General features: G+C 55.7%; 57 protein-coding genes and 2 pseudogenes (2 of these 59 cut by a window edge). 38 read left to right on the top strand and 21 right to left on the bottom strand.

All coding sequences use genetic code 11. The features are described from left to right. Window positions 1–724 carry the 5' portion of a benzoate/H(+) symporter BenE family transporter gene (locus tag AC27FC_RS04575; protein ID WP_094935476.1) on the bottom strand. Its footprint begins 443 nt before the window's first position, so the window shows 724 of its 1,167 coding nt (coding positions 1–724); the start codon lies at window positions 722–724; the stop codon falls past the left edge of the window. Between the two features lie 92 nt (window positions 725–816). Between AC27FC_RS04575 and AC27FC_RS04570 the strand changes: the two genes are divergently transcribed. Both AC27FC_RS04570 and AC27FC_RS04565 read left to right on the top strand, forming a co-directional pair. Continuing rightward, window positions 817–1,344, top strand: coding sequence for a helix-turn-helix domain-containing protein (locus tag AC27FC_RS04570; RefSeq protein WP_094935477.1), 528 nt, complete (start codon window positions 817–819; stop codon window positions 1,342–1,344). 80 nt (window positions 1,345–1,424) lie between these two features. Then, a complete protein-coding gene (locus AC27FC_RS04565; RefSeq protein ID WP_039262504.1) occupies window positions 1,425–3,389 on the top strand; it encodes a peptidase U32 family protein in 1,965 nt (654 codons plus the stop codon). On the opposite strand, the gene AC27FC_RS04560 is transcribed toward AC27FC_RS04565, so the two are convergent. Next, window positions 3,390–3,620: a DUF2554 family protein gene (locus tag AC27FC_RS04560; protein ID WP_033145520.1), complete on the bottom strand. Its 231-nt coding sequence runs from the start codon at window positions 3,618–3,620 to the stop codon at window positions 3,390–3,392. A gap of 245 nt (window positions 3,621–3,865) precedes the next feature. On the opposite strand from AC27FC_RS04560, the gene AC27FC_RS04555 reads away from it, so the two are divergent. Then, window positions 3,866–4,228, top strand: coding sequence for a hypothetical protein (locus AC27FC_RS04555; RefSeq protein ID WP_033145521.1), 363 nt, complete (start codon window positions 3,866–3,868; stop codon window positions 4,226–4,228). 164 nt (window positions 4,229–4,392) lie between these two features. Here the strand turns inward: AC27FC_RS04555 and AC27FC_RS04550 are convergent, their stop codons facing one another. Both AC27FC_RS04550 and ftrA read right to left on the bottom strand, forming a co-directional pair. Next, on the bottom strand, window positions 4,393–4,929 hold the full coding sequence (locus tag AC27FC_RS04550) for a dihydrofolate reductase family protein (RefSeq protein ID WP_094935479.1): 537 nt from the start codon (window positions 4,927–4,929) through the stop codon (window positions 4,393–4,395). 505 nt (window positions 4,930–5,434) lie between these two features. Continuing rightward, a complete protein-coding gene (gene ftrA, locus AC27FC_RS04545; protein WP_167819207.1) occupies window positions 5,435–6,442 on the bottom strand; it encodes a transcriptional regulator FtrA in 1,008 nt (335 codons plus the stop codon). 73 nt (window positions 6,443–6,515) lie between these two features. Here ftrA and AC27FC_RS04540 point away from each other — a divergent pair, with 73 nt between their 5' ends. From AC27FC_RS04540 to zinT, 8 genes are all read left to right on the top strand, one after another. Further along, the gene (locus tag AC27FC_RS04540) at window positions 6,516–6,929 is read left to right on the top strand and encodes a rhodanese-like domain-containing protein (protein WP_196354401.1); all 414 of its coding nucleotides are present in this window, start codon (window positions 6,516–6,518) and stop codon (window positions 6,927–6,929) included. Between the two features lie 157 nt (window positions 6,930–7,086). Further along, window positions 7,087–8,190, top strand: coding sequence for a cobalamin-independent methionine synthase II family protein (locus AC27FC_RS04535; RefSeq protein ID WP_196354400.1), 1,104 nt, complete (start codon window positions 7,087–7,089; stop codon window positions 8,188–8,190). 202 nt (window positions 8,191–8,392) lie between these two features. Beyond that, window positions 8,393–9,664, top strand: coding sequence for an urea ABC transporter substrate-binding protein (urtA, locus tag AC27FC_RS04530; protein WP_023311766.1), 1,272 nt, complete (start codon window positions 8,393–8,395; stop codon window positions 9,662–9,664). Between the two features lie 22 nt (window positions 9,665–9,686). Next, the gene (gene urtB, locus AC27FC_RS04525; protein WP_196354399.1) at window positions 9,687–11,261 is read left to right on the top strand and encodes an urea ABC transporter permease subunit UrtB; all 1,575 of its coding nucleotides are present in this window, start codon (window positions 9,687–9,689) and stop codon (window positions 11,259–11,261) included. Continuing rightward, entirely contained in the window at window positions 11,261–12,334 is a 1,074-nt protein-coding gene (gene urtC / locus AC27FC_RS04520) for an urea ABC transporter permease subunit UrtC (protein WP_047060857.1), read from the top strand. Before urtB ends, urtC begins: the two co-directional genes overlap by 1 nt. Beyond that, a complete protein-coding gene (gene urtD, locus AC27FC_RS04515; RefSeq protein WP_196354398.1) occupies window positions 12,334–13,131 on the top strand; it encodes an urea ABC transporter ATP-binding protein UrtD in 798 nt (265 codons plus the stop codon). Before urtC ends, urtD begins: the two co-directional genes overlap by 1 nt. Window positions 13,132–13,140: 9 nt before the next feature. Beyond that, entirely contained in the window at window positions 13,141–13,839 is a 699-nt protein-coding gene (urtE, locus tag AC27FC_RS04510; protein WP_087822571.1) for an urea ABC transporter ATP-binding subunit UrtE, read from the top strand. 52 nt (window positions 13,840–13,891) lie between these two features. Further along, complete coding sequence (gene zinT, locus AC27FC_RS04505) at window positions 13,892–14,533, top strand: metal-binding protein ZinT (RefSeq protein WP_196354799.1); 642 nt, start codon at window positions 13,892–13,894, stop codon at window positions 14,531–14,533. Between the two features lie 46 nt (window positions 14,534–14,579). On the opposite strand, the gene ydeE is transcribed toward zinT, so the two are convergent. Next, window positions 14,580–15,773 (bottom strand): efflux MFS transporter YdeE, encoded by a 1,194-nt coding sequence (gene ydeE, locus AC27FC_RS04500; RefSeq protein WP_047060864.1) that lies wholly within the window; start codon window positions 15,771–15,773, stop codon window positions 14,580–14,582. Window positions 15,774–15,967: 194 nt separating this feature from the next. Between ydeE and eamA the strand changes: the two genes are divergently transcribed. Further along, window positions 15,968–16,873: an O-acetylserine/cysteine exporter gene (eamA, locus tag AC27FC_RS04495; protein ID WP_033145532.1), complete on the top strand. Its 906-nt coding sequence runs from the start codon at window positions 15,968–15,970 to the stop codon at window positions 16,871–16,873. A gap of 32 nt (window positions 16,874–16,905) precedes the next feature. Here eamA and marB read toward each other — a convergent pair whose 3' ends face one another. Genes marB through marR form a run of 3 tightly spaced genes read right to left on the bottom strand, consistent with a single transcriptional unit; the run spans window position 16,906 to window position 17,992 of the window. Further along, a complete protein-coding gene (gene marB / locus AC27FC_RS04490; protein WP_029741246.1) occupies window positions 16,906–17,124 on the bottom strand; it encodes a multiple antibiotic resistance protein MarB in 219 nt (72 codons plus the stop codon). A 32-nt stretch (window positions 17,125–17,156) separates the two neighbouring features. Beyond that, a complete protein-coding gene (gene marA / locus AC27FC_RS04485) occupies window positions 17,157–17,537 on the bottom strand; it encodes an MDR efflux pump AcrAB transcriptional activator MarA (protein ID WP_008502237.1) in 381 nt (126 codons plus the stop codon). A gap of 20 nt (window positions 17,538–17,557) precedes the next feature. Continuing rightward, window positions 17,558–17,992 carry a multiple antibiotic resistance transcriptional regulator MarR gene (gene marR / locus AC27FC_RS04480; RefSeq protein ID WP_008502236.1) on the bottom strand — a complete coding sequence of 145 codons (435 nt, stop codon included), beginning with the start codon at window positions 17,990–17,992 and terminating at the stop codon, window positions 17,558–17,560. 255 nt (window positions 17,993–18,247) lie between these two features. Between marR and AC27FC_RS04475 the strand changes: the two genes are divergently transcribed. Next, on the top strand, window positions 18,248–18,913 hold the full coding sequence (locus AC27FC_RS04475; protein WP_023311775.1) for a MarC family NAAT transporter: 666 nt from the start codon (window positions 18,248–18,250) through the stop codon (window positions 18,911–18,913). A gap of 43 nt (window positions 18,914–18,956) precedes the next feature. On the opposite strand, the gene AC27FC_RS04470 is transcribed toward AC27FC_RS04475, so the two are convergent. Further along, window positions 18,957–20,153 carry a sugar transporter gene (locus tag AC27FC_RS04470; RefSeq protein WP_196354397.1) on the bottom strand — a complete coding sequence of 399 codons (1,197 nt, stop codon included), beginning with the start codon at window positions 20,151–20,153 and terminating at the stop codon, window positions 18,957–18,959. Window positions 20,154–20,330: 177 nt separating this feature from the next. On the opposite strand from AC27FC_RS04470, the gene AC27FC_RS04465 reads away from it, so the two are divergent. The 3 genes from AC27FC_RS04465 (at window position 20,331) to AC27FC_RS04455 (ending at window position 22,505) form a co-directional block, all read left to right on the top strand. Continuing rightward, the gene (locus AC27FC_RS04465) at window positions 20,331–21,119 is read left to right on the top strand and encodes a PhzF family phenazine biosynthesis protein (protein WP_196354396.1); all 789 of its coding nucleotides are present in this window, start codon (window positions 20,331–20,333) and stop codon (window positions 21,117–21,119) included. 27 nt (window positions 21,120–21,146) lie between these two features. Next, window positions 21,147–21,938, top strand: a complete 792-nt coding sequence (locus AC27FC_RS04460) for a PhzF family phenazine biosynthesis protein (RefSeq protein ID WP_196354395.1) — start codon at window positions 21,147–21,149, stop codon at window positions 21,936–21,938. An 84-nt stretch (window positions 21,939–22,022) separates the two neighbouring features. Then, the gene (locus AC27FC_RS04455) at window positions 22,023–22,505 is read left to right on the top strand and encodes a GNAT family N-acetyltransferase (protein ID WP_029741250.1); all 483 of its coding nucleotides are present in this window, start codon (window positions 22,023–22,025) and stop codon (window positions 22,503–22,505) included. Here AC27FC_RS04455 and ptrR read toward each other — a convergent pair. Next, entirely contained in the window at window positions 22,459–23,337 is an 879-nt protein-coding gene (ptrR, locus tag AC27FC_RS04450) for a putrescine utilization regulator PtrR (RefSeq protein WP_033145537.1), read from the bottom strand. The genes AC27FC_RS04455 and ptrR overlap by 47 nt on opposite strands. A gap of 98 nt (window positions 23,338–23,435) precedes the next feature. On the opposite strand from ptrR, the gene sad reads away from it, so the two are divergent. From sad to AC27FC_RS04405, 9 genes are all read left to right on the top strand, one after another. After that, window positions 23,436–24,824 carry a succinate-semialdehyde dehydrogenase gene (sad, locus tag AC27FC_RS04445; protein ID WP_196354394.1) on the top strand — a complete coding sequence of 463 codons (1,389 nt, stop codon included), beginning with the start codon at window positions 23,436–23,438 and terminating at the stop codon, window positions 24,822–24,824. A gap of 122 nt (window positions 24,825–24,946) precedes the next feature. Further along, entirely contained in the window at window positions 24,947–26,536 is a 1,590-nt protein-coding gene (locus AC27FC_RS04440) for a methyl-accepting chemotaxis protein (RefSeq protein WP_196354392.1), read from the top strand. 62 nt (window positions 26,537–26,598) lie between these two features. Then, window positions 26,599–27,525, top strand: coding sequence for a glutaminase B (glsB, locus tag AC27FC_RS04435; RefSeq protein ID WP_033145540.1), 927 nt, complete (start codon window positions 26,599–26,601; stop codon window positions 27,523–27,525). After that, entirely contained in the window at window positions 27,525–27,881 is a 357-nt protein-coding gene (locus tag AC27FC_RS04430) for a DUF4186 domain-containing protein (RefSeq protein ID WP_045354969.1), read from the top strand. The genes glsB and AC27FC_RS04430 overlap by 1 nt, the downstream gene beginning before the upstream one ends. Window positions 27,882–27,994: 113 nt before the next feature. Beyond that, window positions 27,995–29,434, top strand: coding sequence for a sensor domain-containing diguanylate cyclase (locus AC27FC_RS04425; protein WP_196354390.1), 1,440 nt, complete (start codon window positions 27,995–27,997; stop codon window positions 29,432–29,434). 119 nt (window positions 29,435–29,553) lie between these two features. Further along, entirely contained in the window at window positions 29,554–30,519 is a 966-nt protein-coding gene (locus AC27FC_RS04420) for a sensor domain-containing diguanylate cyclase (protein ID WP_039262472.1), read from the top strand. 82 nt (window positions 30,520–30,601) lie between these two features. Then, window positions 30,602–31,129: a GNAT family N-acetyltransferase gene (locus AC27FC_RS04415; RefSeq protein ID WP_033145544.1), complete on the top strand. Its 528-nt coding sequence runs from the start codon at window positions 30,602–30,604 to the stop codon at window positions 31,127–31,129. Between the two features lie 117 nt (window positions 31,130–31,246). Then, a complete protein-coding gene (locus AC27FC_RS04410; RefSeq protein ID WP_196354388.1) occupies window positions 31,247–32,698 on the top strand; it encodes a tagaturonate reductase in 1,452 nt (483 codons plus the stop codon). A gap of 200 nt (window positions 32,699–32,898) precedes the next feature. Further along, entirely contained in the window at window positions 32,899–33,813 is a 915-nt protein-coding gene (locus AC27FC_RS04405) for a bestrophin family protein (RefSeq protein WP_033145546.1), read from the top strand. Here AC27FC_RS04405 and AC27FC_RS04400 read toward each other — a convergent pair. Next, window positions 33,801–34,349, bottom strand: coding sequence for a GNAT family N-acetyltransferase (locus AC27FC_RS04400; RefSeq protein WP_033145547.1), 549 nt, complete (start codon window positions 34,347–34,349; stop codon window positions 33,801–33,803). The genes AC27FC_RS04405 and AC27FC_RS04400 overlap by 13 nt on opposite strands. A 117-nt stretch (window positions 34,350–34,466) precedes the next feature. Here AC27FC_RS04400 and AC27FC_RS04395 point away from each other — a divergent pair, with 117 nt between their 5' ends. The 6 genes from AC27FC_RS04395 to AC27FC_RS04370 all read left to right on the top strand — a co-directional run bounded on the left by AC27FC_RS04395 (window position 34,467) and on the right by AC27FC_RS04370 (window position 39,949). Continuing rightward, a complete protein-coding gene (locus AC27FC_RS04395) occupies window positions 34,467–34,949 on the top strand; it encodes a GNAT family N-acetyltransferase (protein WP_487159844.1) in 483 nt (160 codons plus the stop codon). A 12-nt stretch (window positions 34,950–34,961) separates the two neighbouring features. Then, window positions 34,962–35,402 (top strand): GNAT family N-acetyltransferase, encoded by a 441-nt coding sequence (locus AC27FC_RS04390; protein WP_196354384.1) that lies wholly within the window; start codon window positions 34,962–34,964, stop codon window positions 35,400–35,402. A gap of 145 nt (window positions 35,403–35,547) precedes the next feature. After that, complete coding sequence (locus tag AC27FC_RS04385) at window positions 35,548–36,543, top strand: alpha/beta fold hydrolase (RefSeq protein ID WP_487159843.1); 996 nt, start codon at window positions 35,548–35,550, stop codon at window positions 36,541–36,543. A 44-nt stretch (window positions 36,544–36,587) separates the two neighbouring features. After that, complete coding sequence (locus tag AC27FC_RS04380; RefSeq protein ID WP_033145553.1) at window positions 36,588–37,328, top strand: response regulator; 741 nt, start codon at window positions 36,588–36,590, stop codon at window positions 37,326–37,328. After that, entirely contained in the window at window positions 37,325–38,623 is a 1,299-nt protein-coding gene (locus AC27FC_RS04375) for an ATP-binding protein (protein ID WP_196354381.1), read from the top strand. The genes AC27FC_RS04380 and AC27FC_RS04375 overlap by 4 nt, the downstream gene beginning before the upstream one ends. Before the next feature lie 135 nt (window positions 38,624–38,758). After that, window positions 38,759–39,949, top strand: coding sequence for a cytochrome c biogenesis protein/redoxin (locus AC27FC_RS04370; protein ID WP_196354380.1), 1,191 nt, complete (start codon window positions 38,759–38,761; stop codon window positions 39,947–39,949). A 4-nt stretch (window positions 39,950–39,953) separates the two neighbouring features. On the opposite strand, the gene tam is transcribed toward AC27FC_RS04370, so the two are convergent. Further along, entirely contained in the window at window positions 39,954–40,712 is a 759-nt protein-coding gene (gene tam, locus AC27FC_RS04365) for a trans-aconitate 2-methyltransferase (RefSeq protein WP_196354378.1), read from the bottom strand. Window positions 40,713–41,095: 383 nt separating this feature from the next. Between tam and AC27FC_RS04360 the strand changes: the two genes are divergently transcribed. After that, the gene (locus AC27FC_RS04360) at window positions 41,096–41,734 is read left to right on the top strand and encodes an acyl-homoserine-lactone synthase (RefSeq protein WP_487159842.1); all 639 of its coding nucleotides are present in this window, start codon (window positions 41,096–41,098) and stop codon (window positions 41,732–41,734) included. Window positions 41,735–41,748: 14 nt separating this feature from the next. Here AC27FC_RS04360 and AC27FC_RS04355 read toward each other — a convergent pair whose 3' ends face one another. Both AC27FC_RS04355 and AC27FC_RS04350 read right to left on the bottom strand, forming a co-directional pair. Then, window positions 41,749–42,441 (bottom strand): helix-turn-helix transcriptional regulator, encoded by a 693-nt coding sequence (locus tag AC27FC_RS04355; RefSeq protein WP_023311808.1) that lies wholly within the window; start codon window positions 42,439–42,441, stop codon window positions 41,749–41,751. A 302-nt stretch (window positions 42,442–42,743) separates the two neighbouring features. Then, the gene (locus tag AC27FC_RS04350; protein WP_196354375.1) at window positions 42,744–43,328 is read right to left on the bottom strand and encodes an NUDIX hydrolase; all 585 of its coding nucleotides are present in this window, start codon (window positions 43,326–43,328) and stop codon (window positions 42,744–42,746) included. An 86-nt stretch (window positions 43,329–43,414) separates the two neighbouring features. On the opposite strand from AC27FC_RS04350, the gene AC27FC_RS04345 reads away from it, so the two are divergent. Then, a complete protein-coding gene (locus tag AC27FC_RS04345; protein ID WP_196354798.1) occupies window positions 43,415–44,182 on the top strand; it encodes a DeoR/GlpR family DNA-binding transcription regulator in 768 nt (255 codons plus the stop codon). A 241-nt stretch (window positions 44,183–44,423) separates the two neighbouring features. On the opposite strand, the gene AC27FC_RS04340 is transcribed toward AC27FC_RS04345, so the two are convergent. Beyond that, window positions 44,424–44,867, bottom strand: a complete 444-nt coding sequence (locus AC27FC_RS04340) for a PACE efflux transporter (protein WP_039262452.1) — start codon at window positions 44,865–44,867, stop codon at window positions 44,424–44,426. Between the two features lie 75 nt (window positions 44,868–44,942). Continuing rightward, window positions 44,943–45,905, bottom strand: coding sequence for an NAD-dependent epimerase/dehydratase family protein (locus tag AC27FC_RS04335; RefSeq protein ID WP_196354373.1), 963 nt, complete (start codon window positions 45,903–45,905; stop codon window positions 44,943–44,945). A gap of 94 nt (window positions 45,906–45,999) precedes the next feature. Between AC27FC_RS04335 and AC27FC_RS04330 the strand changes: the two genes are divergently transcribed. Continuing rightward, complete coding sequence (locus tag AC27FC_RS04330) at window positions 46,000–46,908, top strand: LysR family transcriptional regulator (protein ID WP_196354372.1); 909 nt, start codon at window positions 46,000–46,002, stop codon at window positions 46,906–46,908. A 260-nt stretch (window positions 46,909–47,168) separates the two neighbouring features. Here the strand turns inward: AC27FC_RS04330 and AC27FC_RS04325 are convergent. Next, window positions 47,169–47,252 (bottom strand): annotated as a pseudogene (locus AC27FC_RS04325) (alpha/beta hydrolase); the annotation flags it as partial. A gap of 188 nt (window positions 47,253–47,440) precedes the next feature. Between AC27FC_RS04325 and AC27FC_RS04320 the strand changes: the two are divergent. Both AC27FC_RS04320 and AC27FC_RS04315 read left to right on the top strand, forming a co-directional pair. After that, window positions 47,441–47,680 (top strand): annotated as a pseudogene (locus AC27FC_RS04320) (hypothetical protein); the annotation flags it as partial. Window positions 47,681–47,695: 15 nt separating this feature from the next. After that, window positions 47,696–48,280, top strand: a complete 585-nt coding sequence (locus AC27FC_RS04315; protein WP_126327646.1) for a hypothetical protein — start codon at window positions 47,696–47,698, stop codon at window positions 48,278–48,280. A gap of 42 nt (window positions 48,281–48,322) precedes the next feature. Here the strand turns inward: AC27FC_RS04315 and silA are convergent, their stop codons facing one another. From silA to AC27FC_RS04295, 4 genes are read right to left on the bottom strand one after another with little or no spacing between them, the layout of a single operon-like run. Beyond that, window positions 48,323–51,463: a Cu(+)/Ag(+) efflux RND transporter permease subunit SilA gene (gene silA / locus AC27FC_RS04310; RefSeq protein ID WP_094935872.1), complete on the bottom strand. Its 3,141-nt coding sequence runs from the start codon at window positions 51,461–51,463 to the stop codon at window positions 48,323–48,325. 10 nt (window positions 51,464–51,473) lie between these two features. Then, a complete protein-coding gene (locus tag AC27FC_RS04305) occupies window positions 51,474–52,724 on the bottom strand; it encodes an efflux RND transporter periplasmic adaptor subunit (RefSeq protein WP_196354371.1) in 1,251 nt (416 codons plus the stop codon). An 11-nt stretch (window positions 52,725–52,735) separates the two neighbouring features. Further along, entirely contained in the window at window positions 52,736–53,077 is a 342-nt protein-coding gene (gene cusF, locus AC27FC_RS04300) for a cation efflux system protein CusF (protein ID WP_196354370.1), read from the bottom strand. A gap of 28 nt (window positions 53,078–53,105) precedes the next feature. Then, window positions 53,106–54,491, bottom strand: a complete 1,386-nt coding sequence (locus AC27FC_RS04295) for an efflux transporter outer membrane subunit (protein WP_196354368.1) — start codon at window positions 54,489–54,491, stop codon at window positions 53,106–53,108. A 162-nt stretch (window positions 54,492–54,653) separates the two neighbouring features. Between AC27FC_RS04295 and AC27FC_RS04290 the strand changes: the two genes are divergently transcribed. Continuing rightward, window positions 54,654–55,337, top strand: a complete 684-nt coding sequence (locus tag AC27FC_RS04290; RefSeq protein WP_094935869.1) for a copper/silver response regulator transcription factor — start codon at window positions 54,654–54,656, stop codon at window positions 55,335–55,337. Then, window positions 55,327–56,190, top strand: the 5' portion of a protein-coding gene (locus AC27FC_RS04285; RefSeq protein WP_094935868.1) for a Cu(+)/Ag(+) sensor histidine kinase. It continues 591 nt past the right edge of the window; the window shows 864 of its 1,455 coding nt (coding positions 1–864); it begins with the start codon at window positions 55,327–55,329; its stop codon lies beyond the right edge, outside the window. Before AC27FC_RS04290 ends, AC27FC_RS04285 begins: the two co-directional genes overlap by 11 nt.

Below are 56,190 nucleotides of genomic sequence, written 5' to 3'. Positions count from 1 at the left end.
CCAGCGGGTAACCGGAGGCTTTCATCGTGGCGAACCCCGGCGCGTTTTGTGAGGCCATGGTTACCAGGAAGAAGGGCACGCCAATACTCACCAGGCTGGTGAAGGTGAACGTGGGGGCGATAAATTCAGGCATCACAAGCGAGAGCGTAAGCTTATCAGTGACAACGTCACCGCCCGCCCATGCCACGATACCGCCGACCAGCAGCGTGACCACGATGGCGTAGCGCGGTGCCAGCGCTTTTGCGATCAGCCACGCCGCAATCATGCTGCCGCACAGCAGAAAGTGACCCTCAAGATGCGCAAATGCGTGCAGGCCAAACTGCAGCAACACGCCTGCCAGCATGGCGGCAGCAAGCGAATGGGGGATCAGCCTCATCAGACGGGCGAAGAGCCCGGTGATGCCGCAAAGTAAAATGAGCGCGTTAGCAAAGATGAACACGCCGATCGTTTCCGGCAGCGTTACGCCGTGCAGGCTGGTGGCGAGCAGCGCCGCGCCGGGCGTTGACCAGGCGGTCAGCACCGGCGCTTTGTACCACCAGGAAAGCGCCAGCGTGCTGACGCCCATCCCAATCCCCAGCGCGGTCATCCAGCCTGCGATCTGCTGTGCGCTGGCACCAGCCGCCGCGGCGGCCTGCCAGATGATGGCGGCCGAGCTGGCGTAACCGACCAGCACGGCGACAAAACCAGCCAGGGCGACTGGAACAAGGTGAGAGGAAGGGCGCATGAAAACTCCGTTGTGCGTTATAACGTCCGATATAAGGTAACACTGTGCGCTATAGCGTACAAGTGGTATGCTGATCGCCATCAGGAGGGACTATGGACATCACACTACACCTTGCAACAACGCTGAAAACGCTGCGCCAGACGCGCGGCTGGAGTTTATCGAAGCTCGCGGACGAGACCGGCGTGTCAAAAGCGATGCTGGGGCAAATCGAGCGCAATGAATCCAGCCCGACGGTGTCGACGCTGTGGAAAATTGCCACCGGGCTGAACGTGCCGTTTTCCGCGTTCATCACGGCAGAGGCGGACCGGCATGCGGTGTTTGACCCGCAGCAGCAGGCGATGGTGGTCAAACCGCTTTTTCCGTGGGACGAGACGCTCGGGTTTGATTATTTCTCCATCACGCTGGCACCCGGCGCGCTGAGTGAATCCACGCCGCATGAGGCCGGGGTGATTGAACATGTGGTGGTGGTCAGCGGCGAGCTGGATATGAAGATTGAGGGCACGTGGCAGACGATTTCTGCCGATTCGGGCGTCCGTTTCGCCGGCGATAAACCGCACGCCTACCGCAACAGCAGCGACCGGACGGTGCATTTTCACTCTCTGATTCATTATCCCCGCTGACGCTACGCAAAACTGTTTCGCTGACGCATACTTCTGACTACAATAGCCGCCATTTTGACCATAACGGATAACGACGAAGTATGCGCCTGCAATCCCATCATCTTGAACTTTTAAGCCCGGCCCGCGACGCCGCCATTGCCCGTGAAGCGATCCTTCACGGCGCTGATGCCGTCTACATTGGCGGCCCGGGCTTCGGTGCCCGCCATAACGCCAGCAACAGCCTGAGCGATATTGCTGAACTGGTGCCGTTCGCCCACCGCTTCGGGGCGAAAGTGTTCGTGACCCTGAACACCATTCTTCATGATGATGAGCTGGAGCCTGCGCAACGTCTGATTACCGATCTCTACCAGGCCGGCATTGATGCCCTGATCGTCCAGGATATGGGCGTGCTTGAGCTGGATATTCCGCCCATTGAACTGCATGCCAGTACCCAGTGCGATATCCGCACGGTCGAGAAGGCGAAGTTTCTCTCCGACGTCGGCTTTTCGCAGATCGTTCTGGCGCGCGAGCTGAACCTGAATCAGATCCGCGATATTCACCAGGCGACAGACGCGACGATCGAATTCTTTATCCACGGCGCGCTGTGCGTGGCTTACTCCGGTCAGTGCAATATTTCCCACGCGCAGACGGGCCGCAGCGCCAACCGCGGCGACTGTTCTCAGGCCTGCCGCCTGCCATATACCCTGAAAGACGATCGGGGCCGCGTCGTGGCGTTCGAAAAACACCTGCTCTCCATGAAGGATAACGATCAGACGGCCAACCTGGGCGCGCTGATCGACGCGGGCGTGCGTTCCTTCAAGATTGAAGGGCGCTACAAAGATATGAGCTACGTGAAGAACATCACCGCGCACTATCGCCAGATGCTGGACGCCATCATCGAAGATCGCGGCGACCTGGCGCGCGCGTCGGCCGGGCGCACCGAACATTTCTTTATTCCGTCGACGGACAAAACGTTCCACCGCGGCAGCACGGACTATTTTGTGAATGCCCGTAAAGGGGATATCGGCGCGTTTGACTCACCGAAGTTTATCGGTTTACCGGTGGGCGAAGTGCTGAAAGTGGCGAAGGATCACCTTGATGTTGAAGTGACGGAACCGCTGGCGAACGGAGATGGCCTTAACGTGATGATTAAGCGTGAGGTCGTAGGCTTCCGTGCCAATACGGTCGAGAAAACCGGCGAGAACCGCTACCGCGTCTGGCCGAATGAAATGCCCGCCGATCTCTACAAGGCGCGGCCGAACGCGGCGCTTAACCGTAATCTCGATCATAACTGGCAGCAGGCGCTGCTGAAAACCTCCAGCGAACGCCGTATCGCCGTGGATATTGAGCTGGGCGGCTGGGAAGAGCAGCTGATTCTGACCATGACTTGTGAAGACGGCATCAGCGTGACGCATACGCTCGATGGTCATTTCGAGGTGGCAAACAATGCCGAAAAAGCGCTTAACAGCCTGAAGGATGGCGTGGCGAAGCTGGGCCAGACGATCTACTACGCGCGCGCGATCGACGTGGCTCTGCCGGACGCGCTGTTCGTGCCGAACAGCCTGCTTAACCAGTTCCGCCGCGAAACGGCAGAGATGCTGGATGCCGCGCGCCTGGCGCAGTATCCGCGCGGAAGCCGTAAAGCGGAAACCGTACCTGCGCCAGTCTACCCGGACACCCATTTATCCTTCCTCGCCAACGTCTACAACCATAAAGCGCGTGAATTCTATCATCGCCACGGCGTGCAGCTGATCGACGCAGCCTATGAAGCGCATGAAGAGAAGGGCGATGTGCCGGTGATGATCACCAAGCACTGCCTGCGCTTTGCGTTTAACCTGTGTCCTAAGCAGGCGAAAGGGAACATTAAGAGCTGGAAGGCCACCCCCATGCAGCTGGTAAACGGCGATGAGGTTCTGACCCTCAAGTTCGACTGCCGTCCTTGCGAAATGCATGTGATTGGTAAGATGAAAAACCACATCTTCAAAATGCCGCAGCCCGGCAGTATCGTGGCGTCCGTCAGTCCGGACGATCTGATGAAAACGCTGCCGAAACGCAAGGGCAGCTAATTACCGAACGTGCGTGTCCGGTTTGCGCGACTTCTGCCACAGGTGGTGCTCGCGCAAACCCTCCGCCGACTCTTCCGCAGCGCTTCGCAACTCATCGCTGTCGGCTTCATGACGAAGCTGATGCGCCACATTCTTGACCAATAAATATTCGTGTCCTTTGTGCCCGGCCATAAGCTGGCCGGAAAACAGCGCACAGATAAGCATGACGAAAGATAACCCTTTTTTAATCATGGATTCACCGCTGAAAAAGAATGCGGGATAATCATGTCGATTATTTTTTAGGGTTATTATTCAAAAATTAAAATTAGCGAAAAGAAAATGTCAAATAATGTGGGTTCGGAATTACGGTTAAGATATTTCCTAAAAAAACCATGACGCTTTGTAAAGTACCATTTCTGGACCTCAATTAGATATTTGCATTAAGGATAAACCTTATATAATAGTAAGTCTCTGGCTAAGGAACAGGTCATTTCTAAATGAAAAAAATAATAGCGCTTGCGCTTCTGGCGGTTGCTGTTGTGGCCGCTGCGGGGATTCGTTATGCAGGTAATGACGAACCAGAATATATTCGTTCTGCGGAAATTCGCGTGGGTTCCTATTTAACCAGCGATTATGGTGGCGTTGCCTGCTCCAGCAAAAAAATAAACGATCGGCGCTGGGAATTAGATTGTACTCATCAGGCAAGAGGAAAAACATTCCAGTTTGCGGTGTATCCCTCTGAAAAAGCACCTTATGGTGTCGCCCGTTCCTTTTATCTTGAAGCCCTTAATGACGACGCAAAACAGAGCGCTGAGCAGGGGCTTATGCGTTATTTGCAGATCAATACTCATGCAGGTTAATAAGGTTGTTTAGCGTTCGTTAAGACAACAGGTGTTAGGTTGTAAGGGATCCGCAGCCCGGCCACGGAGTGTCGGGACGTAGAGACCAAAACACAAATCTATCCATGCAAGCATTTACCGCCAGTTATTGGCGGTTTTTTTTTGCGCAGGCCGTCGCGATAGGGTTATGGCATCAGTCGATAATGTGACTGCACCAGACCCGAAGGGAAACTGCGGCTGGATACCAGAATTAAATCGATATCTTGAGGAAGGGTTCCGAAAAGCGGTTTTCCCGCTCCGAGCAGGACAGGAACGGTCGTGATCACCATATCGGCCACCAGCCCTTCGCGCAGGAATGACTGGATCACCTGTCCGCCATCGAGATAGACCCGATGAACGTTCTGCGCAGCGAGATCGTCCAGCACCTCCTTTGGCGTCCGGGATGAAAACTGCACTTTTCCCTTTAGCGCCACAGGTACGGGCGTACCGGCCAGCTGTCGGGAGAGTACCAGCACGGGCCGTTCATAAGGCCATGCGTCAAAGGTCAGTACTTTCTCATAGCTACCCCGGCCCATCACGATCCACTCTTTGTCCGCGATGAATGCCTCATAGCCATGATCTTCCGTTGGGTCGTCGCGCTGCAGCAGCCAGTCGATATCGTCATTCTGTCGGGCGATGTAACCATCAAGACTGACCGCGATAAAAACGTGTGTGGTGACCATCAGGTGCTCCGTATTACGAAAATTAAAAAATGAATCTTCCTCTTAGCGGAGAGGGGCCCCTTTGTAAACGTGTATTCTGAAGCAATAAGACTGTCTTCAGAATAATGACAGACTTACAGCGATGCCCTGGTCCGGCTGTAAATCGCCGAAGCGTTTCCATAAGGCCGGGGCGAGGCGCAGGGATGCGCCGAGAGGGCGTGGCCTGCAGGGATGCGCCGAGAGGGCGTGGCCTGCAGGGATGCAGGCTCATGCCCGACCCGATAGCCTGAAGGAATAAGCTGAGGGCACCGCGAAGCGGCGATTTACCGCCGGGAGCCCGGGTCGCCAGGGTGGTGGCGATTGAGCCACCCTGGCACGTTCACAGGTTATGTCGTTAAAGAATAGCAAGGAACATAAAGTGAACGGAATGACCACCAGAGCCGTATGTTCCCCCTCACCCCAGCCCTCTCCCTCAAGGGAGAGGGGGCGTCCGTGCAGGCATTATTTTGTGGGGAACCCTCAACCGTTAGCGGGCAGTACCCGGACGTGAAAATTGTTTGCGATACTGAGCCGGGGAAAGCGCGAACTGCTGGCGAAAATGATGACGCAGTGTCGACGCCTGACCAAACCCGGTCTGTTCAGCGATGCTGTCGATGCTCAACCGGCTGCTTTCCAGATAATCTTTTGCTCTCAGCAGGCGTTCATTGATTAACCAGCGTGCGGGCGTCGTCCCCGTTGCCGCCTCGAAGCGACGAAGGAAGGTGCGCTGGCTCATTCCGACCCGACGCGCCAGGGAGTCGACGCTGTGCGCCTCGATAAGATGCGTGTGCAGAAAGTCAAACAGCTGGCCGAGACGCTGGCTTTCCCGCAGCTGGGCTACCGGGCGGCTCAGCTGTTGTGGCTGTGAACCATCCCGGTGAGGGGGAATGACCAGCCGACGCGCCACGCTGTTGGCGGTTTCCATGCCATAATCCCGCCGCACAACGTGCAGACAGAGATCGATTCCCGCCGCGCTGCCCGCAGACGTCAGAATATCGCCTTCGTCCTGGTAGAGCACATCCTCAACCACGTCGATGTCAGGGTAGCGGGCTTTAAGCGCGTCAATGTAGCGCCAGTGGGTTGTGGCTTTGCGGCCGTTCAGCAGCCCCGTAGCGGCCAGCACAAACACCCCCGAACAGATGGAGAGCAGCCGGCATCCTCGCGCGCTGGCCTGGCGTAGTGCCTCGCAGAGCGCGTCCGGAACCGGTGAATCCAGCCCCCGCCAGCCGGGAACCACAATCAGGTCCGCAGACGCAAGCAGGCTTAAATCACCATCGGTAACGATGCGGATCCCGCCAGTTGCCCGAAGTTCACCGCTGTCCACGCTCGCCACCGCAAAACGATACCATTCATCGCCAAGCTCGGGACGCGGCAGGCCGAAGATCTCCACCGCTACGCCAAACTCAAAGGTACACAGACCGTCATACGCCAGCACGACTACCTGCGGGCGGGCAATTTGTCTTAAGTTTGTCATCTTTTTGCTGTTTTCTGGCATAAGCGAACGCATTCACGGGCTGAATTTGTGGATAGAGTAGTGTTAACACAAACGCCAAAGATGAGGAAGGATCATGAGCTATGTTACTGAATTTCCGGCTGCCGAGCCGCAGGAAGCCGTTACCCATTTTCTGCGCCGCCTGAGTGTTGAAACCGACTGCGCGGATGTGCATCACGCCATCGCCAATAATGAGCAGGACTTCGTGTTGCTGCACGTGGTGGGCAGCCCGGAGCAGTTTGCCCGCCGTCACGTGCCTGGCGCACTGCACCTGCCGCGGAGCCAGATGACCGCCGAGCGCATGGCCCAATGGCCTGAAGGCACGCTGTTCGTCGTATACTGCGCAGGGCCGCACTGTAACGGCGCGGACAGAGCCGCGCTGAAGCTGGCGCGCCTCGGGCTGCCGGTCAAAATCATGCTCGGGGGGATCACCGGCTGGGAGGATGAAAAGTTTGCCTTTGCCAGCAGCAAAACCGCCGTCGCGCTGTGAAGATGAATTTTTTTCAACACCCGTGAAATTTTCTCGTTTGCCGGAACAGGACAGGTATGACATCTTTTTTTGGACATTTAGACATCCAGAAGTCTAAAGCTTCAAGTGATGAATTATCACTGCTGGCAATTATCGCCGGCAGACTGAGGAGATTTCCATGCAACGACAGCACGCCCCGTACCGCGCCGATGTAGTCGGCAGTTTTTTACGCCCGGATGCCATCAAAGAGGCTCGCCTGAAGTTCGCCAGCGGCGAAATTGACGCCGGACAGCTTCGCGCGGTAGAGGATGATGCCATTCGCCACGTCGTTGAGCAGCAGTGTGCGTGTGGCCTGCATGTGGTCACCGACGGTGAATTTCGCCGTGCCTGGTGGCACTTCGACTTCTTTGACGGTCTGCAGGGCGTTGAGCGTTACGATTCACAGCAGGGGATCCAGTTCAACGGGGTACAAACCAAAGCCCACGGCGTGCGCGTCACCGGCAAGCTGGGCTTTGGCGACCACCCGATGCTCGAAGATTTCCGCTATCTGAAAAGCATCAGCGGCAATGCTCAGCCGAAGATGACCATTCCCAGCCCGAGCGTGCTCCATTTCCGCGGCGGCCGTAAAGACATCGATGCGACGGTCTACCCGGATCTGAATGACTATTTCGACGATCTGGCGACCACCTGGCGCGACGCCATCCGCGCATTTTACGACGCGGGCTGCCGTTACCTGCAGCTGGACGATACTGTCTGGGGCTATCTCTGTTCGGACGATCAGCGCCGTCAGATCCTCGAGCGCGGTGACGATGCCGATGAGCTGGCACGCATCTATGCCCGCGTCCTGAACAAGGCGCTGGAAGGCAAGCCGGACGATCTGACCATCGGGCTGCACGTCTGCCGCGGTAACTTCCGTTCAACCTGGATTTCCGAAGGCGGCTATGAGCCGGTGGCGGAAGTGCTGTTCGGGACGGTCAACGTTGACGCGTTCTTCCTTGAATACGACAACGACCGCAGCGGGGATTTCGCGCCATTGCGCTTCATTCGCCCGGGCAAGCAGCAGGTGGTGCTGGGCCTGATCACCACGAAAAACGGCGAGCTGGAGAACCCGGAGGGGATTAAAGCCCGTCTGGAAGAGGCGGCGAAATACGTGGCAAAAGAGCAAATTTGCCTTAGCCCGCAGTGCGGCTTTGCCTCTACCGAAGAGGGCAACAGCCTGAGCGAATCCCAGCAGTGGGACAAAGTCCGTCTGGTCACGCAGATCGCCAGCGAAGTCTGGTAAAGCCTCTTCCACAGCGCTGCATTATAAAAGTGCAGCGCTGTGCCATTCTGAGACGTTCTCTTTACATCCCGCGTTCCCCCTCCAGAAATAGCGCTACCTCCATTCTGGCATCCTTTTTGCTCCTGCTTCGCTGACACATTTTTTTCCGCGTCCACGCCGTAACGGACGTTTTCGCACAGCGTTCTTTTTCAGGAGTGAAAATATGCAGCGTCGTACCTTATTAAAAGCCTTTGCGTTATCCGCGTCCGTCGTGGCGATGGGAATGAGTTTTGGCGTGCAGGCGGCCGAGACCATCAAAGTGGGGATCATGCATTCTCTTTCCGGCACCATGGCCATCTCCGAAACGCCGCTGAAAGACGTCGCGCTGATGACCATCGACGAGATCAACGCGAAAGGCGGCGTGCTGGGTAAAAAACTGGAGCCGGTGGTGGTGGATCCCGCCTCAAACTGGCCGCTGTTTGCCGAGAAGGCGCGCCAGCTGTTAAGTCAGGATAAAGTGGCGGTGGTATTCGGCTGCTGGACGTCGGTATCGCGCAAATCCGTGCTGCCGGTCTTCGAGGAGCTGAACGGTCTGCTGTTCTATCCGGTGCAGTATGAAGGCGAAGAGATGTCGCCAAACGTCTTCTATACCGGCGCCGCGCCGAACCAGCAGGCCATCCCCGCGGTGGAATACCTGATGAGCGAAGACGGCGGCGCGGCGAAGCGCTTCTTCCTGCTGGGCACGGACTATGTTTACCCGCGCACCACCAACAAGATCCTGCGCGCGTTCCTGCATTCGAAAGGGGTGGAGGATAAGGACATCGAGGAGGTTTATACCCCGTTCGGTCACAGCGACTACCAGACCATCGTCGCCAACATCAAGAAATTCTCCGCGGGCGGCAAAACCGCCGTGGTGTCGACCATCAACGGCGATTCCAACGTTCCGTTCTACAAAGAGCTGGCTAACCAGGGTCTGAAGGCAACCGACGTGCCGGTGGTGGCGTTCTCCGTGGGTGAAGAAGAGCTGCGCGGGATCGACACCAAACCGCTGGTCGGCAACCTCGCGGCGTGGAACTACTTTGAATCCGTGGATAACCCGACCAACCAGGCCTTCGTGGCGGATTACAAAGCCTATGCGAAGGCGCACAAGCTGCCGAATGCCGATACCGTGGTGACCAACGACCCGATGGAAGCGACTTACGTGGGGATCCATATGTGGGCGCAGGCGGTGGAAAAAGCGGGCACAACCGACGTGGATAAAGTGCGTGCGGCGATGGCCGGTCAGTCCTTTAAGGCGCCGTCAGGCTTTACGCTCACCATGGATGCCACCAACCACCATCTGCATAAGCCGGTCATGATCGGCGAAATCGAAGGCAACGGTCAGTTCAACGTGGTGTGGCAGACGGAACAGCCGGTACGCGCCCAGCCGTGGAGCCCGTTCATCGCCGGTAACGATAAAAAGCCCGACCAGCCGATGAAAACCGCCAGCAACTAAGCCATCACCAGGGAGAAACGTCATGAACGCCATGCGCATGTTCATCGCTCTTGTATGGCTTTCCGGACTGCTGCCAGGGATGGCGCAGGCATCGGATGCCGATCGTTTTGTTGCCGCCAGCCGCAGCCAGCAGGCGGAGTTGCTGACGCAGTGGGCCGAAGCGCCGGACGCCGCGAGGCTGCCGCTGCTGCAGGCACTGCAAAAAGAAAATCTCTATACCGACAGCCAAAAGCACGCCTTTGCGCAGCGCAACGGTCAAATGGTTTCGCTCGGTGACGCTAAGTCGACCGAAGGGGCAGCCAAAGCCGTTCGTCTGACCAACCGGCTGCGCGTGCTGGCCGCCACGGCTATCGCTACGCATCAGCTGGTGAGTGACAGTGTCACAGAAAGGCGGGCCGCAGCCCGTCAGCTTCAGCGGGATGCCCAGCCCGGAATGCTCGCTTTTCTGGAAAAGCGGGTAAACGATGAAACGGACGCGGTGGCACGTCAGGCGCTTTTACTGGCGGTGGCGAATCTCCAGCTAGCCAGCCCGCAGGCAGAGGTGCGCCGCAAGGCCGTCGAGTTATTAGGGCAGTCAGACGATCCGGACGTGGAGTCCAGACTTACCCCGTTTACCCAGGCACAGACAGAGCCGGATGCCGGGGTGCGCGCCGCCGCGCAGGAGAGCCTGAGCCAGATCCAGCATCGACTGATGTGGGGCGATCTGTTGGGCCAGGCGTTTATGGGGCTCTCTCTGGGGTCGGTGCTGCTGCTGGCGGCGCTGGGGCTTGCCATCACCTACGGCCTGCTGGGCGTCATCAATATGGCGCACGGTGAGATGCTGATGCTGGGGGCGTATGCCACCTGGATGGTGCAGCAGGCGATGGCCGGGCTTGCGCCACAGTGGCTGGCGCTCTATCCCGTTATCGCGCTTCCGGTCGCGTTCTGCCTGACAGCGGGCATCGGGATGGTGCTGGAGCGCACCGTGATCCGCCATCTGTACGGTCGTCCGCTGGAAACGCTGCTGGCAACGTGGGGGATCAGCCTGATGCTCATCCAGCTGGTGCGCATGACCTTTGGCGCCCAGAACCTGGAGGTGGCCAACCCGGCATGGCTGTCCGGCGGAGTGCAGGTTTTTGCCAACCTGACGCTGCCGTGGAACCGCATTGTGGTGCTGGGCTTCGTGCTGCTGGTGCTGTTCTTTACCTGGCTCATTCTGAATAAAACCCGTCTGGGGCTCAACGTGCGTGCGGTGACGCAGAACCGCAGCATGGCCGCCTGCTGCGGGGTACCGACAGGCCGCGTCGATATGCTGGCGTTTGGGCTTGGCTCAGGAATTGCGGGGTTAGGCGGCGTGGCGCTATCGCAGCTCGGTAACGTCGGGCCGGAGCTGGGCCAGGGCTACATTATTGATTCCTTCCTCGTGGTCGTGCTCGGTGGCGTAGGCCAGCTGGCAGGCAGCGTGGCCGCGGCGTTTAGTCTGGGTATTTTCAATAAAATTCTTGAACCGCAGATGGGGGCGGTGCTGGGCAAGATCGTGATTCTGGTGGCGATCGTGCTGTTTATTCAAAAACGCCCTCAGGGGCTGTTTGCGCTGAAAGGGAGGGTGATTGACTGATGAGCCAGCCGCTGACCTTAACGCTGGCGCGCAAAGCGCCGCGCACAACGCAACTTGCAGGCAGCCTGCTGGTGGTGTGTCTGCTGATATTACCGTTTTTCGCCTTACTGCCTGCGACGCATCCGCTGGCGCTGTCTACCTGGATGCTGACGCTGATTGGCAAGATTCTCTGCTATGCCATCGTTGCGGTGGCGCTGGATCTGGTGTGGGGCTACGCCGGGATGCTCTCTCTTGGGCACGGTATCTTCTTCGCTCTGGGCGGCTACGCGATGGGCATGTACCTGATGCGCCAGGCTGCGGGTGACGGTCTTCCCGCGTTTATGTCGTTTCTCTCCTGGAGCGAACTGCCGTGGTTCTGGTGGGGAACCCAGCATTTTGCCTGGGCGCTGGTGCTGATTGTGATGGTGCCGGGCCTGCTGGCGCTGGTGTTCGGCTGGTTCGCCTTCCGCTCAAAGATAAAAGGGGTCTATTTCTCGATTATGACCCAGGCGCTGACCTATGCCGGGATGCTGCTGTTCTTTCGCAACGAAACCGGTTTTGGCGGCAATAACGGCTTTACCGGCTTCACCACGCTGCTCGGGTTTTCGGTAACTGAAACGACCACCCGCATCGCGCTGTTTCTGGCGACCGTGCTGTTGCTGCTCCTGGCGTTAGGCACCGGATTTGCGCTGGCGAAGAGCAAGTTTGGCCGCATCCTGACCGCCGTTCGCGACGCCGAAAACCGCCTGACGTTTTGCGGCTACGATCCGCGCGGGTTCAAGCTGCTGGTATGGACGCTCTCCGCCGTGCTGTGCGGCCTGGCGGGGGCGCTGTACGTCCCGCAGGTGGGCATTATCAACCCCGGTGAAATGTCGCCGACGAACTCAATAGAAGCGGCAATCTGGGTGGCGCTGGGCGGGCGCGGCACGCTGGTCGGTCCGGTGATTGGCGCGGCGCTGGTGAACGGCGCCAAGAGCTTCTTCACCGTCGCGATGCCGGAATACTGGCAGCTGTTTCTGGGGCTGATTTTCATCGCCGTCACGCTGTTTTTACCGCGCGGCGTCTACGGTCTGTTTCGAAAGGGAGAGAAATAATGCAGCCAGCCGAAGGGTTATTCACCCGCCAGTTGCCCGGCGATCGTTATCGGGAACAAACCGACCCGGTGCTGCAGCTTGAGGCCATTAACGTCAATTTTGACGGGTTTCAGGCCCTGACCGATCTGTCGCTGAATATCGGCGTGGGCGAGCTGCGCTGCGTGATTGGCCCTAACGGCGCCGGTAAAACCACGCTGATGGACGTTATCACAGGTAAAACTCGGCCAAAGAGCGGGAGGGCGATTTACGATCAGTCTATCGACCTGACCGCGCTGGAGCCTGCGGCCATTGCCCGCCAGGGGATCGGGCGTAAATTCCAGAAGCCCACGGTTTTTGAAGCGCTGACGGTGTGGGAAAACCTGGAGATCGCCATGAAAACCGATAAATCCGTCTGGGCGAGCCTGCGGGCAAAACTCAACGGTGAACAGCGCGACCGCATCGATGAGATGCTGGTTTTGCTGCGCCTTAGCAGCGAGCGCGACCGCCGCGCCGGGCTGCTTTCGCACGGGCAAAAACAGTTTCTGGAGATCGGTATGCTGCTGGTTCAGGACCCGCACCTGCTGCTGCTGGATGAACCGGCCGCCGGGATGACCGACGCGGAAACCGAATACACCGCCGAGCTGTTCAAAGCGCTGGCGGGTAAGCACTCCCTGATGGTGGTGGAGCACGATATGGGCTTTGTTGAGACCATCGCCGACCACGTCACGGTGCTGCATCAGGGACGCGTGCTGGCGGAAGGCTCGCTTCGCGAGGTGCAGGCTAACGAGCAGGTGATTGAGGTCTATCTGGGGCGCTAAGGAGCGATGATGTTACAGGTTAACGAACTGAATCAGTATTACGGCGGCAGCCATATCCTGCGCGGCGTGAGTTTTGAGGCCGTCACCGGAGAAGTCACCTGCCTGCTGGGGCGCAACGGCGTCGGGAAAACCACGCTGCTGAAGTGTCTGATGGGGCTGATCCCGGCGAAAACCGGAGAGGTTATCTGGCAGGGTAAAAAAATCACCCACAGCAAGCCGCACCAGCGGGTGCACTCTGGCGTGGCGTACGTCCCGCAGGGCCGCGAGATTTTCCCGCGCCTGACCGTGGAAGAGAATCTTCTGCTCGGGCTGTCGCGTTTTTCCGCCCGCGAGGCGAAGCAGGTTCCGGATGAGATCTGGCAGCTGTTTCCGGTGCTTAAAGAGATGAAGCACCGCCGCGGGGGCGATCTCTCCGGTGGACAGCAGCAGCAGCTGGCGATTGGTCGCGCGCTGGCGAGCCGTCCGCAGCTGTTGATTCTGGATGAGCCGACCGAAGGCATACAGCCATCGGTGATTAAAGAGATTGGACAGGTGATCCGCACCCTGGCGAACCGAGGCGACATGGCGATCCTGCTGGTCGAACAATTTTACGACTTTGCCGCCGAGCTGGCCGACAGCTATCTGCTGATGTCGCGCGGCACCATTATCCAGCGCGGCCGGGGTGAAAACATGGAGCAGGAGGGCGTTCGCGGATTGGTTGCGATTTAAAATGTTATAATATAACATCCGCATTCTTATAAAACGGAATGAGGGTGTTATGTTGGCTGCACATTTTGGGAAATTTGCCATGACTCTGGGGGCGCTGCTGGTCAGCGGCCAGCTGTTTGCTCACTCGCACGGCCATCAGATGACCGAAGCGGAACAGAGGGCGGCGAACGGCGTGTTTGAGGATAAGGACGTGAAGGACAGAGCGCTGTCTGACTGGGACGGAACCTGGCAGTCGGTCTATCCGTTCCTGCTGGACGGTTCGCTGGATCCGGTGTTTAAACAGAAAGTGCAGAAAGACAAAAGCAAAACCTTTGACGAGGTGAAAGCGTACTACCGCAAGGGCTATGCGACGGACGTGGATGCTATCGGCATCGAAAACAACGTGATGGAATTTCATAAGGGCAAAGCGGTCAGCCGCTGTCAGTATGATTACAGCGGCTACAAAATACTGACCTACGCATCGGGAAAAAAAGGCGTTCGCTACCTGTTTGAGTGTAAGGATGCCGGCAGCAAGGCACCGAAGTTTGTTCAGTTCAGCGACCACACCATCGCACCGAAGGCCTCTTCGCACTTCCACATTTTCATGGGCAACACCTCCCACGAGGCGCTGCTGAAAGAGATGGATAACTGGCCGACCTATTATCCGAATGAGATGTACAAAGAGCAGGTGGTAGAGGAAATGCTGCACCACTGATGCTTTATTGCCGGGTGGCGGCTACGCCTCACCCGGCCTGGAAGCGCTACGCCACGTTGGGCGTTTCACACCACGCCTTCACGCTCATCCCACGCAAAATCATCAGCCACGCAATAACGATGGCGACCATCATGATGACAAATAGCGACCAGTGCGGCAGGTTGGTCAGGATAATACCGGTGATCATCGGGTTTGCCGCCGCGCCGAGCCAGCCCAGCGCCTGCGCGGAAAAATAGCTCGCCTTCATCCCGGGCGGGGCAATGTTGTCGATCAGCATGTATTCGCCCGGTGCATAGATAATCTCACCCAGGGTAAAAATGGCGGCAGCGATGCCCCAGTAGACCAGGTTTTCCCCGGAGAGCATAAAGCCACCCAGTCCCACGATAAAAAACAGGGTGGCGAGGGTCATCAGCGGGCGAATATTGCTGGCCGAGATCTTGCGGCCCAGCGCATATTGCAGCGTCACCACCACGGCGGCGTTGACGGGCAATACCACGGCGACCACCTTTTCGGCGAAATTACTGTCTGCATGCGCGGCCAGAACGTATTGCGAAATACAGGTCGCGAACGATCCGCCGACGTATGACGCCAGCAGGCCAGAGAGCGTGTACCAGAACAGCGCGCGGTCTTTCAGCAATACCGACGGCTGCCAGGGCATCTTCTCCTCGGCGGTATCCAGCGCAACGCTTTTCTGCACGAAGAAATGGATGAATCCGAGCGGCAGCGCCGCGCAGAAGGCCGCCAGCCAGAACGGCAGCTGCAGGCTGTACATCACCAGCAGGGTGCCAATCGGCGGCCCGATCGTCCAGCCAATGTTCAGAAAGCTGTAGTTAAGCGAGAAAACGCGCGCTTTCTGGCTTGCGGTGAGCACGTCGGAGAACCAGGCCTTCAGCACCGTCGAAAAGACGGAATAGGCGCAGTTGATCAGCGCAAAGAACAGCACCACCAGCGTGACGTTATCGACCAGCGGGATCGCGACAAACCCCGCGATAAAGGCCACGATCGCAATCAGCATGTAGCGCTTTTTATCAAACTTATCGGCCAGAATGCCAAATCCCAGGCTGAACACCACGCCGATAGTCAGCGCAATCGTCAGGGCATAACCAATATTCTCGACGCTCATGCTGTAGACGCGCGTGAGATAAATGGTCATGAACGGCAGCGTTGCTCCCCGACCGATGGTTAATAACAATGACGACGCCAGCAGCGCTGCGGTTGAGCGCCTGAGAGATGGTTTCATATTCCTGCCCGACAGTTGCTTATGCTTTTTTTAGACGTGTGTTAACAGGATTACCATGACATAAGGGGCTTGTATAGCACCTAATTTATCCGTAAGTGCTTCGCCTGACTGCCATAATTAATGATCTTCTCGCCGCGCGCTTTTTTCTGTTACCTTGAACTGTTAACAAATAATTAATAATTCAGGGGCAGGGTATGACGCGTAAAGACGGACTGCTGGCGTTGCTGGTGGTCGTAGTATGGGGGCTCAATTTTGTGGTCATCAAGCTGGGGTTGCACAACATGCCGCCGCTGATGCTGGCCGGTTTACGTTTTTTGCTGGTCGCGTTCCCGGCGCTCTTTTTCGTCGCCCGTCCGAAGATCCCGTTAAAGCTGCTGCTGGGCTATGGCCTGACCATCAGCTTTGGCCAGTTCGCGTTTCTCTTCTGCGCCATCAAGTTCGGGATGCCGGCCGGTCTGGCCTCGCTGGTGCTGCAGGCGCAGGCGTTCTTTACCATCATTCTCGGCGCCTTCGTGTTTGGCGAACGTTTACAGGGCAAACAGCTGGCGGGCATTACGCTGGCGGTGTTTGGCGTGCTGGTGCTTATTGAAGCCAGCCTGAACGGCCAGGATGTGGCGCTGCTCGGCTTTATGCTGACGCTGGCGGCGGGGCTGAGCTGGGCCTGCGGGAATATTTTCAACAAGCTGATTATGCAGCACGAGGCGCGCCCGGCGGTGATGTCCCTGGTTGTCTGGAGCGCTCTGATCCCGATAATCCCGTTTCTGGCGGCGTCGTTTATTCTGGATGGTCCGGATGTAATGCTGAACAGTCTGGTCGAGATCGATCTGACCACAATCCTTTCTCTTGTCTATCTGGCCTTTGTCGCCACCATTGTGGGCTACGGGATTTGGGGATCGCTGCTGGGGCGTTATGAAACCTGGCGCGTGGCGCCGTTATCCCTGCTGGTGCCGGTGGTGGGGCTTGCCAGTGCGGCACTCTTGCTGGATGAAACGCTGAGCGCGCTGCAGCTGTTTGGCGCCGTGCTGATCATGGCCGGGCTGTACATTAACGTGTTTGGTCTGCGGGTTCGTCGGGCGACGCGGGTAAGCGAAAAGGCATAAAAAAAGCCCCGCGTCTGCGGGGCAAAAACGAATCAGAGGCCGTGCTGATTATAATAAGGCACGCCTAATTCGTCGGATTTGTCGCTACCAGCACCCATATGGTTGAAATCATAAGGCGACTGGTCATGTGCTGACGGCAAAATCATCGTATCAGGATTATTTTGCTGCGTTGCACGAGGGGTTTGCTCCGCGAAGGTCTGGCTGGAGAACAGCACCAGCAAGGCGAGGGCGGCGGAGGCGGTAACTTTCATGATTTCCTCGGTTACGTCTTTACAGGCGATGATTAACTACAGTGTTTTAACGGATACAGGTATCGGGATTCGCCCGGCACGCTGGTGATTCGGTACTTATGAGGCGGCACGTCAAAATAGTTCTTGAACGTACGCGTCAGGGTCTGTTGCGATTCAAATCCGTAACGCTCCGCCAGATAAAGGATCGGCTCATTGCTTTCTTTCAGTTTCTGGGCAATTTCCGTCAGCTTGCGGCTGCGAATGTATTGACCTAATGAATGACCGGTCTCTTTTTTGAACATCCGTTGCAGGTGCCATTTGGAGTAACCTGAACGCTCTGACACTTTTTCAAGGGAGAGCGGCGATTCCAGGTTATCTTCGATCCAGTCCAAAATGCTATGAATGGTGATAGCGTCAGTATTGCGTCTGGACATCGTCATACCTCTTTTTCTGTTTACGGCAGTATTTTTTTGAGCAGAAGCTCAAGGGTTGCCACTTCATCTGCCGTTAAGTTTTTTGTTAGTTCCTGATGCAGTGTTTGTCCTACTAATTGATGACATTGCTCGCACATGGCCGCGCCATCGCTGGTCAGCTTCACCAGTACGCCGCGTTTGTCATTCGGGTTAGGGCTTCGTTCTATCCATCCTTTGCAGACGAGACGATCCAGCATGCGGGTTAACGCGCCCAGATCGACAGAGAGCACCTTTTTAAGCTCAACCGGTGTAATACACACTTCGCAGCGAATGGAACACAGCACTTTGAACTGTGTTGCGGTGATATCCAGCGGTGACAGATAGTCGTTGAGCAGGCGATCTTTTTTCTGATTTACCATATGAATAAGACGACCCAGCGGAACAACGTCGTTAAAGATATCACTGGTGCTTTTCACAATGGTTGCCCTGGCAAGTAGTTAGTCACGGCAGATATTATTGCTCAGGCAAGTATAAGTCAACTGAATGAGTCAGCCGATGCCACGAATTGCTAAAACGTTTCATGAACTTTTTTTGAGGTCTTTCAAATCATATAGATAACTGTGAGTTATCTTTCCAGGATGGACATAATCGTTGCGTTGCGCCCATGGCTCAATGTCACACTTTCACCCTATAATTGCTGTGTTAAATATGGATAAGGACGACAACGCACTATGTTGGATTTAATAAAAGCAATCAGCCTTGGGCTGGTGGTCTTGCTGCCGTTGGCTAACCCGTTAACGACGGTGGCGCTGTTCCTCGGGCTGGCAGGGAATATGAACAGCGCCGAGCGCAACCATCAGTCGATGATGGCCTCGGTGTATGTGTTTGCCATCATGATGGTGGCTTACTACGCCGGACAGGTGGTGATGAACACCTTCGGGATTTCCATCCCCGGCCTGCGTATCGCCGGGGGGCTGATTGTGGCCTTTATCGGTTTCCGCATGCTGTTCCCGGCGCAAAAAGCGCATGAGTCGCCGGAAGCGGCCAGCAAATCGGAAGAGCTGGAAACCGAGCCGAGTGCCAATATCGCCTTTGTGCCGATTGCCATGCCGAGCACGGCGGGGCCGGGTACGATCGCGATGATCATCAGCTCCGCCTCAACGGTGCGTGACAGCGCAACCTTCCCGGACTGGGTGCTGACGGTTGCGCCACCGCTGATTTTTGCGATTATCGGGGTTATCGTGTGGGCGTCGCTGCGCAGTTCTGGGGCCATTATGCGCTGGGTAGGCAAGGGCGGTATCGAGGCGATTTCCCGTCTGATGGGCTTCCTGCTGGTCTGTATGGGCGTGCAGTTTATTATTAACGGCGTGCTGGAAATTATTAAGACCTATCATTGATGTGATTGCCGGGTAAGGCGAAGCCGCCGCCCGGCAAGAAGGCTTACCCGTGCTGACCCTGTTCCTCCAGCGCCACCGGCCATTTACGGAAGATGAGCACTGACCAGACCAGCGCCACCAGGGCCGGAATGGCGCCCAGATAGCCAATCGCCGACATCGATACGTGCAGTATTACCTGATTTCCCACCAGCGCGCCCGCGCCAATCCCCAGATTGAAAATCCCTGAGAACAGCGACATGGCGACGTCCGTTGCATCCGGCGCCAGGGCCAGGACCTTCACCTGCATGCCCAGACCAATAATCATGATCGCCACGCCCCAGCACAGGCTGAGGATCGCCAGATGGCTTTCACTGCCTGCGGCAGGCATCAGCAGCAGCAGGCAGGCCAGCAGCAGACCGATAGCGCAGCTCACCAGCGTTGACGCATGCCGGTTACCCAGCTTACCGAACAGCACGCTGCCAATAATGCCCGCTCCGCCGAGGATCAACAGCAGGACGGTGGCAAAGTTGGCGCTAAAGCCCGCCACCACCTGCACAAAGGGTTCAATGTAGCTGTACGCCGTGTAATGGGCCGTCACCACAATGACGGTAAGCAGGTAGATACCCAGCAGCGCCGGGCGACGCATCAGCAGCGGCAGGCTTTTCAGCGAGCCGGAATGTTCGCTCGGCAGCGCGGGCAGCAGCTTAATCAGGCATACCAGCGTAACCAGCGCGCCCATACCAATGGCGAAGAACGTCGTACGCCAGCCGAAGTATTGCCCTACGATGCGGCCAATCGGCAGACCCAGCACCATCGCCAGTGCGGTACCGGTGGCAATCAGGCTCAGCGCCTGGGCGCGTTTACCCGCTGGCGCGAGTCGAATAGCCAGCGACGCGGTGATCGACCAGAACACCGCATGGGCAAAGGCAATGCCGATGCGGCTAATGACCAGCACCGTAAAATTCCACGCCATAAACGACAGGACATGGCTGGTGATGAACAGCACAAACAGGCCGATCAGCAGCCTGCGCCGCTCCATCTGGCTGGTCAGCAGCATAAACGGCAAGGACATCAGCGCCACAACCCAGGCGTAGATGGTCAACATAATGCCCACCTGCGCCGTTTCCATCTGGAAACTTTCAGCGATGTCAGACAACAGCCCAACCGGAACAAATTCTGTGGTGTTAAAAATAAACGCGGCAATGGCCAGCGTGACCACGCGTAGCCACGCAACCCTGCGGGAAACTGTGTTCGTTGTCATAGGGATGTCGGAGATTCGTTGCTGAAAAGAAGAGGAGACGATCTTAAAACGTCGAACGGCGAAAACTCAATCATTATGTGACGCAGATCTCGATATTTACCTTATGAAAGCGGTAGCCGGGAACGCCGTTTTCATTGAATATAAAAGAACAACACAATAAAAACAGGCGGTAAGACAATGCAGGAGATTGATTTTTATCTGGTAGATGCGTTCAGCGACACCTCGTTTGGCGGCAATCCGGCCGCCGTTTGCCCGCTCAAGGAATGGTTACCCGATGAGACCTTGCTGAAAATGGCGCAGCAGCATAATCAGTCGGAAACGGCTTTTTTCGTCTGCAGTAAAGGGGGCATTGAGCTACGCTGGTTTACCACGCTCACCGAAGTCAATCTCTGCGGCCACGCTACGCTGGCGGCCGCGCACGTGCTGTTTACCGAGCTGGATTACCCGGATTCGCGGATCCACTTTGAAACCGCCTCTGGCCGCCTCACCGTCAGCCGGGAGGGGGAGTGGATGACGCTGGACTTCCCTGCATGCCCAACCCATCAGGAGACACCCCCGCCGGAGATGCTCTCGGCGCTGGGTATCAGCCGCTACGTTGAAGCCCGTAAAGGGCGCGCATGGCTGATCGTTCTGGAAAATCGCCAGCAGGTTGAAGCGCTTGCGCCGCGCTTCTCGGCGATGACGCCGGGCGAGCATAAGGTGAGCGTTACGGCGCGCGGTGAGGGGAAATATTATTTTGTCAGCCGCTTTTTCTCACCGGGCGTTTCCGTCCCGGAAGACCCGGTCACCGGCTCCGCGCACACCATGCTGATCCCTTACTGGAGCGAAAAGCTGGGCAAAACCACGATGTTCGCCCGTCAGGTTTCAGCGCGCGGCGGCGATGTGGGCTGTGAGCTGAAAGGTTCGCGCGTGCTGATGAGCGGGCAGGCCACGCTTTATCTGAAAGGCACAGTTTTTCTGCGCTAAAAACCCATAACAAGAGAGGAAGAGACAATGCAGGAAATTGATTTTTATCTGGTGGATGCCTTCAGCGATAAAACCTTTGGCGGCAACGCCGCAGCGGTATGTCCTCTGGAAGAGTGGTTGCCGGACGAAACGCTGCTCAAAATGGCGCAACAGCATAACCAGTCTGAGACCGCCTTTTTCGTGCGCACCGACGGCGGGTTTGAGCTGCGCTGGTTCACCACGCTGGATGAAATTAACCTGTGCGGTCACGCCACGCTTGCCGCATCTCACGTCATTTTCGAATACCTTGATTATCCGCATACCGAAATCACCTTCACCACGCGCTTCGTGGGCGAGCTGACCGTCAAGCGCAGCGGCGACTGGCTGACGCTGAACTTCCCCGCGTGGTCGACGGAGGTTGTCGAGAACCCACCTGAAGTGCTGTTTAGCGCGCTGGGCATCACGGCGGCAAAAGAGGTGCGCGTCGGACGCGATTACATGGTGGTGCTGGAGAGCCAGCAGCAGGTGGAAGCGTTAACGCCGGATATTGGGGCCATGCTTCCGCTGGATAAAATGGTCTGCGTGACGGCGCCGGGAGAAGAATATGACTTCGTCAGCCGCTTCTTCTGCCCTGGCGAAGGGGTGCCGGAAGATCCCGTCACCGGATCCGCCCACAGCATGCTGATCCCTTACTGGAGCGAAAAGCTGGGCAAAATGTCACTCAATGCCCGCCAGGTGTCATACCGTGGCGGGGATCTGCGCTGCGAGCTGAAGGGCGACCGCGTGCTGATTGGCGGCCAGGCTACGCTGTACCTGAAAGGGCGAATCTTCCTGCGCTAGCCGAGTGACGCGCTATAAGTTAATACTATGAACCACCCCGGCAGGCCTGAGCTATGTTGATATAAAAACAGCAAGGAGCCTGCCATGTATTCCATTACCTCTGAATCTGCACGTCATCCGGACATTCTCAACCTGATCGCGGCGCTTGACCGCTACCAGAGCGAACTCTATCCCGCCGAAAGCAACCATCTGCTCGACCTGTCCGCGCTGCCTGAAGCCTCGCTGATCCTGATGGTCATTCGTGACCAGCAGCTGCACGCCGTAGGCTGCGGAGCCATCGTGCTCAACGGCGACGGAACGGGGGAGATGAAGCGGGTCTATATCGATCCGGCCCATCGCGGGCAGCATCTCGGCGAGACGCTGCTGGCCGCCCTGGAAGATGAGGCCCTGAGCCGCCATTGCCACACGGTAAGGCTGGAGACGGGCATCAAACAGCGCGCCGCGGTTCGCCTGTACGAGCAGTGCGGGTACGATTTGCGTCCGGCGTTTGCCCCGTACGCTGACGATCCGCTCAGCCTGTTTATGGAGAAGGCGCTGGTTGAAGACGTTCGTTTAGCAGCGCTATAAAAGCTTCCAGCTGGCGGGTCATCGCCCCGCGCCGCCACACCAGCCAGGTTGTAAGCCAGCGCCAGTTTTCCGCCAGCGGCCAGGCTTCAACCTGATGATGTCCCGGCATACTCTCCAGCATCGAGCGCGGCATCAGCGCGATGCCCGCGCCCGCAATGACGCAGGCGAGCATGCCGTGATAGGACTCCATCTCATGAATGCGGCCGGGCGTGGCTCTGTCCGCATGAAACCAGCTTTCCAGATGTCGACGGTACGAGCAGTTCGCGCGAAAAGCGTAAACGTCGCTGCCGCTAACCTGTGTGGCGCGGGCGACCTCCGCGTGCCCGGCTGGCGTGACCAGCATCATCTCTTCCCGGTAGACCGGCATCCCCTCCAGCTCCGGGTGCGACAGCGGCCCGTCGACAAAGGCGGCGCTGAGGGTTCCCTCCAGCACGCCATCAATCATCGTCCCGGATGGCCCGGTAGAAAGGGCAAACTGGATGCGCGGATAGCGCTGGTTAAACTGCGCCAGCGTTTCGGGAATGCGCACCGCGGCGGTGCTTTCCAGCGCGCCGAGGGCAAATAGCCCCTGCGGCTCATCACCCGCGACGACCATGCGCGCCTCATCCACCAGGGCGAGGATCTGCCTGCTGTAGCGCAGGAAGTTATGTCCGGCGGGAGATAGGCGCAAACGCTGGTTCTCACGAATAAACAGCTCAACGCCAAGATCGGCTTCCAGCTGGCGGATGCGGGTCGTCAGGTTAGACGGCACGCGATGCACCTTCTGCGCCGCCTGGGTGATGCTGCCCGTCAGCGCGACGGCGTTAAACATTTCAAGCTGGGTTAAGTCCATGGCATTCTCGTTTCGTGAATAAGGTGGTTAGTATTATTCATTTTTAAGAAATAGCAGAGTGAGCCACAATGAATCAACCAAAATGCGTGGAGAACATCATGAAATATTCATCTGCTACACATGCCTTGTCCGTTAACCCGGCAACGGGGGAAACTCTCGCTGCTTATCCCTGGGCGACGGCGGAAGAGGTTGACCGCGCGATTGCTCAGTCTGACGCGGGGTATCGCCAGTGGCGACGCGAAAGCGTGTCCCACCGGGCGCAGAAGCTCCTGGATCTCGGCGCCGCGCTGCGAAACCGCGCGGAAGAGATGGCGCAGACGATCTCCCGTGAAATGGGGAAACCCATCCTGCAGGCGCGGGCGGAAGTGGCAAAATCCGCCGGTCTGTGCGACTGGTATGCCGGGCACGGCCCGGCGATGCTGCGTGCGGAACCCACGCTGGTGGAAAACCACAGCGCGGTTATTGAATATCGTCCTCTGGGGCCGATTCTCGCGGTGATGCCCTGGAACTTCCCGCTCTGGCAGGTGCTGCGCGGCGCGGTGCCCATTCTGCTGGCAGGTAACAGCTATCTGCTTAAGCATGCGCCAAACGTGCTCGGCTCTGCGGAACTTATTGGGCAGATCTTTGCAGATGCCGGTTTCCCTGAAGGCGTATTCGGCTGGGTGAACGCCACCAATGACGGCGTAAGCCAGGCGATTAACGATCGCCGTATTGCGGCGGTGACCGTCACCGGCAGCGTGCGTGCCGGTGCGGCTATTGGCGCGCAGGCAGGAGCCGCGCTGAAAAAATGCGTTCTTGAGCTGGGCGGCTCCGACCCGTTTATCGTCCTTAACGATGCCGACCTGGATCTCGCCGTGAAGGCGGCGGTGGCGGGTCGCTACCAGAATACCGGGCAGGTGTGCGCGGCGGCCAAACGTTTTATCGTCGAGGAGGGTATCGCAGAGACCTTTACCCGGCGTTTTGTCGAGGCCGTCTCTGCGCTGAAACTCGGCGCACCGGATCGGGAAGAGAACTTTATTGGCCCGATGGCGCGTTATGACCTGCGCGATGAGTTGCATCAGCAGGTGCAGGCCACCCTGGCCGAAGGGGCAACGCTGCTGCTGGGCGGAGAGAAAATCAGCGGAGAGGGCAATTACTACGCGCCAACCGTGCTGACCAACGTCACCCCGTCGATGACGGCGTTCCGCCAGGAACTGTTTGGTCCGGTCGCGGCCGTGACTGTAGCAAAAGACTCGGAGCACGCCCTGGCGCTTGCCAACGACAGCGACTTTGGCCTGTCCGCCACCGTCTTTACCGCTGACGCGGCGCTTGCGGATAAATTCTCCCGCGAACTGGAGTGCGGCGGGGTGTTTATCAACGGCTTTAGCGCCAGCGACGCGCGCGTGGCCTTCGGCGGCGTGAAGAAAAGCGGCTTTGGCCGGGAGCTTTCCCACTTTGGTTTGCACGAGTTCTGCAACGTGCAGACGGTATGGAAGGATCGCGTGTAATTTATTGCCCGCCTGTGATTACGGCCCTCATCACGAGGGCCGTTGTCATTTATCTGCAATGGTTCTGTCATTTTCATTTCGTAGACTCGCTCGCGTCTAACGCATTGTTAATGAAGATAATTATGAACCTAACGCAAATTTTTCGCCGTATTGCGCAGCGTCTCACCCCTCGTCACTTTGGCCTGCTGACGGGTATCTTTTGTATTATTGGCCTTTTCTCCGCGCTGCAGCTCTCCTCCTCATTTCTGCTTAACGCCTCCCTGAACGACGCCCAGCGCAACGAGCAGCAAAACCTGCTGGCCTGGCAGCAGCAGAGCAAGCTGGATCTGGCCCGCGTTTCCCTGCTGGCGGCAAGCGACCTGCTTAACCGCTCCGGCGTCTGGTTTATGCAGGATAAAGAGACCGGCTCCGACGGGAGCTGGCACAGCCTGATGGATGATGCGCAAAAGGCGCTGGCGGTTTCTCAGCAGGCGTGGAAGGCCTGGCTGGCGCTCAATCCGCCGAAAGACGATGCCCTGGTGAACAGCTATCAGCTTTTCTACGGCGCGATCAACGAGCAGGCTGAAGGTTTGATTAAGACCAACACCATCGACGCGTTTTTTGCCGTACCGGCTCAGGCGTTTCAGTCTGATTTTAACGACAACTATGCGCGCTATCAGCAGGCAAGCGAGAAGCAGGCCATGCAGGGGCGTCAGAGCCTAATGGCGCAGCTCTCCGGCCTGCAAACGTTGTTCCTGTTTGCGCCGGTGCTGCTGCTCGCCATCGCGGTTGTCGTCTGGTTCGGCATGTCCAGATGGGTGATTACGCCGCTGCGTCGGTTGATTGCGCATATTAACCGGCTGGCGGCAGGGGATCTCTCCGGCACGCCGCCGACCGTCATGCGCTTTAACCGGGAGATAGGTCAGCTTAGCGACAGTATTGCGACGATGCAGCACGGTCTGCAGCAGCTGGTGACGCAGGTCAGCCATGCCACCGCGACGATGGTGGAGAACATTGACTCCCTTGCGCAGGGTAACCAGAAGCTGTATCAGCAGTCAGCGCGCCAGGCGAAAGAGCTTGAGGATGTGACGGCGCATATCGCGGCGCTGGAAAGCCATGTGGAAGGGAATACCGGCTATGCCAGGCTCGCCAGCTCGCGGGCCGATGAGGCGCGTCAGGCGGCCGTGGGCGGCGACCGGATGATGTCTACCGTGAATGCGTCCATGCAGGCGATCGTCGACCGATCTTCTGAGATGCGCGGGATCGTGGCGATGATCGACAGCGTGGCGTTTCAGACCAACATCCTGGCGCTGAATGCCGCCATCGAGGCGGCCCATGCCGGAAACCAGGGGCGCGGCTTTGCCGTCGTCGCCCGGGAAGTCGGGCTTTTGGCCAGAAAAAGCAGCCACTCGACGCAGACCATTCAGGAGCTGATCAACCGCTCGCTGCAGGGCATTGAAGACGGTTCCCGCGCCGTTACCCTGATGGAAGAGAATCTGCAGCAGGTCACCGGCCTGGTGGGCAATTTAAGCAGTTTGCTTAATGAGATCTCAACCGCCACGCTCAGCCAGGGAGACAGTATTCACCAGATGACGCGCCAGCTTCAGGCGCTGAATCAGGTCTCCCGGCAGACGGACCTGCTGGTCTCAGACGCCTCGGATGCCTCTGAGCGGCTGCAAAAGCAATCCGATCTTTTATTGCAGGCCGTTTCGCGTTTTCGTCTTAGCGTCTGACGCAATACATAAGCCTCTGTTATACTCGCAGCCCGTTTTAGCCTGAGGGCAAGGAGCAAAGTGTGGCTGCGGTCATCCATAATGAGATGTTGGACGAGATTCTGGCGCAGGTTCGTCCGTTAATTGGAAAGGGGAAGGTTGCCGACTATATTCCGGCCCTTGCCTCGGTGAGCGGGAACAAGCTGGGGATTGCTATCTGTACCATTGACGGACAGCGATACCAGGCAGGCGATGCGGCTGAGCGTTTTTCCATTCAGTCCATTTCGAAAGTGCTGAGTCTGGTTGCGGCGATGCGCCAGTATGAAGAAGAAGAGATCTGGCAGCGTGTCGGTAAAGATCCTTCCGGCCAGCCTTTTAACTCGCTGCTTCAGCTCGAGATTGAGCAGGGTAAACCGCGAAATCCCTTTATCAATGCCGGGGCGCTGGTGGTCTGCGATATGCTGCAAAGTCGCCTCAGCGCACCGCGCCAGCGAATGCTGGAGATTGTTCGCCAGCTCTCGGGCGTTGACGACATTGCCTATGATGCAGTGGTGGCTCGCTCGGAGTTTGAACACTCCGCCCGTAACGCGGCTATCGCATGGCTGATGAAATCCTTCGGTAATTTCCACAACGACGTGGCGACCGTGCTGCAAAACTACTTCCATTACTGCGCCCTGAAAATGAGCTGCGTTGAGCTGGCCCAGACGTTCCTGTTCCTTGCGCACCAGGGGCACGCGCCGCATCTCGATCAGGAGGTGGTTTCTCCGCTTCAGGCCCGGCAGGTTAACGCGCTGATGGCCACCAGCGGGATGTATCAAAACGCCGGCGAGTTTGCCTGGCGCGTTGGGCTTCCGGCTAAATCGGGCGTTGGCGGCGGGGTCGTGGCGATTGTGCCGCATGAAATGGCGATAGCCGTCTGGAGCCCGGAACTGGATGAAACGGGAAATTCCCTTGCCGGCGTGGCGGTTCTGGAGAAACTTACCCAGCGCCTGGGACGTTCCGTATACTGATGTCCGATCTGGATCCTCTCTTTTCCCGCCTGGCGCGATCGACATTTCGCTCGCGCTTTCGCCTGGGCGATAAGGAACGACAGTACTGCTGGGACAAAGGCCCCGAAACCATTGATCGGCACGCCGCGGATTTTGTCGAAAAGCGCCTTGCGCCCGCGCACCCCGCCAACGACGGTAAACAGACGCCCATGCGCGGTCACCCGGTGTTTATCGCCCAGCATGCCACCGCTACCTGTTGTCGGGGCTGTCTGGCAAAATGGCATAACATTCCACAGGGCGTAACGCTCACGGCGCAGCAACAAAATTATATCGTCAGCGTCATCCACCACTGGCTGGTGCTGCAGATGAACGCCTAAATTTGACGAGTTATGCTCCCGTGGTATTTGTGTTATAGATGCATCCCAAGTTAGTCCCGATCATGCTGACGACCGCAATAATTGCCATAAGCTTTCATATGGAATGATATTTAATGCGTTCTGCTCTTACCGCTTTCAGGCCGTTCCAGATTGATACCCCGCTGCGAAATGCAGCGACGATCTTCATCCTCACCACTTTATTCTATTTTGTGGGCGCGGAATTACGGCTCGTTGAGGCCCTGTCGCTGTTCTGGCCGCTAAATGGCGTCATGGCAGGGATTTTCGCCCGCTATGTTTACCTGAATCGCCTGCATTACTACGCGGTATGTTATGTCGCGATGCTGTTGTACGACGCGGTAACGACCAACTGGGGTATGGCCTCCGTGGTGATCAACCTGTCAAACATGATCTTTATCGTCGTCGTCGCCGTGCTGGTTCAGCGCGACAAGCGGCTGATGAAGAAAACCCCCGATCCGCTTAACGCGCTACGCCTGTTTAACTACTGTCTGATTGCCGCGCTGCTTTGCGCCTTGCTCGGCGCGGTAGGGTCGGTCGGGATTGACAGTCATACTTTCTGGCCGCTATTTGCCGACTGGTTTAGCGAGCAGTTCTCAACCGGCGTGCTTGTTGTGCCCTGTATGCTCACGTTGCGTATGCCCGGGCGTGAACTCAGGCTCCGTCTGGAGCAGCTGCTGCCGGTAATTGCGCTGATCGTCTCGGTGATCGCGTCGGTGGTGATTGGCGGAGCGGGGAGCCTCTCGTTTCCTCTGCCTGCGCTTATCTGGTGTGCGGTTCGCTACTCGTTGCCTGCGACCTGTCTGCTGACGTTTATCACGGGGGCCACTGAAATCATTCTGGTCGCCAACTCGATCATTAATATTGCCGTGGCGACGCCGTTTACGACGCCAATGATGTTTTCAGCCCGGCTGGGGATCGCCACGATGGCGATCTGCCCGGTGATGGTTTCCGTCAGCATGGCGGCGATTAATTCCCTGATCCGTCAGGTTTCGCTGAGGGCGGATTATGACTTTTTAACGCACGTCTACTCGCGTTCCGGGCTTTACGAGGCGTTAAAGCATGAAGAGACGTACCGGCACACGCGTTTTCTGACCGTCATGCTGCTGGATATTGATTACTTTAAAAGCATTAATGATAACTACGGCCACGAGTGCGGAGACCGCGTGCTGGCGTCGTTTGCCCGACAGGTTCAGCAGGTGGTTGGCGAAAACGGCATGGTGGCGCGCATGGGCGGGGAAGAGTTCGCCGTGGTGGTCAATTCAGGCGACGCGCAGCACGGTTTTGAACTGGCTGAACGTATCCGATCCACCGTTGCCGGCCATCCTTTTACATGGCGTCACCAGACGCTCTATCTGACGGTCAGCATTGGCCTCGGCAGCGGAAAGGCCGAGTCCTGGCAGCTGACCGAGGTCTTCAACAAGCTCATGGCCGAAGCGGACGATCATCTCTATCGTTCCAAAAAAGCGGGTCGAAACCGTACCAGCGCTCGGGTGGCGGACGAGCAGATTGCCGCGCCCTCCGGGAGTGAAACATAGCTGCGTTAATCGTCATAAGGCATTGACGTGAATAGTAAGCGGCTTAACAGGATGTCAGAACACTGACAATGTCTCTGTTTAAGCTACGCTTTTAGTAACGCTTTACGTCAGGAGACATTATGAAAGCACCTGCAACCCCTGAAAATGAAACAGACAGACTCAACTCGCTACGAGAATCAGGTCTGCTTGAGATCGACAGTTCCCCGGCGTTTGACCGCTTAACGCGTCTGGCAAAACGCTTCTTCCAGGTGCCGCTGGCGATGGTCAATCTCATTGATGAGCATTCGCTAATCGTGAAGTCGGCTGACGGTCAGGCGCCCGGCAGCGTTCCGCGTAATATCTCATTTTGCGGGCATACGATCCTCACCGAAGCGCCGCTGGTGGTGGGGGATATGCTTCAGGACGATCGCTTTGCGGATAACCCACTGGTGGCCGGTGAGCCTCGCGTGCGTTTTTACGCGGGCTTCCCGCTGCGCCTGCGCGACGGCGCAAGCGTTGGCTCGCTGTGCCTAATTGATTACGCCCCCCGCGAGTTTTCTGCCGCCGACCTCGCCGTGCTGGGGGACCTTGGCGCGCTGGCGGAAGACGAATTTGCTGCCATCAGCGCGGCGACCACGGATGAATTAACCGGGTTATTCAACCGTCGGGGCTTTAATCAGCTCGTGCGGTTCACGCTTTCCGTTGCCCGGCGTCGCGCTGAGCCGCTCACGCTCGGCTGGCTGGATTTGGATCGCTTTAAGGAAATTAACGATCGCTTCGGGCATGAAGAGGGGGATAAGGCGCTGAAAGCGATGGCGCAGCTGATGCGCGCCTCTTTCCGCGAAGCGGATCTGCTGGTTCGTTTTGGCGGGGACGAGTTCGCCGTGCTGTTCGCGGATACGGATGAGCAGGGCGCCTGGATTGCCATGCAGTATCTTGCCGAGCAGGTAGAAAACTATAACGCCCGCAAGCTACATCCCTGGTCGCTCCATTTCTCGTGGGGGCTCAGTGAATTCGATCATAACGGCAACGACCTGCAGCAGTGGTTAAAAGAGGCCGATGAAAAGATGTATGCCATGAAACAGCAGCGACAGCGCTCCCGGTAACATAACAAAAGCGTATGTCCGATCCGTTTGCGTTAAGAAGATGTTAAATGCACAGTGACGGTATTCAACGTAAGGAAAAACAATGAATACCTCACTGCAAATCAAAAACCTCACCCGAGACGACATTCTCACCCATCTTGATGCGCTGGCCGGGATCCTCGAAAACTGTGTGAACGGCGGGGCATCCGTCAGCTTTATGCTTCCCTTTAGTCTGGATAAGGCTCGTTCGTTCTGGCGCGGCATCGCTGAAAGCGTAGGGCGCAACGAGCGTCTGGTGCTGGCCTGTGTCGACCCGCAGGACGGCGTCATCGGTACGGTGCAGCTGATCGTCGACCAGCCGGAAAACCAGCCGCATCGCGCCGATGTGGCGAAGCTGCTGGTTCACGAGAAAGCCCGCCGCAAAGGTGCCGCGATGGCCTTGATGGAAGCGCTTGAAGCGGAGGCCCGGGCCAGAGATATTTCGGTTCTGGTGCTCGATACCTCCACCGGCAGCGGCGCCGAGACGTTCTACCAGCGTGCCGGCTGGCAAAAGGTGGGGGAGATCCCGCGCTATGCCCTGATGCCGGACGGCGCCATGACGGCCACGTCCGTGTTCTATAAGTTCTTATGATTATTTTGTACAACTACGCTGTGGATTGATCAAAACAGGGTTTCTGGTCGTTAAGTTTTGATAAGTTATCGTACCAATCTTATCAGGCTGTATGACTAATCATAAAGGAACCCTCTTGTGAACACGCTCAACCGTCGTGATTTTCCCGGTGCTCAATACCCGGAACGCATTATTCAGTTTGGTGAAGGCAACTTCCTGCGTGCGTTTGTTGACTGGCAAATTGACCTGCTAAATGAACATACCGATCTTAACGCCGGTGTGGTTATCGTCCGTCCTATTCAGAGCGACTTCCCGCCGTCGCTGAACACTCAGGATGGTCTCTATACCACTATCATTCGCGGCCTGAACGGGCAGGGTGAAGCGGTGAGTGAGAGCCGTCTTATCCGCTCGGTTAACCGGGAGATCGACGTCTACGGCCAGTATGATGCGTTCCTGAAACTGGCGCACAATCCGGACATGCGCTTTGTTTTCTCGAACACCACCGAAGCGGGTATCAGCTACCACGCGGGTGACCGATTCGCCGATGCCCCTGCGGTGAGCTACCCGGCGAAGCTGACGCGACTGCTGTTTGAGCGTTATAGCCACTTCAACGGTGCAGCGGATAAAGGCTGGATCATCATTCCGTGCGAGCTGATTGACTACAACGGTGATGCGCTGCGTGAACTTGTCCTGCGTTATGCCCGGGAGTGGGCGCTGCCTGCCGCCTTTATCCAGTGGCTTAACGAGGCAAACAGCTTCTGCTCGACGCTGGTTGACCGTATCGTGACCGGTTATCCGCGCGACGAAGCGGCCACGCTGGAGGCTGAGCTGGGTTATCACGATGGTTTCCTGGATACGGCTGAACATTTCTATCTGTTCGTTATCCAGGGGCCGGCATCCCTTGCTCAGGAACTTCGTCTGGATAAATACCCATTGAATGTGCTGATAGTCAACGACATCAGGCCGTACAAAGAGCGCAAAGTCGCTATCCTGAACGGCGCGCATACGGCGCTGGTGCCGGTGGCATTCCAGGCTGGGTTAGAGACGGTAGGCGAGGCGATGAATGATGCAGAGATCTGCGCGTTTGTCGAAAAAGCGATTTATCAGGAGATCATTCCGGTTCTCGATCTGCCGCGTGACGAGCTGGAATCTTTTGCCAGCGCGGTAACAGGGCGTTTTCGCAACCCTTACATCAGACACCAGCTGCTTTCCATCGCGCTTAACGGTATGACCAAATATCGCACCCGCATCCTGCCGCAGCTGCTGGCAGGGCAGAACGCAAGCGGACAATTGCCTGCACGTCTGACGTTCGCGCTGGCTGCACTGATAGCGTTTTATCGCGCGGAGCGTAACGGGGAGAACTATCCGGTGCAGGATGATGCATTCTGGCTGGAACGTTATCAGCAGCTGTGGGCACAGCATCGCGACCAGCAGTTGAGCACCCGTGAGCTGGTGCAGTCCGTACTGAGCGTGAGCGAGCACTGGGAACAGGATCTCACGCAGAACACCGGGCTTGTCGACCAGGTGACCCTGGATCTTGACGCCATTCTCCTGAAGGGAATGCGCGCAGCGGTGAACCCCCTTTGCTAATGACGTTACCCGGCTTCGGCCGGGTTTAATTACATCTTATTTTAGTTACAACATACTATATGCTCTTTTTTTAAAACCGCATGCAGCACCGTGCGGTTATCGCTAAGCAGGTCATAAAATTCAATGTCCCGTTAACATGCTTGCAACCGTGAGGGAGATCACGTTTAATAGCCACGCTCTTTTCCTTCCTGAAACTCACTATGATTGTTCGTCCTAAACAGCACTGGCTACAACTGATTTTTGTCTGGCACGGCTCGGTACTTCCCAAAATTTACACCCGACTGCTGCTGAACTTCCTGCTTTCAATCGCCGTTATCCTGATGCTGCCGTGGTATACCTCGCTGGGCATCAAATTTACCGTGGCGCCATTTAGCATTCTCGGCGTGGCGATCGCTATCTTTCTCGGTTTCAGAAACAACGCCTGTTATTCGCGCTACGTTGAGGCTCGCCTGCTTTGGGGGCAGTTGATGATAGCGGCACGCTCGCTGTTTCGCGAGGTGAAAAACACCTTGCCTGACGATAAGCACCTGGGGGAATTTGTCCGCCTGCAGATAGCTTTTGCCAACTGCCTGCGCATGACCCTCCGCCGGGACCTGAACGCCGAACAGCTCTCTCGCTATCTTGCTCCGGACGATTTACGTCACGTGATGAGCGCCAACTCGCCGGCGAACCGCATTTTACTGATCATGGGGGAGTGGCTGGCCGTGCGGCGGCGTAACGGGCAGCTTTCAGACATCCTGTTCCACAGCCTTAACAACCGTCTGAACGATATGTCCATCGTCCTCTCCGGCTGCGAGCGCATTGCGACTACGCCGGTGCCGTTTGCCTATACGCTGATTTTGCACCGCACGGTCTATCTGTTCTGCATCATGCTGCCGTTCGCGCTGGTTGTAGATCTGCACTACATGACGCCGTTTGTCTCGGCGCTGATCTCCTACACCTTTATCTCGCTGGACACCCTGGCAGAAGAGCTGGAAGACCCGTTCGGCACAGAAGATAACGATCTGCCGCTGGACGCCATCTGCAACATGATGGAACGCGATCTGCTGCAGATGAACGATGAAGAGAACATTCCTGAAAGGCTGATGCCGGATAAGTATTATCAGCTGACCTGACGGGCGTTCCACTCGTCGCGGGTGATCTCCCACAGTTCGGAATCCAGCATGCCGCTGACGTAGGCTTTCTTTTCCGTCCTGATAAGCCGCATGCCGCTACTGTCTGAAATACGCCGGGAGCGGCTGTTGGCGGTGGCTTTCGGGGCGCGTAATACGGGTTTGTTTAGCGTATTGAACCAGTAATCCGTCGCGGCAATGCTGGCCTCGCGCATGTATCCCTGGCCCTGAAACTCCGGGGCCAACCAGAATCCACGGTTGTTATCTTCGACGTCATACAAACAGATAATACCCATCAACTCATCCGGCACCTCGCGACGACGGATGCTCCAGAACCAGGCGATCCCTTTTGCCATATCCGGCAGCGCCACGTTGTTGACATAGTTTTCCGCGCCGTTATCCGGGTAGGGCCAGGGCACGGAAGAGACCATATAGCGGACGATCTCCCAGCGCGGATAACGCTTTTGTATCTGGGCCGCATCTTCGGCAACCAGCGGTTTTAGCAATAAGCGTTCTGTCGTGAGCGTCGGTATCGTCATCCGCGGATCTCCATATTTAAGCGTTATGCTTTTGTTTGCGTTCTGGTATTTTCATCTTTACGGCACTCTATCCCAGCGAGCTCTTTTCACATACTACTAACAATTGCAGAGGTCAGCATGACATTAAGACGGGCCAACCCACAGGAAGCCGAAATACTCTGGAATATTCGCAATCAGGCGATTCGTCACGGCTGTAAAACCAGTTACGACGCCGACGTCATTGCGCGCTGGACGCCGGATCTCATGCCCGAACACTATCGGCAGATGGTCATTGAATACCCTTTTTACGTGGTGGAAGATGAAACGGGCGACGTTGCGGCGACCGGCTATCTGGATCTGGATACCCACTGTCTGGAGGCGATATTCACCTTGCCCGCGGCATTCGGTAAAGGCATGGCGACCCGAATTATCGAGGCGCTCAAAAAGGCGCTCAAAAATGAAGCCCGTAGCCGGGGCATAACCCGTATGAGGCTGGATGCAACCCCTAACGCCCAGTCGTTTTATCAGAAGCTGGGGTTTGTCACGCTGCGCGAAAACTATCATCACTCGCGTATGGCCGGGGCTGATTTACGCTGTTTTGAAATGGCGATCGACTTGTAATGTGAGGAACACATGGCTGTCACGGTAAGACCTCTACGTGAAGACGATTATTCCCAATGGCGACCGCTGTGGGATGGCTATACCCATTTTTATGATTGCTACCTCGAGGAATCCGTCACCGCATCGACATGGGAAAGGGCGCTCTCAGCGCATTCCACGATGTTCTGCCGCGTGGTAGAGAAGGATGAAAAGGTCATCGGTTTCGCGATGTGCATTCTGCACGAAGGAACCTGGTCAACGGCCCCCGTTTGCTACCTGGAAGATCTGTTTGTTGATGCCGACGAACGCGGGGCGGGAGCCGGTAAGGCGCTCATTGATGCTCTGATTGAGGAAGGCAAGCGCGAAGGGTGGTCAAAACTGTACTGGGTCACCCGGGAGAATAACCCGGCGCGAAAACTTTATGACAAATACGGTCAAGCCGACGATTACGTCCGCTATCGCATCACCCTTTAAGGCGACAAGGCCTGGGTTTGTATCACACTGTATCTGCGTCGCTGATACATACACAGGCTTGCAATAAACCCGCTTTCGCACATATCCGCTATACATTGCCGTGTTGTTATATCCCCGTGAACTGTACTCAACCGGAGATACCAACATGTTTAGCAAACTCGCGTACTCAACTCTCGCACTGACCGTTTCTCTTGGCACCGTGATGTCCTGTCAGGCTGAAGTCACCGGCACAAATTTCGCGGCAGCCTTTGATCATCCGCAGCAAATTAACGCCGGCGATCTGAATGTCGGTTATGTCGACATCGGCCCGAAAAACGGCCAGCCGGTTATTTTACTGCACGGCTGGCCGTACGATATTCACAGCTACGCCGACGTCGCGCCCGCGCTGGCGGCAAAAGGCTATCGGGTGATTGTGCCTTCTCTGCGTGGCTACGGCACCACGCGCTTCCTGTCAGCCAAAACGCCGCGCAACGGTCAGCCTTCAGCCATGGCGAAAGATATTGTGAACCTGATGGATGCCGTGAATATTAAGCAGGCGGTATTTGCAGGATATGACTGGGGCGCTCGTACGGCGGATATCGTTGCGGCGCTGTGGCCAGAGCGCGTTAAGTCACTGGTGTCGGTGAGCGGGTATCTCATCAGCAGCCAGCAGATTGGCAAACAGCCGCTGCCGCCAAAAGCGGAACAGCAGTGGTGGTATCAGTTCTATTTCGCTACCGCGCGCGGTGCTGAAGGCTATGCCAAAAACACGCATGACTTCGCCCGTTTGATCTGGTCTCAGGCCTCGCCTGACTGGAAATTTAGCGATGCTGTCTTCAACGCCAGCGCCAAATCCCTCGATAACCCGGATCACGTCGCGGTGACGCTCAGCAACTATCGCTGGCGTTTAGGGCTGGAAAAAGGCGAGCGCAAATACGACAGCTACGAGCAAAAACTCGCTACGCTGCCGAATATCACCGTTCCAACGATCACCATCGAAGGCGGGAACAACGGTGCGCCGCATCCGGCTCCGCAGGCCTACGCGGGTAAATTTACCGGTAAATATGAGCACCGCACCTTCGGGGCAACCGTGGGGCACAATCCGCCTCAGGAAGATCCGCAGGATTTCGTCAAGGCCGTCGTTGACGCGGATAAGCTCTGAAATGTGCTATTTTCAGTACGTTACCCTTCGGTCTGGAGATTTCGGTGGAGCATATTGATCATATCCTTGTCGTCGATGACGACAGGGATATTCGTGAACTGATTGTCGATTATCTCGTTAAGTCTGGCTATCGCGCGACGGGCGCGGCCAACGGCAAAGAGATGCGCGTCGTGCTGGATAAACAGCATATCGACCTGGTGGTGCTGGATGTCATGATGCCCGGCGACGACGGGCTTACGTTATGTCGAGAGCTACGCGTCGGGAAATATAAAGATCTGCCCATCCTGATGCTGACGGCCCGCAACGAGGAGACGGACAGGATCCTGGGTCTGGAGATGGGCGCGGATGACTACGTGGTGAAGCCGTTTGTCGCCCGGGAACTGCTGGCGCGTATCAAAGCGATTTTACGGCGTTTTCGCACGATGCCGCCCAATTTGCAGGTGACAGAAGCCGGGCGGCTGGTGATGTTCGGTGAATGGCAGCTCGATACCGTTGCCCGTCACTTAATCGATCCGGAAGGGGTGATCGTCGCGCTCAGCGGGGCGGAGTATCGCCTGCTGCGCGTGTTCCTTGACCATCCTCAACGGGTGCTGACCCGCGATCAGCTGCTCAACCTGACGCAGGGGCGAGACGCCGAGCTGTTTGAACGTTCTATCGACCTGCTGGTTAGCCGGGTTCGTCAGCGCCTGAACGAAGACGCCCGCACGCCCGCCTATATCAAGACCGTGCGCAGCGAGGGCTACGTTTTTACCATGCCGGTGACCATCAAAGAGGCTAACGAATGACGCTCTGGCCGCGCTCGCTGCTGGCCCGCCTGCTGCTCGTCGTGCTGTCCGGCCTGCTGCTGGCCAACGCCCTGAGCCTGACGCTGGTCATGATTGAACGAATGCACAGCGCCAGAACGGTGATGCTCGGTAATCTGGAAAACGACGTCGCAACCAGCGTCGCCATTTTAGACCGCTTACCGGCCAGCGAGCGCGCGGCCTGGCTTCCGCGCCTCGAACGGGGCAACTACCGCTATATTCTGGGACCGGGGGAGCCCGGCAACGCGCCGGCGGATAAGCGTTCGCAGGACGCCATCCGAACTTTAAAAGCGACGCTTGCGACACAGTACCCGCTCAGCTTCACCGCCGTTCCCGGTGCCGTTTCACACATCCAGGCGCATCTGACGTTACGCGACGGCGCGCCGCTGACCATTGACCTGATCCCACGCATGCCGCCGGTCGCCAGCTGGCTGCCCGTAGTGCTGATCCTGCAGCTGCTGTTGCTGGCTGCGTGCGCCTGGATTGCCGTGCGGCAGGTGGTGCGGCCTTTTTCACAATTTACCCGCGCGGTGGATTCGCTGGATCCGGCGGCCAGCACGCCGATGACGGAGAAAGGGCCGCTTGAGGTGAAGCGTGCAGCGCATGCCTTCAACGCGATGCAGGCGCGCATTCAGTCTTATCTCCGGGAGCGCGCGCAGATCCTGGCGTCCATTTCTCACGATCTTCAGACGCCGATTACCCGCATGAAGCTGCGCGTCGAGATGGCAGGGGAACCTGAACTTCGCGACAAGCTCCTGAACGATCTCGATAGCATGACGCGTCTTGTTCGCGAGGGTATAGCGTATGCCCGGTCATCAGAATCCCTGGAAGAGACCCCGCTGAAGCTGGAGCTGAACGCCTGGGTCAACAGCATCGCCTGCGATTATCAGGACATCGGTAAAAACGTGCAGCTTCAGGCAAACGATACCCGCTTGCCGATCGTTACGCGTCCACAGGCGCTTCGTCGGGTGATGACCAACCTGCTGGATAACGCCCTTAAGTTCGGTGGGTATGCCGTTATTGCCATTGATAATTCGTCTTCCGAAGAGGTGGTGATTCATATCACTGACGGCGGACCGGGAATACCCGATGACGAGCTTGAGGCGGTATTACAGCCGTTTTACCGGGTGGAAACATCGCGCAACCGCGATACCGGCGGAACAGGACTCGGACTGGCGATTGCCGCGCAGCTCACCGCTCAGCTGGAAGGAAAGCTCAACCTGACGAACCGGGCCGGAGGCGGACTGGATGTCTCCATTACGCTACCGCGCCGTTAATTGTACGGCTTTGTATCTCCCGGCCCGGGTGATACAGAGCCAGACAAAATCTGCGTTTTTACACATATCCTGAACACATCCGCACGATGAAATAGCCTCACTGCAGCGTCGCAGGACTTGTATTGTGAGGTGTCTATGTTTCTGGTAATCGCTTTTCTGGGCGGGATGATAAGCCTGCTCAGTCCATGTACGCTCCCGGTTATCCCACTCCTTTTCGCCGGTTTTCAGGGACAGCGACGACATATTCTGGCCCTGCTGGCGGGGATGATCGTGATGTTCACCCTGGTGGCGATGGCCGTCACCGTCGCCAGCGAGTGGATAGCAGAGGCAACCATCGTCGGGCGCTGGATCGCTCTCGTTATTCTGGCCGCGGCCGCGCTGGCCTTAATTTTTCCGTCATTCGCCCAGCGTATTGCGGGTCCGGCCGTCAGCGCGGGAAATGTCCTGAACACCCGAAGCGGGCAAACGCGCGGTCTGGCATCGGCTTTTCTGGCCGGGCTTGCGGTGGGGCTGCTCTGGTCTCCCTGCGCCGGTCCCATACTGGGCGCCATTTTCAGCATTAATATCGCGGGCCATTCGGCCATTACGACGGGCGCGCTGCTGGCGGCCTACGGCAGCGGATGCGCGCTAATGCTGAGCCTGCTCGTTTCAGGAGGCCGCACGCTGATGGCGCCGTTAAGAGCAAAATCGGCGCTGATGGAAAAGCTGCGGCAGGGGGCGGGCGTAGCGATGCTGGCGGCTGTCGTATTCAACGCGACGGGAATGACTTCGCTTCTGACAGGAGCAAACGGCGTTGCGGACCGTCTGGAGACAACACTCCTGACGCTGGCGAAACCCACAGCCGCGCCGGTGAAGCTCCAACCGGTCGTGATGACAGAGCCCAGCAGCCAGCTGCCTTCATTAAGTGGGGGGACAGGTTGGATTAACGGTGACCCTGTCACGTCTGAATCCCTGCGAGGGAAGGTGGTGTTGATTGATTTCTGGACGTGGGATTGCATTAACTGCCAGCATACGCTCCCGCACGTGCGGGACTGGGCCACGAAGTATCAGTCGCAGGGGCTGGTCGTGATTGGGGTTCACACGCCGGAATATCCCTGGGAAAAACCGCTCGCCTCGGTGAAAAACGCGGTAAATAAATGGCAGCTGCCGTACCGGGTGGTGACGGATAATAACTATCAAATCTGGAACGCTTTCGGGAACCAGTACTGGCCAGCGCATTACTATTTCGATGCCAAAGGCCAGCTACGCTATACCGCCTTTGGCGAAGGAGATTATGCGCAGCAGGAAAAGGTCATTCAGCAGCTGCTGAAAGAAGCCCGGTCATAACCCGTCAGGGCTGGCGTTGCGCCACGATAAACAGCCGCGGAAAAGCGAGCAGTATCTGCCCATTTTCCTGGAGCGGATACTGCTCTTCCAGCAGTTCATGGTAGCGTTTCAGGAAACGTTTCTGCTCGCTCTCGTTCAGTTCCTGGAGCCACGGGCGCAAGCCGGTGGCGCTTACCCAGTCAATAATGGCCTGGTGCGAGCTCATTTTATGGAAATAGGTTGTCCGCCAGATATCCACGTCACAGCCCGCCTCGGACAAGATATCGTAGTAGGCATGCACACCCGGGAGAGGTTCGCGGCCGCGGTCAGGGTAGTCTTGTTCCAGCGCCACTTCACGCATCGCCACATGAGTAGGTTCAAGCCAGTTGTCAGGCATCTGGATTGCTAATACGCCGTTAAGCGTGAGTAAAGAAACGAGATGAGGCAGAAGATCGTAATGGTCAGGAACCCATTGCAGCGAAGCGTTGGCATAAATCAGGTTCAGCGGCTGGCCAGGCTTGTACTGGCGGATATCGGACTCAACAAAATGGCAGTCAGGCAATGCGGCTCTTGCTTCCTCAAGCATTGCAGGGGAGTTGTCGACCCCGGTAACGCGTGCCGAAGGCCAGCGATGCTTCAAGAGCGCGGTGCTGTTTCCCGGCCCGCAGCCTAAATCAGCGATGGTGGATACCTCATCCAGAGGAATTCTGGCGAGCAGTTCAGCGGCAGGACGCGTTCTTTCCGCGCCGTACTGCAGATAAAGAGAGGGATTCCAGTCGGCCATTTTGATTCTCCGTTTAGCATGCTTCTGCAAGAGTAGCACAGCATTAAGAACAGAGATAATAGGAGAAAAAATAGAAAAAGGAAATATTACCCCTTAAATACTTAAGGGGCAATACTTTAATTGTAATTATTTTATGATTATCGTTTTTTAATATTTTATCGGCTAAGTGCTTCTTACGCTCTGTACCCGAAACTATAAATATTAGATAATCATGAATGGATATATCCCTGGTGTTTCGTAGGTCTTTGACCTCCTGGCCACTGAGTTTCACGAGGACTTAGTGGCCGGGTACTTTTTAAGTATAAGGAATACCATGCACAATGAAAGCTGTCCTAAAAGACAGGGGATAATAGTTTCAGGTGTTATTATCAGGAATAAGAGCAATGAATTCTGTTATTGAGTTTTTTTTGCATGATTACGATGATTTACCGTCAGCATTAGCCCGCGAACTCTTCCGACTCAGGAGAAAAACCTTTCGGGACCGACTCGACTGGAAAGTTGAATGCGTTGAAGATATGGAAAAGGATCGGTTTGACAACCCAAACACGACATACTTGCTGGGTATGTATAAGGGACAATTGTTATGCGGCGCACGATTCATTAACTCGACGCATCCGACGATGATAAGCGAAATATTTCACAATTATTTTGACGAAGCCATTATTTTCCCGGCAGATGTTCCCTGCTGTGAAATTAGCCGTTTATTTTTAGATAAAAAAACGCGAGACTCCGCAAGTCTGCAGGGCGTGCCCGCCAGTAAGGCATTGTTTCTTGCAATGAATATGTATTGCATAAAGCAAAAATACCATGGAATGTACGCTGTAGCCAGTCGCGGTATGTATGCCATATTTCGCCATGCGAACTGGAAAGTTGAAGTTATTCAACGCGGTGTTTCTGAAAAAGGGGAGGTTATTTACTATATTTATATGCCTGCCAGCACCAGCATTATTGAAGACATTATTAGCAAAGACAAATCCAGTCACTGGCTTCGCGAAATGCTGGAGCATTTACGCCACTTATAACCAGTGGCTGAGGCTCAGTCGTCCAGTAAGCGTAGTTCTGTTCCAAGCTTTATTGCGTGTCTGGCATTATTCACACCGAGCTTTTTCATTACATTTCCCATATGGAACTTAACGGTGCGTTCAGCAATAGACAAAATAACAGAAATTTCTGCGTAGGTTTTCCCGGCGCTGACCCATTTAAGGATTTGTCGCTCACGTGGTGACAGAAAAACATTCTTTTTCTGTTGATGCTGGCTATACAGGTTGAGTGTCTTCTGATGCAGTTGAACAAGGAAGCTTAGAAATTGTGGCCGATATTTTTCTATATCAATACCAGAGTGCTTAGGACTGATGACGGATAAGACGACAAGATTATTCAGATAGTCATGCAGAGGAAAAGTCTGTCCCTGGTAGATATCATACTGGACGCTTTCGTTGAAAATGCGTGTCAGGTTATAACCATCCGACAGGATGACATCACTTTCCCAGAAAAAATCTTCAACACAGCGCAAAGCCCGAATGATAACAGGGTCAATGAACTGATATTTCCTGTCGAGGTAGATATCAAACCACTCGGGGCTGTTATTGATTATCCGCATCTGGGAAGGATCTTTCTTGTTCATAATGGCGTAGGCGAAGACGATCCCTTTGAAATCCTCAAAAAACGCGTCCAGCTCACTCTGAATTAGCGTATTGATCGCTATGTCGTTGTAATATGTATCCTTCACGTGAGTTGCTTGCCTCCTGTTCGAGTGGAGGAGCAAGTATAATATGCTTCGTTATCTGTAGCGAGTCGCATTTTAATCCAGCCAACAGATAAGACAGGCTACCTCAACTGGTAGCCTGGTCAACGTGTGGCATTTCTAATGGTAAATGCAGATGACTCGGCGAATTTTTGAAAATTTTGTCAAATCCCGAAATAGTTCACTAAATATAGTAGGCTGCAAAATTTAGGAGGTTTTCCGCTTTACATTTGAGTAATGGATAAGCGTACCGACCCAGATTCAAAATCAGGATTTTAACCAGCAGTCTACATAATGCCTTTAAGAGCAATATGATAAAGCAGCATGATGGTTTTACCGTCGACAATCTTGCCTGTTTCAATGCCGCGTAATGCCTCTTCGAGCGTCATTTCCAGCACGAAGATATCTTCTCCCTCAGCCTTGATCCCGCCGCCTGCGCCGGTTCTGTCTTTCGGCTGATACTCGGCAAGATAAAAATAGAGTTTTTCCGTGACGGAGCCCGGGCTCATATAGGCTTCAAAGATTTTCTGCAAGCTCGAAACCTGAAACCCTGTCTCTTCTTCCGCTTCTGCTTTTATGCGGCTTTCGGGATCCATGTTGTCCAGCAGTCCCGCCGCGGCTTCGATTAAATCGTCCTCATGGCCGTTGATAAAGACGGGAAAGCGGAACTGGCGCGTCAGGATCACCGTTTTTTCCTCACGGTTGTAGAGAAGAATAGTCGCGCCGTTGCCACGGTCGTAGACCTCCCGTTGCTGTCTTTGCCATTCGCCGTCACGGCGCTGCAGGTCGAAGGTGTATTTTTTAAGGTTGTACCAGTTATCTGACAGGGTTTCACTGTCAATGATGCGCACATCTGCACGTTTTGATTGCACGTTTGTTCCTCCTTACGTAGAGTAATTATCATAAACAGCATTATCGTGCACTTTCAAGATAAAACATGCAACATCAGGAACTCATGATGCTCACTAGTCAGCGAAAAAAATTGATCCTCGAAAAGCTCGGCGCCGAAGGTCAGGTCCAGTCAAAAGCACTCAGCGTGCTCTTTGACGTTTCTGAAGACACCATTCGGCGTGATTTACGCGAGCTGGCGGCAGAAGGGCGTTTACAGCGGGTTCACGGCGGCGCGCTGCCGTCATCTTCTGCTATTGCTCCCTTTGCCGAACGGCAATCCGTGAAGATGGATGCAAAAAAGAGGGTCGCCCGGAAAGGGGCACAGCTGATTTCATCAGGGCAGGTGGTGATCGTTGACGGCGGCACGACAACTTCGGAGCTGATTACGTTTTTCCCTCCAGACCTGCGCATCACGGTGGTTACGCACAGCCCTAGCATCGCCCTGGGGCTCGTGGATCATCCGTCCATCGAGGTGATTCTGATCGGCGGTCGCTTGTATAAGCACTCCATTGTTGCGGTTGGCGCTGCGGCCATCGAAGGCATCGAAAATATTCATGCAGATCTGTTCTTTATGGGGGTGACAGGGATCCATCCTGAGGCGGGGCTGACAACCGGCGATTTCGAAGAAGCGTGCATCAAACGTGCATTTTCCGGCAGAGCCGCGGAGACGGTCGTCCTGGCTTCTCCGGAAAAGGTCAACACAGCGTCTTCGTTTGTGATTGGCGATGTGTCATCGGTGAACATCATCGTCGTAGAAGACAATACCGATCGGGACTGGATCCGCGCGGTATCGGAAAAAGGGGTCTCCGTCGTGTTGACCTCAGAGAGTGACTGAAAAATGGTTCCTTCCTTTATGAGATGGAGAAATAACCAGTATAGAAGGAGAGTGGGGCGACCATACGAAAGAACGTGTCAATGTGACAATCATCAATTTATGCAGTCTTTTCCGATGCTGGCTCTCTTTCTTACCGGCCTGAGCGGTCCCGGCGGCCGACAGCGCTAACGCAAGACAAATTCCTTTAGTCAGGAGACTTCGCATTTTTCTTCCTCTTCATTTTTTAGATTGATTCACTTAGCTATAACGCCGAACGCTTTCGTCCAACGAACGTCCAGCGCAGGTAGTCGTAAAGCCAGTTAAAGAGCATCGTATAGGGCAGGAAAAACAGCACCAGGCCAATCTCAACAAAAAACGCCTCCGTCACGGTTAGGTTCAGCATAACCATTGCCACAGGGATTAAGGAGATGATAAGTCCCGTTTCAAAACCAACAGCATGGATTGCGCGAACAAGAAATGTGCGTTGAAACTGATGTTTTTTCTGCAGGGAATCAAAGAGCTTATTAAAAATAAAATTCCAGACCGTTGCGGTAAGTGCAGATATCACGGACAACGAGCCTGACTGAAGTACCGACACGTTCATCAGCCAGGCGAGTGACAGCGCGATGATAACGTTGGCCGTCACTTCAAAAATGACAGCGTGGAAAACTCTCTCTTTAATACTTTTATTTAATTCAATTTCCATTTGCTTACGACAACGTTTTTCAAAAGCCGAAGTATATCAAACATTTTTCAACCCTTTCTAAACGTGCAGGTTATGTTAAATACAGCCCAGCCCCGCTAGTGTAGAACGCACTGCCTCGGCAAGAGGGGTCTGAGGTTCATGGCCTAAAAAGGCGATCAGTTTTGAATTATCCATCTCTATTGTCTGCTCCCAGAGATAGCGCATCTCCCGCATTTCACGCAGCGTGGTGTTAAACGGACTCATTGCAGAGACCAGCCACCATGGAAATGACTTCACCTTTGCCTTAATACCGGCATGCTCCGCGACGTACTTTATGGCTGTGGTCATCGCTGTCCCATCAGGATCCCAATGCCCACGCATATGGAAACTGGCAAACGGTTCGAGCTCATCCCGCCGCGCCAGCAATGCCGCAACGGTTTCGGCGACATCCGGCAGATAAGCCCACTGATGTCCTGCGCCGGGTTGCCCGGGATTTTTAATAACCTTGGGTGGATGCCCTGATTTTATCAGTCCCTGTGAAAACCAGTTGTTGCCTGCGAGGGGACCCAAAAAGTCACCCGCCCGCAAAATGAGTACCTTTCCGCCACGCTGAGCATAGGCTGAGAGCGCCTTCTCCATTTGCACGCGTATGGCTCCTTTTCGGGTAACCGGATCCTGAGGGGAATCCTCGCGTAAGAGGGGAAAAGCATCCGGACCGTAGTTATAAATCGTGCCCGGCAGAACGATTAATGCACCGTTTCGCTCCGCTGCGTTGATGGTGTTATGCAGCATGGGTAAAACCAGCTGTTCCCAGTTTCGATAACCCGGCGGGTTAACGGCATGGACAATCACGCTGCAATCTGACGCCGCTGCCTCAACCCGTTCAGCATTCTGCGCATCGCCGCTTATCCAGGTCATGCTTTCGTTGCGATCGTCATGTTGAGGAGCGCTGCGGCGCAATGCCCGAACATCCCATTCGTCTCGGATCAATTTACGGGCAATTTCGCCACCGATCCCACCCGTTGCGCCCAGTATCAGTACCTTATTTGTGCTTATCATTGTCTGGCCCTTATTGGAAATCTGCTTGACATCTTAAGGGCTGCACGAGCTAAATGTAATTGCATAATATAAACCAACAGGTATGCATTTTTGTATGAAGCTAAATATCCCGTGGGAATGGTATCGCACCTTTTTGGCCGTGATGAAAGAAGGGTCTTTGTCAGGGGCCGCACGCAGGCTTGCCATTACCCAGCCAACCGCCGGACGCCACATTGCGGCACTGGAATCAGCCCTGGGCCTCGTTTTATTTACCCGTTCGCAGACGGGATTGCAGGCCACGGATGCAGCCGTTGAGCTGAAGGGCCATGCGCAGGCGATGGAAAATACGGCCATGATGATTGAGCGGTCGGCTGCGAGTTTCAGCTCCGGCGCAACCGGGTTGCGGGGCGTGGTGCGCGTCGCCGCCAGTGAAATCATCGGCACTGAGGTTCTGCCTCCCGTGATTGCACAGATAAAGGATGCATATCCGCAAATAACCGTTGAACTGGTTCTGTCTAATCGAGTTCAGGATTTACTGAATCGGGAGGCGGATATTGCCGTACGCATGGCCACGCCGGTGCAGGAGCAACTGATTGCCCGTCGGATGGGCAGGGTTGAAATAGGTCTGCATGCCGCGCCAGCCTATCTGTCACGACGTGGTGCTCCGGAAAGTATTGATGAATTATTCACCCATACGCTTGTCGGTTTCGATAATTTGACACCCTTTATTTTACAGGCACTTAAACAATACCCACAGCTAAACCGCGATCTGTTTACCGTACGGACCGACAGTGATATTGCCCAATTAAGCCTTATACGCGCAGGGGCCGGTATCGGTATGTGTCAGGTTCAACTGGCAGATTTTTCTCCGCCGTTGCAGAGGATAATGCCTGATTACTTTGCGTTTCATCTGGACACCTGGCTGGTGATGCATGAGGATTTACGCCACAGTCAGGCCTGCAAAACGGTGTTTGATTTTCTTGCTGAGGGTTTACAGGCTTATATCAACAGAGCAGAACGGTAAGCCATGCACTGTGAGGCGATCATGACGATAGCAGCACGTGAGAAGACACATTCAAAGGTCATCAGCATCCAGGCCCAACGTGCCCATAAGAAGCCAGATTTCTTCTGATTCCATATTGGTGCGCATAATGTATATTATGTTAAATGTAATATGGACATCAGAGAATAAGCCATAAACCGTTCAGTCAAACCCCTCATAGCTGCCTTCCCTCTCACATCAATGCAGTAACCTTTGGATCACTGCATCGGTTACTGAGGAAGTTATCTTTTATTAAGATATTTATTGAAGAATGCCGTGATGTTATCGAACGGGATCTTATCCATACGATCATATAAATGAAGGTGTATACAGACTACCATCCCGTCATCAACATGCTCCATCAAATGACCAATTTCGTTGATGATATGTCTGGCACCATGCTCCGTTAACAATACTAGTAACGGGTCGATACCCCTCTCTGACTTGGACCTTTAAGGAACATCTTTATGATTTGATCGCTGAGTTAACGCTGCTATTATCTAAGTCTTAATAAGCGCAGAATCCAGGTATCTCCAGCGCCGGCGTGAAGGCAGCGATCCGCGCAGGCGTCTACCCGAAACGTTTCCCCAGCGAATCATTACAAAAATCACTGCAACGTGAGCTGATGAGTGCCGTGAACAACGCATCGGCTTTTGTGGGCAGTTCACTCACGGGAACGATCCGCAATCCTCAAAACACCGTCCAGTCCGGGCGCTATGTAGTCGGTCTGTTGCAGTCATTTTCGCCTAACTAAACGCTAAGTATTCAAATGGTTAAAGTTTTTTCCCGCCGCCTGCAACACTGTAACGAGGTGGCTACCAGCATAAGCAATGCCTCCCCGACACAGCTGCAACAGCTAAAGACTGAGTTGGCTGACGAAATGGGCAAACCTGTAGGTCTACACACCATGGGTATTCCAGCGGCGATCAGTACCCTCGGGGTGATTGTCAGTTTCGCTATTCCTCAGCTGTGGCTGGGGTATGGCGTACTCGCCGGACTCGACCAGCCAGCGGAACACGTATTCGTCTGGGTTGTCCTGATCGCCCTTCTGTTCGCTGGCCTTAACGGCGTGACGATGTTTATGATTGGCAAAGGCAGCATGCGCGCCGTGAGGTTACACCTTACGCTGGCGGTGATAAGCCTGGTATTAACAGCAGCCTATCTGCTGGTCGCGCTGAGCGGTAGCGCAGCTCCGGGCGTCAGTCTGACCGCGGCGCTAGTGAGTATCGGCATGCTACTGCTTAGCGGCAGCTGTATCCTTTCCACCGCCTTCTATAAGATGCTGCTGTTTACTCTGCATAATCGTGCCTGGCGCAAGCTTCTCAGCCAGACGCGTGCTAAAACAGCGCGCTAAGGGTTCATCCCGTAAAAAACCCGCCATCGCTGGCGGTTTTTTTTATGGCTTTTTATGCCTGCGCAGCCAGATTAACTTGTACGCCGCAGGAATAATAAACAGCGATAACAGCGGCGCCGTGATCATCCCGCCAATCATCGGCGCCGCTATCCGGCTCATGACCTCTGACCCTGCCCCCGTTCCCCAAAGAATGGGCAGCAGACCGGCAATGATCACCGCGACGGTCATCGCCTTTGGCCGCACGCGCAGCACGGCGCCATGGTAAAGGGCGTTATCAAGCCCCTGTTCGGTGAACGTGTCCCGATGGGACAACGCTGGTTGCGCTTCAACGGCATGACGCAAATACATCAGCATGACTACGCCAAATTCTGCCGCTACCCCGGCAAGGGCGATAAAGCCGGTACCGGTTGCCACAGACATATGGAAGCCCTGCCAGTAGAGGAACCATATTCCCCCGACCAGGGCGAACGGCAGGCTCATCAGGATCAGCAGCGCTTCATCCACGCGGCGGAACGCCAGATACAGCAGAATGAAGATGATCATCACCGTCATCGGCACCATCAGCTTCAGTTTCTTGTTGGCGTGTTCGAGCAGCTCAAACTGCCCGGAGAATGAGACGCTGGTGCCCGGCCTCAGCTTTACGTTCTGACTAATGGCCGTCTTAATGTCATTCACCACCGACACCATATCCCTGCCGCGGGCATCAATATAAATCCAGCTCGCAGGGCGGGCATTCTCCGTTTTCAGCATCGTGGGGCCGGAAACCACGTTGATATCCGCCACATCGCCCAGCGTGATCTGCTGTTTCATCGGCGTCAGGATCGGCATTTGCTTTAACGCGTTCGGGCTGTTCCGGTAGTCGTGGGGATAGCGGATATTAATCGGGTACCGGGCGACGCCTTCCACCGTTTCCCCCACCGTCGCCCCGCCGATGGCCGAGGAGACGAACAGCTGCACATCGCCCACCGTCATCCCGTAGCGCGAGGCTTTTTCCCGCTTGATATCAACGTCAATGTAGCGCCCGCCCTCCAGACGTTCAGCCAGGGCAGACACCACGCCCGGCACCGTTTTGGCTACCGCCTCGATGCTCTGCGCCGTGGCGTCGATATCCGACAGAACGGTACCCGACACCTTGATACCAATCGGGCTTTTGATCCCGGTGGAAAGCATATCGATGCGGTTACGAATGGGCGGAACCCAGAGGTTCGCCAGGCCGGGCAATCGAACGGTCTTGTCGAGTTCGTCAATAATCTTGTCATTCGTCATGCCGGGCCGCCACTCATTCTCAGGCTTGAGCTGAATCGTGGTTTCCACCATCTCGAGCGGCGCGGAATCCGTTGCGGTCTCAGCCTTACCCGTTTTACCAAAAACGGAGGCCACTTCTGGCACGGTTTTGATTAACTTGTCCGTGGTCTGTAACAGCGCCGCTGCTTCTGCCGGAGAAACACCCGGCAATGTTGACGGCATATACAGCAGATCGCCTTCGTTGATCTTCGGTAAAAACTCGCCGCCCACCTGGCTGAGAGGCCAGATCACCGTGAATATGGACAAGGCCGCAACCAGCAGGGTTGTTTTTGGCCTGTGGAGCACTCTAATCAGTAGCGGATGGTAGGCTTTAATCAGCAGCCTGTTCAGTGGGTTACTGGTCTCAGCGGGAATTTTACCCCGGATCCAGAATCCCATCAGGATGGGGATAACGACGATGGCCAGCGCGGCCGCACCCGCCATGGAGTACGTTTTGGTGAAGGCCAGCGGACCAAACAGCCGCCCTTCCTGCCCCTCAAGAGTAAAGATGGGAATGAAGGACAGGGTGATAATCAGCAGGCTAATAAACAGCGCGGGGCCAACCTCGACAGAGGCGTTGGTGATCACCTTCCAGCGCGTGGCGTTATCAATCTGCTCTCCCGGATGCTGGTGATCCCACTCTTCGAGCCGTTTGTGCGCGTTTTCAATCATGACGATGGCGGCATCCACCATCGCCCCGACGGCAATGGCAATGCCTCCCAGCGACATAATGTTGGCGTTCAGCCCCTGGAAATGCATGACGATAAAGGCAATACACAGGCCAAGCGGCAGAGAGATAATCGCGACCAGCGCAGAGCGCACGTGCCACAGGAACAGTGCGCAGACGATGGCCACCACGATAAACTCTTCGAGCAGTTTGGAACTCAGGTTGTCGATTGCCCGATCGATGAGCTGGCTGCGATCGTAGGTGGTCACAATCTCAACGCCTTCCGGCAGGCTGGCCTTCAGCGTCTCCAGCTTATCTTTCACCGCCGTGATGACTTCACGCGCATTTTTACCTGAACGCAGGATCACCACGCCACCCGCAACTTCCCCCTGCCCGTTTAATTCGGCAATGCCGCGGCGCATTTCCGGCCCCGTTTGTACGCGGGCGACATCGCGAAGATAAATCGGTACCCCGTTCTCTCCGGCTTTCAGGACAATGTTATTGAAATCATCCATCGTCTGCAGATAGCCGCTGGCCCGGACCATATACTCCGCTTCCGCCATTTCAACTGACGATCCCCCCGCCTCCTGGTTAGACGACTCAAGTGCCTGCTTAACCTCCGGCAGGCTAATGCCGTACTGAGCCAGTTTTAACGGATTGACCTGGATCTGATACTGCTTCACCACGCCGCCGACGGAGGCCACTTCGGCCACGTTAGGAATCGTTTTCAGTTCAAATTTCAGGAACCAGTCCTGCAACGAGCGCAACTCTGCGAGATCGTGTTTTCCGCTGCGATCCACCAGCGCATACTCAAATATCCAGCCCACGCCCGTGGCATCAGGACCGATTTCAGAGCTCACGCCGGCAGGCAGCTTGCCCTGAACCTGGTTCAGATACTCCAGCACGCGCGAACGGGCCCAGTACAAATCGGTGCCGTCTTCAAAAATGACGTACACGTACGAATCGCCAAATTGCGAAAAACCGCGCACGGTCTTTGCGCCGGGAACCGACAGCATGGTGGTAGTCAGTGGATAGGTGACCTGATTTTCAACAATCTGCGGGGCCTGGCCGGGATAGCTGGTTTTGATAATCACCTGAACGTCAGAGAGATCGGGCAAGGCATCGACTGGCGTGTTAATAATCGTCCATGTGCCCCAGACGCTGAGGAACAGCGCCCCCATCATGACCAGGAAACGGTTGGCGACCGACCGCCGGATAATCCATTCAATCATCATCGTCTCCTTAATGGCCAGAATGCGCGTCGTCAGCGGCTTCAGCGTGACGCATGCGCTCCAGCGCGCCGGAAATATTGGCCTCCGAGTCAATCAGGAACAGACCGCTGACCACTACCGACTCCCCCTCTTCCAGTCCGCTACCAATGCCGGACTGCTGCTGAGATTCGTGCAGTACGTGGATCCTTTTCGGTACAAAATTCCCGTCTGCATCGACGGTAATCACGCGCTGTTCTTTACCGGTATCGATAACGGCCTGGGAGGGGATCAGCAGCATTTCCTGGCTTTGAGTATTCAGCTTCAGGTACGCGTTCATGCCCGGTTTCAGCAGCTCATCCCTGTTAGAGACCTGCAGGCGCACCTGCAGCGTACGGGTGGTTTGATCCACGCTTGGCAGAAGACTCCATTTATCAACCGGGAAGGATTTATCCGGATAAGCCGGTATCGAAACCGCAAACTGCGAGGTCTCTTTCAGCAGATAAGCAATGGATTCAGGCACTGCCGCGCCGATCCAGACCGGATCCATCCCCTGAATTTGCGCTACCACCTTATCTTTGGAAATATTCATGCCGGTACGCAGATCAAAGGCCGTGATCGCTCCGTCGATCGGCGCCCTGATGGTAAACCGGGTCTGAATAGTACGGGTCGCACGCAGCCTCTGAATATCCTCATCCGGCATACCCGCCAGCCGAAGCCGTTCCAGAACCCCTTTGATTTGCGTCGGCGTTCCGCCGGTGCCGGATAACAGCAGAAACTCGCTCTGCGCCTCTACCCAGTCAGGAATGGTTATATCAACGAGCGGCGTGCCTTTCTTCACCTTATCGCCCGTCGTCAGCGGGTACACTTTTTCCACAAAGCCTTCCGCGCGCGCCTGCACAATGACAAACTGATAGTCGTTATAGCTGACGTTAGCCGGGATCGTCTGGGCATAATTAAGCGTTCCGCGCGTCACCTTTTGTGTTTTTAATCCCAGGTTCTGGACCTGCGTCGGGTCAATACGGATACCGGCACTGCTTTTATTGGCGTTTTCATCCGCATATTTCGGCACCAGATCCATATCCATAAACGGCGATTTGCCGGGCTTATCGAATTTTACGTCTGGCTTCATTGGGTCATACCAGAAAAGTACCTTTCTTTCTGGTGCGCTATTTTCCGTTTTTACAGATGAATGAAAAACCTGCCATGCCGTCACCGATATCAGCCCTCCCGCGATAAGGCTGCTGACTATCACGGCAGCATATTTTATTTTTAATGAGGCCATGCCGCGTCTCGCTATTTAATGCTCTTGAGTAAAGAGAGATTGCCCTGCTGAACAAATGAAAAATCAACGTGACTGCCGACTTTTAAGGCATTGATACTCTCGTCAGCCTGAATAAAGGTGAAACGCATGGTCATCGCAGGCCAGCCAATTTCCGGGATCGCTTCATGGGAAATCGTGACTTTTTTATTCGTGAGATCAATGTCCTTCACGATGCCGGTTCCCGTGATGACCTGCTCTGATGTCCCTTCGCTGGCAGCACTCATCATCTCGTGCTGATGAACCTCAGCCTGGAGGCCGGCAGAAAACACAATGGAGATTGCACCAAATACAACGGCCTTAAGTGAATTGCGCATGGTTATTTTCCTGTTTAATTAAATAAGATTATTCGACCCAACCGCCGCCGAGCGCGGTGAAGAGATTAATTTCATTAACCTGCCGGGCATAAATAAGGTCGAGAATATTTTGCTGGGTAGAGAAAAGAGAACGCTCCGCGTCAAGCACTTCGATATAGCTGACCGCGCCGCTGGAATATAACCCTCTGGCACGTTGAAGCGTGATGCGGAGCGAATCCAGATACCGCTGCTGTGCAGCAAGCTGCTGGTTAATGCTGTCCCGCAGCGCGAGCGCGTCGGCAACCTGTTTAAAGGCGGACTGAATTTTTTGTTCGTAATTAACCACCGACTGCTGCTGGCGAATTTCGGCCAGCTTCAGGTTGGCCTTATTTCTGCCCGCATTAAAAATAGGAATTTCTATTTTAGGAATAAAATTCCACATCCCGCTCCCGGACGTAAAGAGGCTGGACAACTCCGTGCTGCCCGTTGAAAGCCCGCTGGTCAGGGAAATAGACGGGAAAAAGGCGGCGCGCGCCGCACCGATATTCGCATCGGCCGCTTTAAGCTGATACTCCGCCTCCATAATATCCGGGCGCTGCAGCAGTATCTCGGAGGAAAGATGAGGAGGCAGTTTTACCGGCGCAACGTCGCTGGCGTTCATGCCGCCGTCACCCGGCAGCGCGCGATACGTGCCGAGGACCAGCTGCAGGGCGTTATTGGCCTGCGCCAGCTCCCCCTCTCTTTTGGCAATCTCTGCCTGCGTGCTTTCGATCTGTCCCCGGGCCTGTTCCAGCGCAAGGACGCTCGTACTGCCCGTCACCAGCTGCTGCTCAACGAACGCATAAGACTGCCGGTAATTTTTCAGCGTATCCTGCGCGATACGCAGCTGTTTATACGCCAGCTGCTGGTTGAAATAGCTCTGGGAAACGTTAGAGACGAGCAGGATATGCACCGCGCGACGGGCCTCTTCGCTCGCGAAAAAATTTTGTCGGTCGGCCTCGCTCATGTTCTTCAGCTTGCCGAAGAAATCGAGTTCATAGCTAAGCGCAAGGCCCGCGTCGTACTGCTGCGCGGTGGGTTTGTCACTTTTCAGCCCGCCGCTGTACGTGATGCCCGAGGAGGCATTCAGCTGAGGGTAGCGATCCGCATCCGTCACGTTGAACTGCGCCCGGGCCTCTTCGACCTTCAGGGCGGCCATTTTCAGATCGCGATTGTTCTTCAGGGCCTCCGTAATCAGCCCGGCAACCTGAGGGTCGACGAAAAAGTTGCGCCAGCCGGTATCCTGATACCCTGCCGCCGCGGGCGTCAGGCCGTTACGGGAGAGCGAAAACTGCCGGGGGACAGGTGCCTCCGGCCGCTGGTACTCCGGGGCCAGCGAGACGCAGCCTGCCAGAATAAATACCGTACTGATGCTTAGTCGTTTTAACAGGAACATAACGGTTCAAATAAAGTCCAGAGTAGTTTTAGGGCTACTCTACGCAACGCATCCTGTTTGACGGGTGACAGGATAATGACAATGTTGTCATTTTTAGCGTAAGTCATTGTTAACGGCGGTACGCTCACTAGAATGTCATCAGCAGCCAGTCAGGGGAGCACGATGAAAATACTGATCGTCGAAGACGAAATGAAAACCGGTGAGTACCTGAGTAAGGGGCTGACTGAAGCGGGGTTTGTGGTTGACCACGCGGATAATGGCCTGAACGGCTACCATCTCGCCATGACCGCTGAATACGATCTGCTGATTCTGGATATCATGCTGCCCGATGTGAACGGCTGGGACATTGTCCGCATGCTCCGCTCTGCCGGCAAAGGGATGCCCATCCTGTTACTCACGGCTCTCGGCACGATTGAACACCGGGTTAAAGGGCTTGAGCTGGGCGCGGATGACTATCTGATTAAGCCATTCGCTTTTGCCGAGCTGCTCGCCCGGGTGAGGACGCTGTTGAGACGCGGAAATACGGTGATCGCGGAAAGCCAGCTTCAGGTGGCAGACCTGACGGTTGACCTCGTGTCGAGAAAGGTAAGCCGGGCCGGAAGCCGCATCTCGTTAACCAGCAAAGAGTTCAGCCTGCTGGAGTTTTTCCTGCGGCATCAGGGAGAGGTGCTTCCCCGCGCCCTGATTGCCTCCCAGGTGTGGGACATGAATTTTGACAGCGACACAAACGCAATTGACGTGGCGGTAAAGCGGCTTCGCGCGAAAATCGATAACGATTTTCAACCGAAGCTGATCCAGACGGTGCGCGGCGTGGGCTATATGCTGGAGGTGCCGGATGCGCGTTAAGCTTCCCGGGCGCCCTTTTTCGCTTGCCCTGCGGCTGACCTTTTTTATCAGTCTCTCCACGATACTGGCCTTTTTCGCCTTTACCTGGTTTATGCTGCATTCCGTTGAAAAGCACTTCGCCGAGCAGGATGTCAGCGACCTGCAGCAAATCAGCACCGCGATGCACCGCATCCTGCAGTCTCCGGTCGATCCTGACCAAAAGAAAATCAGTAAAATCAAAGAGTCGATCGCCAGCTACCGCAACGTAGCCGTCCTGCTCCTGGATCCGCAGGGCAATATCCTGTTCAGCTCGGCGCAAGGGGAAGCACTGCGCCCTGCGATGAACGCGGCGGACTTCAGCGAACACCGCCGCGCGCAGGATGTGTTTCTCTGGACGGTTGAAGACTCTGCCGCAAACATGCACGCCGGGTCCGACATGAAAATGGAAACGTACCGGATTATCGCCTCTTCAGGCACGGCGACGCTGCAGGGCAAAACGCAGGGCTACGTGATGCTGATCGGGCTCTCCATCAATTTTCATCTGCACTACCTTGAGGCGCTGAAAAAGAATCTCCTGGCAATTGCCGCGGCGATCAGCCTGCTGATTATTCTTGTCATTCGCATCGCGGTTCGTCAGGGACATTTGCCCCTGCGTAACGTCAGCAACGCCATTAAAAATATCACTTCAGAAAACCTCGACGCGCGGCTGGAGCCGTCCCGCGTGCCCGTTGAGCTGGAACAGCTGGTCATTTCCTTCAACCATATGATCGAAAAGATTGAAGATGTCTTTACCCGCCAGGCGAATTTTTCCGCCGATATCGCGCATGAAATCAGAACCCCCATCACCAACCTGGTGACGCAAACGGAAATCGCG

The sequence above is a fragment of the Enterobacter sp. C3_dUdeg genome, assembly GCF_057536195.1.
Note: the sequence above shows the minus strand (reverse complement) of the source record. Positions and strands in the feature narration are given on the sequence as shown.

Coding starts and splice junctions, on each gene's coding strand:
- urtD (WP_196354398.1), top strand. CDS start 12,334: ATGCAGCCAGCCGAAGGGTTATTCACCCGCCAGTTGCCCGGCGATCGT.
- AC27FC_RS04430 (WP_045354969.1), top strand. CDS start 27,525: ATGTCCGATCTGGATCCTCTCTTTTCCCGCCTGGCGCGATCGACATTT.
- AC27FC_RS04570 (WP_094935477.1), top strand. CDS start 817: ATGGACATCACACTACACCTTGCAACAACGCTGAAAACGCTGCGCCAG.
- AC27FC_RS04370 (WP_196354380.1), top strand. CDS start 38,759: ATGTTTCTGGTAATCGCTTTTCTGGGCGGGATGATAAGCCTGCTCAGT.
- cusF (WP_196354370.1), bottom strand. CDS start 53,077: ATGCGCAATTCACTTAAGGCCGTTGTATTTGGTGCAATCTCCATTGTG.
- silA (WP_094935872.1), bottom strand. CDS start 51,463: ATGATTGAATGGATTATCCGGCGGTCGGTCGCCAACCGTTTCCTGGTC.
- AC27FC_RS04555 (WP_033145521.1), top strand. CDS start 3,866: ATGAAAAAAATAATAGCGCTTGCGCTTCTGGCGGTTGCTGTTGTGGCC.
- AC27FC_RS04550 (WP_094935479.1), bottom strand. CDS start 4,929: ATGGTCACCACACACGTTTTTATCGCGGTCAGTCTTGATGGTTACATC.
- AC27FC_RS04305 (WP_196354371.1), bottom strand. CDS start 52,724: ATGGCCTCATTAAAAATAAAATATGCTGCCGTGATAGTCAGCAGCCTT.
- urtE (WP_087822571.1), top strand. CDS start 13,141: ATGTTACAGGTTAACGAACTGAATCAGTATTACGGCGGCAGCCATATC.
- AC27FC_RS04385 (WP_487159843.1), top strand. CDS start 35,548: ATGTTTAGCAAACTCGCGTACTCAACTCTCGCACTGACCGTTTCTCTT.
- AC27FC_RS04460 (WP_196354395.1), top strand. CDS start 21,147: ATGCAGGAAATTGATTTTTATCTGGTGGATGCCTTCAGCGATAAAACC.
- AC27FC_RS04425 (WP_196354390.1), top strand. CDS start 27,995: ATGCGTTCTGCTCTTACCGCTTTCAGGCCGTTCCAGATTGATACCCCG.
- AC27FC_RS04395 (WP_487159844.1), top strand. CDS start 34,467: ATGACATTAAGACGGGCCAACCCACAGGAAGCCGAAATACTCTGGAAT.
- AC27FC_RS04295 (WP_196354368.1), bottom strand. CDS start 54,491: ATGTTCCTGTTAAAACGACTAAGCATCAGTACGGTATTTATTCTGGCA.
- AC27FC_RS04390 (WP_196354384.1), top strand. CDS start 34,962: ATGGCTGTCACGGTAAGACCTCTACGTGAAGACGATTATTCCCAATGG.
- AC27FC_RS04470 (WP_196354397.1), bottom strand. CDS start 20,153: ATGACAACGAACACAGTTTCCCGCAGGGTTGCGTGGCTACGCGTGGTC.
- ptrR (WP_033145537.1), bottom strand. CDS start 23,337: ATGGACTTAACCCAGCTTGAAATGTTTAACGCCGTCGCGCTGACGGGC.
- AC27FC_RS04475 (WP_023311775.1), top strand. CDS start 18,248: ATGTTGGATTTAATAAAAGCAATCAGCCTTGGGCTGGTGGTCTTGCTG.
- AC27FC_RS04340 (WP_039262452.1), bottom strand. CDS start 44,867: ATGGAAATTGAATTAAATAAAAGTATTAAAGAGAGAGTTTTCCACGCT.
- ftrA (WP_167819207.1), bottom strand. CDS start 6,442: ATGCCAGAAAACAGCAAAAAGATGACAAACTTAAGACAAATTGCCCGC.
- AC27FC_RS04400 (WP_033145547.1), bottom strand. CDS start 34,349: ATGACGATACCGACGCTCACGACAGAACGCTTATTGCTAAAACCGCTG.
- marA (WP_008502237.1), bottom strand. CDS start 17,537: ATGTCCAGACGCAATACTGACGCTATCACCATTCATAGCATTTTGGAC.
- AC27FC_RS04560 (WP_033145520.1), bottom strand. CDS start 3,620: ATGATTAAAAAAGGGTTATCTTTCGTCATGCTTATCTGTGCGCTGTTT.
- AC27FC_RS04345 (WP_196354798.1), top strand. CDS start 43,415: ATGCTCACTAGTCAGCGAAAAAAATTGATCCTCGAAAAGCTCGGCGCC.
- urtC (WP_047060857.1), top strand. CDS start 11,261: ATGAGCCAGCCGCTGACCTTAACGCTGGCGCGCAAAGCGCCGCGCACA.
- AC27FC_RS04335 (WP_196354373.1), bottom strand. CDS start 45,905: ATGATAAGCACAAATAAGGTACTGATACTGGGCGCAACGGGTGGGATC.
- AC27FC_RS04465 (WP_196354396.1), top strand. CDS start 20,331: ATGCAGGAGATTGATTTTTATCTGGTAGATGCGTTCAGCGACACCTCG.
- AC27FC_RS04535 (WP_196354400.1), top strand. CDS start 7,087: ATGCAACGACAGCACGCCCCGTACCGCGCCGATGTAGTCGGCAGTTTT.
- AC27FC_RS04360 (WP_487159842.1), top strand. CDS start 41,096: ATGAATTCTGTTATTGAGTTTTTTTTGCATGATTACGATGATTTACCG.
- AC27FC_RS04290 (WP_094935869.1), top strand. CDS start 54,654: ATGAAAATACTGATCGTCGAAGACGAAATGAAAACCGGTGAGTACCTG.
- AC27FC_RS04375 (WP_196354381.1), top strand. CDS start 37,325: ATGACGCTCTGGCCGCGCTCGCTGCTGGCCCGCCTGCTGCTCGTCGTG.
- AC27FC_RS04540 (WP_196354401.1), top strand. CDS start 6,516: ATGAGCTATGTTACTGAATTTCCGGCTGCCGAGCCGCAGGAAGCCGTT.
- ydeE (WP_047060864.1), bottom strand. CDS start 15,773: ATGAAACCATCTCTCAGGCGCTCAACCGCAGCGCTGCTGGCGTCGTCA.
- AC27FC_RS04565 (WP_039262504.1), top strand. CDS start 1,425: ATGCGCCTGCAATCCCATCATCTTGAACTTTTAAGCCCGGCCCGCGAC.
- marB (WP_029741246.1), bottom strand. CDS start 17,124: ATGAAAGTTACCGCCTCCGCCGCCCTCGCCTTGCTGGTGCTGTTCTCC.
- tam (WP_196354378.1), bottom strand. CDS start 40,712: ATGGCCGACTGGAATCCCTCTCTTTATCTGCAGTACGGCGCGGAAAGA.
- urtB (WP_196354399.1), top strand. CDS start 9,687: ATGAACGCCATGCGCATGTTCATCGCTCTTGTATGGCTTTCCGGACTG.
- AC27FC_RS04420 (WP_039262472.1), top strand. CDS start 29,554: ATGAAAGCACCTGCAACCCCTGAAAATGAAACAGACAGACTCAACTCG.
- AC27FC_RS04415 (WP_033145544.1), top strand. CDS start 30,602: ATGAATACCTCACTGCAAATCAAAAACCTCACCCGAGACGACATTCTC.
- AC27FC_RS04330 (WP_196354372.1), top strand. CDS start 46,000: ATGAAGCTAAATATCCCGTGGGAATGGTATCGCACCTTTTTGGCCGTG.
- eamA (WP_033145532.1), top strand. CDS start 15,968: ATGACGCGTAAAGACGGACTGCTGGCGTTGCTGGTGGTCGTAGTATGG.
- AC27FC_RS04315 (WP_126327646.1), top strand. CDS start 47,696: ATGGTTAAAGTTTTTTCCCGCCGCCTGCAACACTGTAACGAGGTGGCT.
- sad (WP_196354394.1), top strand. CDS start 23,436: ATGAAATATTCATCTGCTACACATGCCTTGTCCGTTAACCCGGCAACG.
- urtA (WP_023311766.1), top strand. CDS start 8,393: ATGCAGCGTCGTACCTTATTAAAAGCCTTTGCGTTATCCGCGTCCGTC.
- AC27FC_RS04440 (WP_196354392.1), top strand. CDS start 24,947: ATGAACCTAACGCAAATTTTTCGCCGTATTGCGCAGCGTCTCACCCCT.
- AC27FC_RS04405 (WP_033145546.1), top strand. CDS start 32,899: ATGATTGTTCGTCCTAAACAGCACTGGCTACAACTGATTTTTGTCTGG.
- AC27FC_RS04455 (WP_029741250.1), top strand. CDS start 22,023: ATGTATTCCATTACCTCTGAATCTGCACGTCATCCGGACATTCTCAAC.